This window comes from Streptomyces sp. NPDC003327 (assembly GCF_053589515.1).
In genome coordinates this window covers 1-54880 of sequence record NZ_JBSFSA010000034.1, presented here as the reverse complement: position 1 = coordinate 54880, position 54880 = coordinate 1, and the positions used below count along the sequence as shown (strand labels likewise).

General features: G+C 74.0%; 53 protein-coding genes, 1 tRNA gene and 4 pseudogenes (1 of these 58 cut by a window edge). 28 read left to right on the top strand and 30 right to left on the bottom strand.

The features are described 5' to 3' along the window. From ACWDVG_RS23345 to ACWDVG_RS23310, 8 genes are all read left to right on the top strand, one after another. A protein-coding gene (locus ACWDVG_RS23345) for a phosphoadenylyl-sulfate reductase (protein ID WP_451701400.1) crosses the window boundary here: on the top strand, window positions 1-465 show its 3' portion. The gene continues 243 nt to the left of window position 1, outside the view; only the last 465 of its 708 coding nucleotides appear in the window; its start codon lies beyond the left edge, outside the window; it ends in the stop codon at window positions 463-465. Then, the gene (cysC, locus tag ACWDVG_RS23340) at window positions 465-1031 is read left to right on the top strand and encodes an adenylyl-sulfate kinase (RefSeq protein ID WP_451701398.1); all 567 of its coding nucleotides are present in this window, start codon (window positions 465-467) and stop codon (window positions 1029-1031) included. Before ACWDVG_RS23345 ends, cysC begins: the two co-directional genes overlap by 1 nt. Before the next feature lie 91 nt (window positions 1032-1122). Further along, the gene (gene cysD, locus ACWDVG_RS23335) at window positions 1123-2058 is read left to right on the top strand and encodes a sulfate adenylyltransferase subunit CysD (RefSeq protein ID WP_451701396.1); all 936 of its coding nucleotides are present in this window, start codon (window positions 1123-1125) and stop codon (window positions 2056-2058) included. After that, window positions 2058-3404, top strand: coding sequence for a sulfate adenylyltransferase subunit 1 (locus ACWDVG_RS23330; protein ID WP_451701394.1), 1347 nt, complete (start codon window positions 2058-2060; stop codon window positions 3402-3404). Before cysD ends, ACWDVG_RS23330 begins: the two co-directional genes overlap by 1 nt. A gap of 203 nt (window positions 3405-3607) precedes the next feature. Then, window positions 3608-4717: an aliphatic sulfonate ABC transporter substrate-binding protein gene (locus ACWDVG_RS23325; protein WP_451701392.1), complete on the top strand. Its 1110-nt coding sequence runs from the start codon at window positions 3608-3610 to the stop codon at window positions 4715-4717. A gap of 35 nt (window positions 4718-4752) precedes the next feature. Further along, window positions 4753-5550 (top strand): ABC transporter ATP-binding protein, encoded by a 798-nt coding sequence (locus ACWDVG_RS23320; RefSeq protein ID WP_451701390.1) that lies wholly within the window; start codon window positions 4753-4755, stop codon window positions 5548-5550. Beyond that, entirely contained in the window at window positions 5537-6430 is an 894-nt protein-coding gene (locus tag ACWDVG_RS23315; protein ID WP_451701387.1) for an ABC transporter permease, read from the top strand. The genes ACWDVG_RS23320 and ACWDVG_RS23315 overlap by 14 nt, the downstream gene beginning before the upstream one ends. 9 nt (window positions 6431-6439) lie before the next feature. Next, entirely contained in the window at window positions 6440-7192 is a 753-nt protein-coding gene (locus ACWDVG_RS23310; RefSeq protein WP_451701385.1) for a sirohydrochlorin chelatase, read from the top strand. Here ACWDVG_RS23310 and ACWDVG_RS23305 read toward each other — a convergent pair. The 6 genes and pseudogenes from ACWDVG_RS23305 to ACWDVG_RS23280 all read right to left on the bottom strand — a co-directional run. Then, window positions 7185-7316, bottom strand: a pseudogene (locus tag ACWDVG_RS23305) (mycothiol-dependent nitroreductase Rv2466c family protein); the annotation flags it as partial. The gene ACWDVG_RS23310 and the pseudogene ACWDVG_RS23305 sit on opposite strands and share 8 nt — an antisense overlap. Window positions 7317-7346: 30 nt before the next feature. Next, window positions 7347-7428 (bottom strand): annotated as a pseudogene (locus ACWDVG_RS23300) (disulfide bond formation protein DsbA); the annotation flags it as partial. Between the two features lie 43 nt (window positions 7429-7471). Beyond that, the gene (locus tag ACWDVG_RS23295; RefSeq protein ID WP_451701383.1) at window positions 7472-8044 is read right to left on the bottom strand and encodes a DUF1697 domain-containing protein; all 573 of its coding nucleotides are present in this window, start codon (window positions 8042-8044) and stop codon (window positions 7472-7474) included. A 143-nt stretch (window positions 8045-8187) separates the two neighbouring features. After that, complete coding sequence (locus ACWDVG_RS23290; protein ID WP_451701380.1) at window positions 8188-9495, bottom strand: ABC transporter substrate-binding protein; 1308 nt, start codon at window positions 9493-9495, stop codon at window positions 8188-8190. Beyond that, on the bottom strand, window positions 9492-10334 hold the full coding sequence (locus ACWDVG_RS23285; RefSeq protein WP_451701378.1) for a carbohydrate ABC transporter permease: 843 nt from the start codon (window positions 10332-10334) through the stop codon (window positions 9492-9494). The genes ACWDVG_RS23290 and ACWDVG_RS23285 overlap by 4 nt, the downstream gene beginning before the upstream one ends. Next, entirely contained in the window at window positions 10331-11275 is a 945-nt protein-coding gene (locus ACWDVG_RS23280) for a carbohydrate ABC transporter permease (RefSeq protein ID WP_451701375.1), read from the bottom strand. Before ACWDVG_RS23280 ends, ACWDVG_RS23285 begins: the two co-directional genes overlap by 4 nt. A gap of 161 nt (window positions 11276-11436) precedes the next feature. On the opposite strand from ACWDVG_RS23280, the gene ACWDVG_RS23275 reads away from it, so the two are divergent. Next, window positions 11437-12294, top strand: a complete 858-nt coding sequence (locus ACWDVG_RS23275) for a phosphotransferase enzyme family protein (protein ID WP_451701373.1) — start codon at window positions 11437-11439, stop codon at window positions 12292-12294. A gap of 185 nt (window positions 12295-12479) precedes the next feature. Here ACWDVG_RS23275 and ACWDVG_RS23270 read toward each other — a convergent pair whose 3' ends face one another. From ACWDVG_RS23270 to ACWDVG_RS23255, 4 genes are all read right to left on the bottom strand, one after another. After that, on the bottom strand, window positions 12480-13205 hold the full coding sequence (locus ACWDVG_RS23270) for an exonuclease domain-containing protein (protein ID WP_451701370.1): 726 nt from the start codon (window positions 13203-13205) through the stop codon (window positions 12480-12482). A gap of 66 nt (window positions 13206-13271) precedes the next feature. Then, complete coding sequence (locus ACWDVG_RS23265; protein ID WP_451701368.1) at window positions 13272-14555, bottom strand: SAV2148 family HEPN domain-containing protein; 1284 nt, start codon at window positions 14553-14555, stop codon at window positions 13272-13274. Between the two features lie 110 nt (window positions 14556-14665). Then, the gene (locus tag ACWDVG_RS23260; protein ID WP_451701432.1) at window positions 14666-16009 is read right to left on the bottom strand and encodes a copper amine oxidase; all 1344 of its coding nucleotides are present in this window, start codon (window positions 16007-16009) and stop codon (window positions 14666-14668) included. A gap of 66 nt (window positions 16010-16075) precedes the next feature. Continuing rightward, a complete protein-coding gene (locus tag ACWDVG_RS23255) occupies window positions 16076-16945 on the bottom strand; it encodes a Tat pathway signal sequence domain protein (protein WP_451701366.1) in 870 nt (289 codons plus the stop codon). 138 nt (window positions 16946-17083) lie between these two features. Between ACWDVG_RS23255 and glgX the strand changes: the two genes are divergently transcribed. Both glgX and treY read left to right on the top strand, forming a co-directional pair. Continuing rightward, window positions 17084-19207 carry a glycogen debranching protein GlgX gene (gene glgX, locus ACWDVG_RS23250; RefSeq protein WP_451701364.1) on the top strand — a complete coding sequence of 708 codons (2124 nt, stop codon included), beginning with the start codon at window positions 17084-17086 and terminating at the stop codon, window positions 19205-19207. Between the two features lie 173 nt (window positions 19208-19380). Beyond that, the gene (gene treY, locus ACWDVG_RS23245) at window positions 19381-21738 is read left to right on the top strand and encodes a malto-oligosyltrehalose synthase (RefSeq protein ID WP_451701362.1); all 2358 of its coding nucleotides are present in this window, start codon (window positions 19381-19383) and stop codon (window positions 21736-21738) included. Here treY and ACWDVG_RS23240 read toward each other — a convergent pair. The 3 genes from ACWDVG_RS23240 to ACWDVG_RS23230 all read right to left on the bottom strand — a co-directional run bounded on the left by ACWDVG_RS23240 (window position 21727) and on the right by ACWDVG_RS23230 (window position 24231). After that, entirely contained in the window at window positions 21727-22224 is a 498-nt protein-coding gene (locus ACWDVG_RS23240; protein ID WP_451701360.1) for a hypothetical protein, read from the bottom strand. The two genes, treY and ACWDVG_RS23240, sit on opposite strands and share 12 nt — an antisense overlap. Before the next feature lie 86 nt (window positions 22225-22310). Further along, entirely contained in the window at window positions 22311-23534 is a 1224-nt protein-coding gene (locus ACWDVG_RS23235; RefSeq protein WP_451701358.1) for a cytochrome P450, read from the bottom strand. A 148-nt stretch (window positions 23535-23682) separates the two neighbouring features. Next, window positions 23683-24231 (bottom strand): FHA domain-containing protein, encoded by a 549-nt coding sequence (locus ACWDVG_RS23230; RefSeq protein WP_451701356.1) that lies wholly within the window; start codon window positions 24229-24231, stop codon window positions 23683-23685. A gap of 263 nt (window positions 24232-24494) precedes the next feature. Between ACWDVG_RS23230 and ACWDVG_RS23225 the strand changes: the two genes are divergently transcribed. After that, a complete protein-coding gene (locus tag ACWDVG_RS23225) occupies window positions 24495-25490 on the top strand; it encodes a GNAT family N-acetyltransferase (protein ID WP_451701354.1) in 996 nt (331 codons plus the stop codon). A 62-nt stretch (window positions 25491-25552) separates the two neighbouring features. Next, the gene (gene treZ / locus ACWDVG_RS23220; protein ID WP_451701352.1) at window positions 25553-27304 is read left to right on the top strand and encodes a malto-oligosyltrehalose trehalohydrolase; all 1752 of its coding nucleotides are present in this window, start codon (window positions 25553-25555) and stop codon (window positions 27302-27304) included. Window positions 27305-27322: 18 nt separating this feature from the next. Here the strand turns inward: treZ and ACWDVG_RS23215 are convergent, their stop codons facing one another. The 4 genes from ACWDVG_RS23215 to ACWDVG_RS23200 form a co-directional block, all read right to left on the bottom strand. Further along, on the bottom strand, window positions 27323-28489 hold the full coding sequence (locus ACWDVG_RS23215; protein ID WP_451701350.1) for an aminopeptidase P family protein: 1167 nt from the start codon (window positions 28487-28489) through the stop codon (window positions 27323-27325). A 65-nt stretch (window positions 28490-28554) separates the two neighbouring features. Next, window positions 28555-29514 (bottom strand): hypothetical protein, encoded by a 960-nt coding sequence (locus ACWDVG_RS23210; protein ID WP_451701348.1) that lies wholly within the window; start codon window positions 29512-29514, stop codon window positions 28555-28557. Between the two features lie 49 nt (window positions 29515-29563). After that, a complete protein-coding gene (locus ACWDVG_RS23205; protein ID WP_451701346.1) occupies window positions 29564-30460 on the bottom strand; it encodes a LysR family transcriptional regulator in 897 nt (298 codons plus the stop codon). 46 nt (window positions 30461-30506) lie between these two features. After that, entirely contained in the window at window positions 30507-31031 is a 525-nt protein-coding gene (locus ACWDVG_RS23200; protein ID WP_451701343.1) for a tetratricopeptide repeat protein, read from the bottom strand. A 96-nt stretch (window positions 31032-31127) separates the two neighbouring features. Here ACWDVG_RS23200 and ACWDVG_RS23195 point away from each other — a divergent pair, with 96 nt between their 5' ends. Then, complete coding sequence (locus ACWDVG_RS23195) at window positions 31128-31880, top strand: CTP synthase C-terminal region-related (seleno)protein (RefSeq protein WP_451701341.1); 753 nt, start codon at window positions 31128-31130, stop codon at window positions 31878-31880. Window positions 31881-31908: 28 nt separating this feature from the next. Here the strand turns inward: ACWDVG_RS23195 and ACWDVG_RS23190 are convergent, their stop codons facing one another. Continuing rightward, a complete protein-coding gene (locus tag ACWDVG_RS23190) occupies window positions 31909-32550 on the bottom strand; it encodes a nucleoside/nucleotide kinase family protein (protein ID WP_451701339.1) in 642 nt (213 codons plus the stop codon). Window positions 32551-32942: 392 nt separating this feature from the next. Here ACWDVG_RS23190 and ACWDVG_RS23185 point away from each other — a divergent pair, with 392 nt between their 5' ends. Together ACWDVG_RS23185 and fusA are read left to right on the top strand one after the other, a co-directional pair. Further along, window positions 32943-33395 (top strand): VOC family protein, encoded by a 453-nt coding sequence (locus ACWDVG_RS23185; RefSeq protein WP_451701337.1) that lies wholly within the window; start codon window positions 32943-32945, stop codon window positions 33393-33395. Window positions 33396-33685: 290 nt separating this feature from the next. Beyond that, on the top strand, window positions 33686-35704 hold the full coding sequence (fusA, locus tag ACWDVG_RS23180) for an elongation factor G (RefSeq protein ID WP_451701335.1): 2019 nt from the start codon (window positions 33686-33688) through the stop codon (window positions 35702-35704). Here fusA and ACWDVG_RS23175 read toward each other — a convergent pair. Next, window positions 35664-36092, bottom strand: a complete 429-nt coding sequence (locus ACWDVG_RS23175; protein WP_451701333.1) for an ATP-binding protein — start codon at window positions 36090-36092, stop codon at window positions 35664-35666. The genes fusA and ACWDVG_RS23175 overlap by 41 nt on opposite strands. Between ACWDVG_RS23175 and ACWDVG_RS23170 the strand changes: the two genes are divergently transcribed. From ACWDVG_RS23170 to ACWDVG_RS23160, 3 genes are all read left to right on the top strand, one after another. Beyond that, window positions 36021-36176: a DUF397 domain-containing protein gene (locus ACWDVG_RS23170; protein ID WP_451701430.1), complete on the top strand. Its 156-nt coding sequence runs from the start codon at window positions 36021-36023 to the stop codon at window positions 36174-36176. The two genes, ACWDVG_RS23175 and ACWDVG_RS23170, sit on opposite strands and share 72 nt — an antisense overlap. 84 nt (window positions 36177-36260) lie before the next feature. Further along, window positions 36261-37046: an SDR family NAD(P)-dependent oxidoreductase gene (locus tag ACWDVG_RS23165; protein ID WP_451701331.1), complete on the top strand. Its 786-nt coding sequence runs from the start codon at window positions 36261-36263 to the stop codon at window positions 37044-37046. 44 nt (window positions 37047-37090) lie between these two features. Further along, window positions 37091-37480, top strand: coding sequence for a VOC family protein (locus tag ACWDVG_RS23160; protein WP_451701329.1), 390 nt, complete (start codon window positions 37091-37093; stop codon window positions 37478-37480). Window positions 37481-37513: 33 nt separating this feature from the next. Here ACWDVG_RS23160 and ACWDVG_RS23155 read toward each other — a convergent pair whose 3' ends face one another. From ACWDVG_RS23155 to ACWDVG_RS23135, 5 genes and pseudogenes are all read right to left on the bottom strand, one after another. Then, window positions 37514-38413: an SUKH-3 domain-containing protein gene (locus ACWDVG_RS23155; protein ID WP_451701327.1), complete on the bottom strand. Its 900-nt coding sequence runs from the start codon at window positions 38411-38413 to the stop codon at window positions 37514-37516. Between the two features lie 8 nt (window positions 38414-38421). Then, on the bottom strand, window positions 38422-38817 hold the full coding sequence (locus ACWDVG_RS23150; RefSeq protein ID WP_451701325.1) for a YwqJ-related putative deaminase: 396 nt from the start codon (window positions 38815-38817) through the stop codon (window positions 38422-38424). Beyond that, window positions 38810-39283: an SUKH-3 domain-containing protein gene (locus ACWDVG_RS23145; protein ID WP_451701323.1), complete on the bottom strand. Its 474-nt coding sequence runs from the start codon at window positions 39281-39283 to the stop codon at window positions 38810-38812. The genes ACWDVG_RS23150 and ACWDVG_RS23145 overlap by 8 nt, the downstream gene beginning before the upstream one ends. 12 nt (window positions 39284-39295) lie before the next feature. Next, window positions 39296-39652: pseudogene (locus ACWDVG_RS23140) on the bottom strand (YwqJ-related putative deaminase); the annotation flags it as partial. Window positions 39653-39934: 282 nt separating this feature from the next. Continuing rightward, a pseudogene (locus ACWDVG_RS23135) lies at window positions 39935-41092 on the bottom strand (WXG100-like domain-containing protein); the annotation flags it as partial. Between the two features lie 129 nt (window positions 41093-41221). On the opposite strand from ACWDVG_RS23135, the gene ACWDVG_RS23130 reads away from it, so the two are divergent. Beyond that, window positions 41222-42601: a hypothetical protein gene (locus tag ACWDVG_RS23130; RefSeq protein WP_451701321.1), complete on the top strand. Its 1380-nt coding sequence runs from the start codon at window positions 41222-41224 to the stop codon at window positions 42599-42601. Between the two features lie 111 nt (window positions 42602-42712). Further along, window positions 42713-42785 (top strand) — tRNA-Ser (locus tag ACWDVG_RS23125). Window positions 42786-42804: 19 nt separating this feature from the next. Here the strand turns inward: ACWDVG_RS23125 and msrB are convergent. The 4 genes from msrB to ACWDVG_RS23105 form a co-directional block, all read right to left on the bottom strand. Continuing rightward, entirely contained in the window at window positions 42805-43212 is a 408-nt protein-coding gene (gene msrB / locus ACWDVG_RS23120) for a peptide-methionine (R)-S-oxide reductase MsrB (RefSeq protein WP_451701319.1), read from the bottom strand. A 15-nt stretch (window positions 43213-43227) separates the two neighbouring features. Next, window positions 43228-44619 (bottom strand): UDP-N-acetylmuramate--L-alanine ligase, encoded by a 1392-nt coding sequence (gene murC, locus ACWDVG_RS23115; protein ID WP_451701317.1) that lies wholly within the window; start codon window positions 44617-44619, stop codon window positions 43228-43230. Window positions 44620-44802: 183 nt separating this feature from the next. Continuing rightward, window positions 44803-45273: an indole-3-glycerol phosphate synthase gene (locus ACWDVG_RS23110; RefSeq protein ID WP_451701316.1), complete on the bottom strand. Its 471-nt coding sequence runs from the start codon at window positions 45271-45273 to the stop codon at window positions 44803-44805. Between the two features lie 106 nt (window positions 45274-45379). Beyond that, window positions 45380-46246: a pyrimidine reductase family protein gene (locus ACWDVG_RS23105; RefSeq protein ID WP_451701314.1), complete on the bottom strand. Its 867-nt coding sequence runs from the start codon at window positions 46244-46246 to the stop codon at window positions 45380-45382. Between the two features lie 36 nt (window positions 46247-46282). Here ACWDVG_RS23105 and zapE point away from each other — a divergent pair, with 36 nt between their 5' ends. The 5 genes from zapE to ACWDVG_RS23080 all read left to right on the top strand — a co-directional run bounded on the left by zapE (window position 46283) and on the right by ACWDVG_RS23080 (window position 51404). Further along, window positions 46283-47368 carry a cell division protein ZapE gene (gene zapE / locus ACWDVG_RS23100; protein ID WP_451701312.1) on the top strand — a complete coding sequence of 362 codons (1086 nt, stop codon included), beginning with the start codon at window positions 46283-46285 and terminating at the stop codon, window positions 47366-47368. Between the two features lie 34 nt (window positions 47369-47402). Beyond that, window positions 47403-47828: an OsmC family protein gene (locus ACWDVG_RS23095; RefSeq protein WP_451701310.1), complete on the top strand. Its 426-nt coding sequence runs from the start codon at window positions 47403-47405 to the stop codon at window positions 47826-47828. A gap of 204 nt (window positions 47829-48032) precedes the next feature. Further along, the gene (locus tag ACWDVG_RS23090; protein ID WP_451701309.1) at window positions 48033-49403 is read left to right on the top strand and encodes an alkaline phosphatase PhoX; all 1371 of its coding nucleotides are present in this window, start codon (window positions 48033-48035) and stop codon (window positions 49401-49403) included. Window positions 49404-49506: 103 nt separating this feature from the next. Continuing rightward, on the top strand, window positions 49507-50463 hold the full coding sequence (locus ACWDVG_RS23085) for a PPK2 family polyphosphate kinase (RefSeq protein ID WP_451701308.1): 957 nt from the start codon (window positions 49507-49509) through the stop codon (window positions 50461-50463). Between the two features lie 38 nt (window positions 50464-50501). Then, window positions 50502-51404 carry a polysaccharide deacetylase family protein gene (locus ACWDVG_RS23080; RefSeq protein ID WP_451701428.1) on the top strand — a complete coding sequence of 301 codons (903 nt, stop codon included), beginning with the start codon at window positions 50502-50504 and terminating at the stop codon, window positions 51402-51404. 15 nt (window positions 51405-51419) lie between these two features. Here the strand turns inward: ACWDVG_RS23080 and ACWDVG_RS23075 are convergent, their stop codons facing one another. After that, window positions 51420-52070 carry an ABC transporter gene (locus ACWDVG_RS23075; protein WP_451701307.1) on the bottom strand — a complete coding sequence of 217 codons (651 nt, stop codon included), beginning with the start codon at window positions 52068-52070 and terminating at the stop codon, window positions 51420-51422. After that, window positions 52067-52906 carry an ATP-binding cassette domain-containing protein gene (locus ACWDVG_RS23070; RefSeq protein WP_451701426.1) on the bottom strand — a complete coding sequence of 280 codons (840 nt, stop codon included), beginning with the start codon at window positions 52904-52906 and terminating at the stop codon, window positions 52067-52069. Before ACWDVG_RS23070 ends, ACWDVG_RS23075 begins: the two co-directional genes overlap by 4 nt. A 221-nt stretch (window positions 52907-53127) precedes the next feature. Here ACWDVG_RS23070 and ACWDVG_RS23065 point away from each other — a divergent pair, with 221 nt between their 5' ends. Together ACWDVG_RS23065 and ACWDVG_RS23060 are read left to right on the top strand one after the other, a co-directional pair. Further along, the gene (locus tag ACWDVG_RS23065; protein ID WP_451701306.1) at window positions 53128-53829 is read left to right on the top strand and encodes a peptidyl-tRNA hydrolase; all 702 of its coding nucleotides are present in this window, start codon (window positions 53128-53130) and stop codon (window positions 53827-53829) included. A 73-nt stretch (window positions 53830-53902) separates the two neighbouring features. Continuing rightward, a partial coding sequence (locus ACWDVG_RS23060; protein ID WP_451701304.1) for a DUF692 domain-containing protein occupies window positions 53903-54880 on the top strand: 978 nt, incomplete at its 3' end.

Below are 54880 nucleotides of genomic sequence, written 5' to 3'. Positions count from 1 at the left end.
ACCCGGGACGCCGTCGACGCCGTCATGGACGTCAACGTCATCACCCTGACCCCGCGTCAGACCGTGGCCGAGCAGGACGCCCGGTACGGGCCGAAGCTGCACGACCGCGACCCCGACCTGTGCTGCGCCCTGCGCAAGGTGAGGCCGCTGGAGGAGGGGCTCACCGCGTACGGCGCGTGGGCCACCGGCCTGCGCCGCGACGAGTCCCCAACCCGGGCGGGCACCCCCGTCGTCGGCTGGGACGAGAAGCGGCAGAAGGTCAAGATCTCCCCCATCGCCCGCTGGACGCAGGACGACGTCGACGCGTACGTCGCCGAGCACGGGGTCCTCACCAACCCGCTCCTGATGGACGGTTACGCCTCCGTCGGCTGCGCCCCCTGCACCCGCCGGGTCCTCGACGGCGAGGACGCGCGCGCGGGCCGCTGGGCGGGACGCGCCAAGACCGAATGCGGGCTGCACGGCTGATGACCACCCCCGACACCCCCCAGGAGAACCACGTGACCGGTGCCACCATCTGGCTCACGGGCCTGCCGAGCGCCGGCAAGACCACCATCGCGTACGAGCTGGCCGGCCGGCTCCGCGACGAGGGCCACCGCGTCGAGATCCTCGACGGCGACGAGATCCGCGAGTTCCTCTCGGCGGGCCTCGGCTTCACCCGCGAGGACCGCCACACCAACGTGCAGCGGATCGGCTTCGTCGCCGAGCTGCTCGCCTCGCACGGCGTGAAGGTCCTGGTCCCGGTCATCGCCCCGTACGCCGACAGCCGCGAGGCCGTCCGCAAGCGCCACGCGGCGGAGGGCACCGCCTACGTCGAGGTCCACGTCGCCACCCCGGTCGACGTGTGCTCGGTCCGTGACGTGAAGGGCCTCTACGCCAAGCAGGCGGCCGGCGAGATCTCCGGTCTGACCGGCGTCGACGACCCCTACGAGGAGCCCGAGACGCCCGACCTGCGGATCGAGTCCCAGAACCAGACCGTGCAGGAGTCCGCGGCGCAGCTGCACGCGCTGCTCGCCGAGAGGGGTCTGCTGTGAGCGACGTGCGCGCGGCCACGCGCCCGCAGACGAGTACGGAAGCCGCACCGGTGCGCCGCGCGGGTGGAGAAGCGAACGAAAGGGACGCGGCATGACGACCGTCGCTCACGCCCACGACACCACCGACAGCCCGTTCGCGCTGTCGCACCTCGACTCCCTGGAGTCCGAGGCCGTCCACATCTTCCGTGAGGTGGCGGGCGAGTTCGAGCGGCCGGTGATCCTCTTCTCCGGCGGCAAGGACTCCATCGTCATGTTGCACCTGGCGCTGAAGGCCTTCGCCCCCGCCGCGATCCCCTTCACGCTGCTGCACGTCGACACCGGGCACAACTTCCCCGAGGTCATCGAGTACCGCGACCGCGTGGTCGCCGAGCACGGGCTGCGGCTGCACGTCGCCTCCGTGCAGGAGTACATCGACGCCGGGAAGCTGCGCGAGCGCCCCGACGGCACCCGCAACCCGCTCCAGACGGTGCCGCTCACCGAGGCGATCCAGCAGCACCGCTTCGACGCGGTGTTCGGCGGCGGCCGGCGCGACGAGGAGAAGGCCCGCGCCAAGGAGCGCGTCTTCTCGCTCCGCGACGAGTTCTCGCAGTGGGACCCGCGCCGTCAGCGCCCCGAACTGTGGCAGCTCTACAACGGCCGGCACGCGCCGGGCGAGCACGTCCGCGTCTTCCCGCTCTCCAACTGGACCGAGCTGGACGTCTGGCAGTACATCCAGCGGGAGGGCATCGAGCTCCCGGAGATCTACTTCGCCCACGAGCGCGAGGTGTTCGCGCGGAACGGCATGTGGCTGACGGCCGGCGAGTGGGGCGGCCCGAAGGAGTCCGAGACGGTGGAGACGCGGCTGATCCGCTACCGCACCGTCGGCGACATGTCCTGCACCGGCGCCGTCGACTCCGACGCCACCACGCTGGACGCCGTGATCGCCGAGATCGCCGCCTCCCGCCTCACCGAGCGGGGCGCCACCCGCGCCGACGACAAGCTGTCCGAGGCCGCGATGGAAGACCGCAAGCGCGAAGGGTACTTCTAATGAGCACGTCCACCGAGCAGCTGTCCGACCAGCTGGCGGCCACCACCCTGCTGCGCTTCGCGACCGCGGGCTCCGTCGACGACGGCAAGTCCACCCTGGTGGGCCGGCTCCTCCACGACTCCAAGTCGGTCCTCGCCGACCAGCTGGAGGCCGTCGAGCACGCCTCACGCAACCGCGGCCAGGAGGCCCCCGACCTGGCCCTCCTGACGGACGGCCTGCGGGCCGAGCGCGAGCAGGGCATCACCATCGACGTGGCCTACCGCTACTTCGCGACCCCGCGCCGCCGGTTCATCCTCGCCGACACCCCGGGACACGTGCAGTACACCCGGAACATGGTCACCGGCGCCTCCACGGCCGAGCTTGCCGTGGTCCTGGTGGACGCCCGCAACGGCGTCGTCGAGCAGACCCGCCGGCACGCCGCGGTCGCGGCCCTGCTCCGGGTCCCGCACGTCGTCCTGGCCGTCAACAAGATGGACCTCGTCGACTACGCGGAGCCCGTCTTCGCCGCGATCGCCGCCGAGTTCACGACGTACGCCTCCGAGCTCGGCGTCCCGGAGATCACCGCCATCCCGATCTCGGCGCTCGCCGGGGACAACGTGGTGGAGCCGTCCGCGCACATGGACTGGTACGGCGGCCCGACGGTCCTCGAGCACCTGGAGACGGTGCCGGTGAGCCACGACCTGACGGCCTGCCACGCGCGCTTCCCCGTCCAGTACGTGATCCGCCCGCAGACCGCCGAGCACCCCGACTACCGCGGCTACGCGGGCCAGATCGCGGCCGGTGCCTTCCGGGTCGGCGAGGAGATCACCGTCCTGCCCTCGGGGAAGACGTCCACGATCACGGCGATCGACGCCCTCGGCGAGTCCGTGGACATCGCGTGGGCGCCGCAGTCGGTGACGATCCGGCTCGCCGACGACATCGACATCTCGCGCGGCGACCTGCTCGCCCCGAGCGCGGACGCCCCGGCCACCAGCCAGGACGTCGAGGCGACCGTCTGCCACGTGGCGGACCAGCCGCTCACCGTCGGGCAGCGGGTGCTGCTCAAGCACACCACGCGCACGGTCAAGGCGATCGTGAAGGAGATCCCGTCCCGGCTCACCCTGGACGACCTCACCCAGCACCCGGAGCCCGGGCAGCTCGTCGCCAACGACATCGGCCGGGTGAGGGTCCGCACCGCCGAGCCGCTCGCGCTCGACGCGTACGCCGACTCGCGCCGGACCGGTTCGTTCCTGCTGATCGACCCGGCCGACGGCACCACGCTGGCGGCCGGCATGGCGGGCGAGTCCTTCGCCACCACCAAGGCTGTGGCCAGCGTCGAGGACGACGAGGAAGGGTGGGATTTCTGAATGGACCTGAACATGTACGCCACCTTCGCGAAGGAGGGCGGTCGGGTGGGCTCCGGCGCCCTCGGCGCAGGCATGGGAGGTGTCGCGCGATGTGCGTGCTGACCTCCGCGCGCCGCTGCGGCGGCGCGATGCCGCACCACCCGCTCCACCCCGAACGACATAGACACAGACTTCGAAAACGCTGAATCGAGGGGACACCTCCCGTGCCTGCCACGACCCGTACCACCCTGCGCCGCGGCCTGGTCGCCGCCGCCGCCCTGCCGCTGCTGATCGGCGCACTCGCCTCCTGCGGCTACGGCTCCGAGGCCAAGAACGACGAGAAGAAGGTGGCCGCCGAGGGCGCGAAGCTCTCCGCCGACACCGTACGGCTCGGGTACTTCCCCAATCTCACGCACGCCACCGCCCTGGTCGGCGACCGCGAGGGCATCTTCCAGAAGGAGCTCGGCGGCACCGTCCTGAAGACCACCACCTTCAACGCCGGCCCCTCCGAGATCGAGGCGCTCAACGCCGGTTCGATCGACATCGGCTTCATCGGCCCCTCGCCGTCCATCAACGGCTACGTCAAGTCGAAGGGCTCCAGCCTGCGCATCATCGGCGGCTCGGCCTCCGGCGGCGTCAAGCTCGTGGTGAACCCGGCGAAGATCAAGACCCTCGACGACCTCAAGGGCAAGCGGATCGCCACCCCGCAGAAGGGCAACACGCAGGACGTCGCCTTCCTCAACTGGATCGCGGAGAAGGGCTGGAAGGTCGACTCCGCGAGCGGCCAGGGCGACGTGTCGGTGGTCCGTTCGGACAACAAGACGACCCCGAACGCCTACAAGTCCGGTTCCATCGACGGCGCCTGGGTGCCCGAGCCGACCGCGTCGAAGCTCGTCTCCGACGGCGCGAAGGTGCTGCTCGACGAGTCCGACATCTGGCCGGACAAGAAGTTCGTCATCACCAACATCATCGTGTCGCAGAAGTTCCTCGCCGAACACCCCGACGTCGTCGAGGCGTTCCTGCGCGGCGCGGTGAAGACCAACGAGTGGATCAACGCGAACAAGGACAAGGCGAAGGCCTCGGCCAACGCCAAGCTCAAGGACCTCTCCGGCAAGGCCCTCGGCGCGAAGGTCATCGACGCCGCCTGGCCGTCCATCGTGTTCACGGACGACCCGCTGGCCTCCACGCTGCGGGCCCAGGCCGACCACGCGGTGAAGGCCGGCCTCCTGGAGGAGCCCGACCTGACCGGCATCTACGACCTGAAGCCGCTCAACAAGGTCCTGAAGGCCGCGGGCAAGCCCGAGGTCTCCGACGCCGGTCTCGGCGTGAAGTAAGTCCGCCCGCCGCTCACACCCAGGAGGTGACGACCATGGCCACGACCACGACGATCGCCAAGGCCGAGGACCGCACGGAGGCCACCGGCCACGCCGCGCGCATCGCGCACGTATCGAAGTCCTTCGCCGGACCCGGCGGCGGGCAGCTCGTCCTCGACGACATCTCGCTCGACGTCGCGCCCGGCGAGTTCGTCACCCTCCTGGGTGCCTCCGGCTGCGGCAAGTCCACCCTGCTCAACCTGGTCGCCGGGCTCGACCGGCCGACCGCGGGGTCCATCGAGACCCCCGGCGGCCGGCCGTCCCTGATGTTCCAGGAGCACGCCCTCTTCCCGTGGCTCACCGCGGGCAAGAACATCGAACTGGCCCTGCGGCTGCGCGGGGTGCCCAAGGCCGAGCGGCGCCCGGAGGCCGAGCGGCTGCTCGAACTGGTCCGGCTCGGCGGCTCGTACGGCAAGCGGGTCCACGAGCTGTCCGGCGGCATGCGGCAGCGCGTGGCGCTGGCCCGCGCGCTGGCGCAGGCCAGTGACCTGCTCCTGATGGACGAGCCGTTCGCCGCGCTCGACGCCATCACCCGGGACGTGCTGCACGACGAGCTGACCCGGATCTGGCGGGAGACGAAGCTGTCGGTGCTCTTCGTCACCCACAACGTGCGCGAGGCCGTGCGGCTGGCCGAGCGCGTCGTCCTCCTGTCGTCCCGGCCGGGCCGGATCGCCCGCGAGTGGACCATCGACATTCCTCAGCCGCGCCGCATCGAGGACGCCGACGTCGCGGAACTGTCCCTCGAGATCACCGAGCACCTGCGTGGGGAGATCCGCCGTCATGGCCAGCACTGAGACGAGCCCGAAGACCGGGAAGGCCGACGACCTCGCCGGCCTGGAAGCGGGCCTCGACGCCCTGGACAGCGTGCAGATCCGGCGGACGCCGGTCAGCGAGGTCCTGCTCAAAAAGGTCCTGCCGCCGCTGATCGCCGTGGCGCTCGTCCTGGTGGTCTGGCAGCTGCTGGTCTGGGCGAAGGTCACCGACGAGTACAAGCTGCCCGCGCCGTCCGCGGTCTGGGACAGCCTGTCCAGGATGTGGCTGGAGGGCACGCTCCTCGAGGTCCTGTGGACCAGCGTCTCCCGCGCTCTCTTCGGCTTCCTGATGGCGCTCGCCATCGGCACCCCGCTCGGCCTGCTGGTCGCCAGGGTGAAGTTCGTCCGCGCGGCGATCGGCCCGATCCTCTCGGGGCTGCAGTCGCTGCCCTCGGTCGCCTGGGTGGCGCCCGCGGTGCTGTGGCTCGGCCTGAACGACAGCATGATGTACGCGGTGATCCTGCTGGGCGCCGTCCCGTCGATCGCCAACGGCCTCGTCTCGGGCGTCGACCAGGTCCCGCCGCTCTTCCTGCGGGCCGGCCAGACGCTCGGCGCGACGGGCCTCAAGGGCGCCTGGTACATCGTGATGCCGGCCGCGCTGCCGGGCTACCTCGCCGGACTGAAGCAGGGCTGGGCGTTCTCGTGGCGCTCGCTGATGGCGGCGGAGATCATCGCCTCCTCGCCCGAGCTGGGCCTCGGCCTCGGCCAGCTCCTGGAGAACGGCCGCAACGACTTCGACATGCCGGGCATCTTCCTGGCGATCATCCTGATCCTCGTCGTCGGCATCGCCATCGACCTGCTCATCTTCAGCCCGCTGGAGCGCACGGTGCTGCGCCGTCGCGGCCTGCTCGTCAAGGGCTGACCCACCGCCATGAACCGCCCCGTCCTCCTGGTCGTCGCCCACGGCAGCCGCGACCCGCGGCACGCGGCGACCGTCCAGGCGCTCGTGCGCCGGGCCGGTGCGCTGCGGCCGGGGGTGCGCGTGGAGACGGCGTTCCTGGAGTTCAACCTGCCGTCGGTGACGGGGGTCCTGGAGCGGCTCGCGGCCGAGGGGGTCCGGGACGTGGTGGCGCTGCCGCTGCTGCTGACCCGGGCCTTCCACGCCAAGGCCGACATCCCGGCCGTGCTGCGGCAGGCCCCCGCCTCGCTGCGGATCCGGCAGGCGGAGGTCCTCGGCCCGTCGCCGCTGCTGATCGCGGCGGTGGAGCGGCGGTTGTACGAGGCCGGGCTCACGCCCGGCGACAAGAGCGCGACCGGGGTCGTCCTGGCCTCGGCGGGCTCCACCGACCCGGAGGCGATCGCGGTGATCGCAGAAACGGCGCGGGAGCTGCGGCGCACCGGTTGGTGCTCCGTGCGGCCCGCGTTCGCCTCCGCATCCCTTCCCCGTACGGAGGAGGCCGTCCGGGCCCTCCGTGCGGAGCCGGGCGTCCGGCGCGTGGCCGTCGCCCCGTACGTGATCGCCCCCGGCCGGCTGCCGGACCGGATCGCGGCGGGCGCGGCGGACGCCGACGTGCTGGCGGACGTCCTCGGCCCCTCCACCGAGCTGGCCGCGCTCCTCGTGGAGCGGTACGAGGAAGCGCGTGCGGCGGAGCGGCTGCTCGGGGCCGCGGCGCGCGTCAGCTGAAGTCGAGCCCGCCGGTGCGGGTCCGCTTGAGCTCGAACAGGTCGGGGTGGCCGGCCAGGGTGCGGAAGGCGTCGAAGAGTTCGGCGGCCTTCTCGCCGCGCGGGATCGCCCGCAGGACCGGTCCGGAGGTCGACGGGGCGGTGGCGCTCGACCTCCAGGAGCCAGCGGGAGGTGATCCAGGCGAAGGGGCAGGCGGGGTCGAAGGAGAAGTCGACGGTGGGGCCGTGGGTCGTCATGCCGACGAGCCTGGAGCGCTGTTGGCCTGCTCCCCCGGGCCAATCAGACCTCGTCCGACTGGGCCGCTTCGCCGGTCATCTCCACCAGCGTGCGGACGGTGTTCCAGTTCCTCGCCGTGGTGACGAGCCCCTTCACGACGAAGGGGCGGGTGACGGCGTCGGCCAGCCGGGAGGTGCCGAGGCCACCGGGCGTGTGGAGGTAGAGGACGCGGTCGCCGAGGGCGAACTGCTCCGGGAGGTAGGCCGCGGGGTCGACGGCGGCGAACCGCTCCGGTTCGAGGGGCCCGGAGGCGTACACGGCGTGGAGCTGCTTCGCGTCCAGTTCGGCGGCGGGGAAGGGGCAGTTCTCGGCCACGGCGGCGAGGTAGGCGCCGTCGCGGACGAGGCAGTCGACGCGGAAGCCGAAGCGGGCCTCGACGGCGTCCTCCAGCTCCGCGGTGAGGCCGTCCTCGCCGGCGCGGGAGTCGGTGGCGAAGACGGCGTTCCCGCTCTGGAGGTAGGTGCGGACGTGCCGGTGCCCGAGCCCTTCGATGACGGACCGCAGTTCCGCCATGGGCACCTTGCGCCGCCCGCTCACGTTGATGCCGCGCAGGAGCGCCGCGTACGTCGTCGTCATGGGGTGCAGCCTAGGGGGCGCCACCGCGCCGCGTGGGGGGCGGCACGGTGGCTGGTTCGAACACTCGCGGATGCGGGTGGCCGCGGTGAAGACCCTTCACCCATCTGTGACTTATTCAACAAGGTTTCGTAATGACGAAACCATCATTTCCGCTGATACCGCGCGAGCACCCGGTTGCCGTCCTCGACGAGGCGACGGCGCAGCTCGGCGAGGTCGACGGCCCCGCTGTAGTACTCCTGGTAGGCGGGGGTGGCGACCTTGTCCTTCCACTCCGGGTAGCCCCGCACCGACTGCGCGGGGGCCGGCCGGAGGTGGCGTGCCAGGGCGGCGCCGGTGGCCCAGCCGTCCTCCTCGGTGTGGAGCGAGGGGTCGGCGAGGGCGGTCGTGCCGGTGGGGAGCATCCAGTCGCCGCGCGCGAGGCGCACCATGTTCGCGGGTCGCAGGAGGAAGTCGAGGAAGGCGGCCGCCTCCTTCTTGTACGGGGTGTCCTCGGCGATCGACAGGGTCTGCGGGGAGACGCCCTGGGCGAGGCCCTCGCTCCCGGCGGGGGCGGGCAGGACGGTCCAGTCGAAGCCCTCGGGGGCCTGCTGGACGATCTGCTGCCGGTAGGCGAAGCCGAGGGGCACCATGGCGTAGGTGCCGGCGAAGAAGCCGGGCAGGGTGTCGGAGCCGCCGCTGCCGAGGGTGGTGCGGGGGGCGGTCCCGTCGGTGACGACCTGGTCGTGGACGGTGGCGGGGACGACGGCGTCGGCGTCGGTGAAGCGGATCTCGGTCCGGCCGTCGGGCTCCCGGTGGAAGAGCCGTCCTCCGGTGGAGAGCCCGAGGTTGAGGCTGACGGAGACGGGTTCCTTGAGGGGCCAGGCGATCGCGTACCGGCCTCGGCCCATCGTGCGGGTGAGGTCGCGGGCGACCTGCCGGAACTCGGGCCAGCTCCAGGGCTTCTCGGGGGTGGGGACGCGGACGCCGGAGGACTCCAGGATCGCCCGGTTGGCGATGATCACCCGGGGTTCCTGGAGGAACGGCACGCCGTACACCCCGTCGCCGAAGGTGGTGGTCTCCCAGCTGCGGGCGGGGATGTCGGCGCGCAGCCGGGCGGAGAGGAGCGGGCGGAGGTCGGCGAGGTAGCCGCCGTGGGCGAAGTCGGCGAGGTCGTCGGAGGCGTCGTGGATGATGTCGGGCGCCTCGCCGCCCTCGAAGGCGGTGAGGAGCTGGTCGTGGACGGAGTCCCAGCTGCCCTGGACGTACTCCACCTGGACGCCGGGGTGGGCGGCGTTCCACTCCTTCACCAGCTGTTTGTTGGCGTCGACGGACTCCCGCTGCCAGGCGAGGGACTGGAAGCGGAGCCGGATCACCCCGTCGTGGGGGCCGTCGCCGCTCGCGCCGTCGGTGCAGCCGGCGAGGAGGAGGGCGAGCGCGGCGGCGAGGGCGCCGATCGGCCGGGTCCACCTCATGACTTCACCGCCCCGGCGAGCATCCCGCCGGAGATCCGGCGCTGCAGGACGGCGAAGACGACGAGGGAGGGAAGGGTGGCGAGGAAGGCGGCGGCGGCGAGCGGCCCGAGGTCGGCGACACCCTCGGCGCCGAGGAAGTGGGTGAGGACGACGGGCAGGGTCTGCTTCTCCGGGGTCTTCAGCAGGACGAGGGCGAAGAAGAACTCGTTCCAGGCCGTGACGAAGGCGAAGAGGGCGGTGGCGACGACACCCGGGGCGAGCAGCGGCCCGGTGACCGAGACGAGGGTGCGCAGACGTCCGGCGCCGTCGACCGCGGCGGCCTCCTCCAGTTCGGCGGGGACGGCCCGGACGTAGCCCATGAGCATCCAGAGGGCGAAGGGCAGCGACCAGACGACGTACACGAGGACGAGTCCGACGACGGTGTTGATCAGGTGGAGGTTCTTCAGAACGAGGAAGAGCGGGATGATCACCAGGACGAAGGGGAAGGCCTGGCTGATCACGACCCAGCCGGTGGTGGCGGTGGCCAGGGCCCCGCGCCGTCGGGCGGTGACGTAGGCGAGCGGGGTGGCGACGGTCACCGCGATCAGGGCGGCGGCGACCGCGGCGACGAGGCTGTTTCCGGCGGCCCTGAGCAGCGGCTGCTCGTCGAAGGCCTGCCGGAAGTTGGCGAGGGTGGGGTGCTCGGGGATCCAGGTGGGGTGGAGCGAGGCCAGTTCCGGGGCGGGTTTGAAGGCGGTGGAGACCAGCCAGAGGAACGGCAGGGCGAGGAAGAGGAGGTACGCGAGGAGGGCGGCGTACTGGCCGCATCGCGCGGTTCTGCTCGTGCGGAGGGCGCTCACCGGTCCTGGTCCCCTTTCAGCCGGCGTACGAGGGAGAGGGCGATGAGCACGGAGACGGCGGCGACCATGACGCAGCCCATCGCGGCGGCGTAGCCGAACTGGCCGTAGCGGAAGGCCTCTTCGTACGCGAAGAGCATGGGGAGCCGGGTGCGGCCGCCGGGTCCGCCGTTGGTGAGGACGTAGACGAGGGCGAAGGAGTTGAAGTTCCAGATGAGGTTGAGGGCGGTGATGGCGAGCGCCACCGGCCGCAGGGCCGGCCAGGTGACGGCGCGGAAGCGGCGCCAGGCTCCGGCGCCGTCGAGGGCGGCGGCCTCGTGGAGTTCCTTCGGGGTGTTCTGGAGTCCGGCGAGCAGGGCGACGGTGGTCTGCGGCATGCCGGCCCAGACGCCGACGAGGACGACGGCGGGGAGTGCGGTGGCGAGACCGGAGAGCCAGTCGTGGCCCTGGCCGAGGCCGAGGTCGCGGAGGGTCTCGTTGAGGATGCCGGCGTCGGGGTTGTAGACGAGCCGCCACATGATGCCGACGACGACCTCGGGCATGGCCCACGGGATGATGGCGAGGGCGCGGGCGAGCCAGCGGAGGCGCAGGTTCTGGTTGAGGAGCAGCGCGAGGCCGAGGGCGAGCAGGAACTGGGGGACGGTGACGCCGACGGCCCAGAGCAGGCCGATGCGGAAGGAGTCCCAGAACAGCCCGTCGTGCAGCAGGTCCTGGAAGTTCAGGGTGCCGACCCACTGGGTGGGCCGGGTGCGGCCGGACTGGGCGTCGGTGAAGGCGAGTGCGATGCCGTAGAGCAGCGGGCCGACGCTGAGGACGAGGATCGGGAGCAGCGCGGGGAGGACCAGGAACCAGGCGCCGAGGTCCGGGCCGCGTGGGCGCTCGCCGGGGGCGGCGCGCGGGGTCCGTGTTCCCCCGGGCCGTTTCGTCGCGGTCATCGAGCTCATGTCCGCCCTCCGTCCCCCGCGCCGCCGGCTCCGCCGTGCGGAATCCCGCCATGGTGCTGACGGCCCGTCGGGCCGTCAAGGCGACGGGCGGGGTGAGCTGGGCGGATGGGAGACTTTGGCGCGAAAGCGTGCTGCGGAGGCGTGCTGGAGGGAGAAGGTCGATGGACGAGGCGCGGGCGCGGGAGGTCCTGGCCGCGGCGGGGCTGGACGCGGCGGAGGCGAGGCTGCTGGCCCTCGGCGAGAACGCGGTCTTCGCCGTGGGCGGTCTGGTGGCGAAGGTCGGCCGGGACGCGGAGCTGTTCGGGCGGGCGGAGCGGGAGCTGGCGCTGGCGTCGTGGCTCGCGGACGCGGGGGTGCCCGCGGTGCGGCCGGCCGAGGAGAGGCCCCTGCTCGTCGAGGGGCTGCCGGTGACGCTGTGGCACCGGTTGCCGGAGGCGGTCCGGGCGCCGGAGCCGCGTGATCTGGCCCCGCTGCTGCGGGCCGTGCACGCACTGCCGGAGCCGGACGGGTTCGCGCTGCCCCGGCGGGAGCTGCTCGGCGGGGTGGAGCGCTGGCTGCGTCTCGCGGGCGACGCGATCGATCCGGCGGACGCGGCGTTCCTGCGGGAGCGGCGGGACGCCTTCGCCCCGGCGGCGGCCGCGCTCACCCCTCACCTGACGCCGGGCCCGATCCACGGGGACGCCCTGCCGCGGAACGTGCACGTCGGCCCGGACGGCCCGGTCCTGGTGGATCTGGAGACGTTCTCCTCGGACCTGCGCGAACACGATCTGGTGGTCCTGGCCCTGTCCCGCGACCGGTACGGCCTGGACCCGGCGGCCTACACGGCGTTCACCGAGGCGTACGGCTGGGACGTGCGGGAGTGGGAGGGGTGCGCGGTGCTGCGCGGGGCGCGCGAGACCGCGAGCTGCGCGTGGGTGGCGCAGCACGCGCCGACGAACCCGAAGGCGCTGGCCGAGTTCGGGCGGCGGGTGGCCTCGCTGCGCGAGGGCGACCCGGAGGTCCGCTGGTACCCGTTCTGACATCAGGGGCTCCGACCGAAGTGCGCGGTGGGAACGGGGTGTTGCCATGCGGGCGAAGCTGTCCGAGGTGGGGCTCGACATCGAGGAGAACGGCTGGCGGAGGTACGGCGGGTGGGGGCGTCTCCGCCGGGAGGCGGCCGGGACGGCGTCGCCGCGCAGGCGTCTGTCGTGCAGGGGCGTCTGCTCTAGGAAGCGACCCGGACCAGGTCGCCGCGCAGGGGCCAGACCGGGTCGACGACGGCCTCGGCGTCGCCCTTGCGGCGCAGGAAGGCCTGGAAGTCCTCGGCCCAGGCGCGGTACCAGCCGATCTGCCGCTCGTGGAGCGCGGCCGGGTCGAGGGCGGCGACGGCGGGGTGCCGCTCGGCTATCGCGACGGCGACGCGGACGGCGGCGAGGGCGTCGGCGGCGGCCTGGTGGGCGGCTTCGAGGACGACGCCGTACTCCCCGCAGACCGCCTCCAGGGTCCGCTTGCCGCGCCGGTAGCGGTCAACGGCGCGGTCGATCGTGTACGGGTCGACGACGGGTCCGATGCCGGCGCCGCCGAGCCGGTCGCCCAGTGACGGCAGTCGGTGCCTGCGGAGTTCGGCGGCGAGGAGCGTGAGGTCGAAGGAGGCGTTGTACGCCACGACGGGCACGCCCTGCCGCCAGTACCCGGTGAGGGTCTCCGCGATCTCGTCGGCGACCTCGCGCACCGGCCGGCCCTCGGCGGCGGCCCGCTCGCTGCTGATGCCGTGGATCGCGGACGCCTGTTCGGGGATGCGGATGCCGGGGTCGGCGAGCCAGTCGCGCTGGCGGACGACCCGTCCGTCGTGGAAGCCGACGACCGAGGCGGTGACGATCCGCGCCTCCAGCGGGTCGGTGCCGGTCGTCTCCAGGTCGAAGCCGACCAGTGGTTCACCGTGCCAAGCCATCGGGTCCTCCTTGCGTGATCTCCCCCGTGGTGCTGACCACCCTCGCACGGGCCACTGACAACGGGTTCAGGAGACGGGTCGGGAGTCGAGCCAGACCGACTCGAACTCCTCCCGGTACGTCTCGAAAAGTCCGCTTTCGCCGTGGCTGTCGCGCCGATCGTGGCGGACCACGTTCCGGCCGCCGCCGCGCAGGACGAGGACCGGGGCCTCCATGCCCCGGGCCCGCCGCAGGTAGGACTGGACGACACCGACGCCGTCCGGGCCGTCGCCGTCCACCAGGTAGGCGGTGAAGCGCGGGGTCTCGTCGAAGACGTGGATCTGGAAGGCGCCCGGGTCGCGGAGCTTCGAGCGGACCCGGCGCATGTGCAGGATGTTCATCTCGACCGAGCGGCTGAGTTCGCCCTTCTTCAGGCCGAGTTCCCGCTCGCGCCGCTTGACGGCGCTGCTGGCGGGGTTGAGGAAGAGGAGCCGGGTGCGGCAGCCGGACTCGGCGAGCCGGACCATGCGGCGCCCGGAGAAGTTCTGCACGAGCAGGTTGAGGCCTATGCCCGTGGCGTCGAGGCGGCGGGCTCCGCCGAAGAGGTCCTCCGCGGGCAGCTGCCGCTGGAGCCGCACGCGGTCGGGGTGGACGGAGACGACGTCCGCGTACCGGTCGCCGACGAGGTCCTCGACCGCGTCCACGGGCAGCCGGTCGGCGGAGGGGACGCCGGCGCCGCTGCCGAGGATCTCCAGGAGGCGGGCGGAGGCCCGCTCGGACTGGGCGAGCACGGTCAGCGAGAGGGCGCGGTTGCGGGAGACGACGTTGCGGGTGACCTCCAGCTCGTCGAGGGCCAGTTCGACCTCGCGCCGGTCGTCGAAGTAGGGCTCGAAGCAGGGCCAGTGCTGCACCATCAGCTCGCGCAGCTGCGGCAGGGTGAGGAAGCTCAGCACGTTGTCGTCGGCCGGGTCGAGGAGGTAGCCCTTGCGGCGCGACACCTCGCGGACGGCGGCGGCCCGCTGGACCCATTCCTGGCCCGCCGGACCGGCCGCGGCCACCACCCACTCCTCGCCGTGCACGGGTTCGTACACGGGCCGGAGCACGGCGGCGACCACGGCCCGCAGGCGCTGCTCGACGAGGTTCAGCCAGATGTAGGCCCGTCCGGCGCGCTGGGCGCGGGTGCGGACCTCGCTCCAGGCCTCGGCGTCCCAGTCGAGTTCGGCGCCGATCTCCACGGGCCGGGCGACGGTGACCGCGCCGGGCGCGGCCGTACCCGGGGGCACGGCCGCTCCGGCCGGCGTCTCCGCGGGTTCGGCCGGACCCCCCTCGTGACCCGCGTCCCCTGGGGGCAGCTCCCGACCTCCCGAGCTCACCCGCGCACCGCCTTCTGCTTCTGGACGCTCGTCTCGACCACTCCGACAACGATCAAGGAAGGGTACTCCGCGAGCGGGAGGCGGTGCAGCCGGATCGGCAGGCTGCTCGCTCAACTCCCCAGATCGGGCTGCCCGTTCTGGGAGGCGAGATCGGCCGGAGTGAGCGGATTCATAGCGGTTACGTCCCGGGGCGCGAGCTGGAAGCCCTGCCAGTGGACCGGCATCGGCTGCTGGTCCTCGTCACGGGCGACGTGGTGGAACCCGATGTTGACCCAGACGGACGGTTTGGTCAGAGTCTCCCCGTTGACCCATTTGTCCACGCTGTCACCGGCGTTGGCGCCGCAGTTGCCGATGTTGTTGCTGGCGTACTGCTCGCAGGCGCGGGACTGGGTGAAGTACACGTCGTGCTTGGTGAAGCCGCGTCCCGCGTGGGTGTCGGTGTGGCCGGGCACGATCTCGTACGAGCGGGGGTGCCCGTCGGCGTTCTTGCCGGTGCCGCTGACCACGCGCCACCAGCGCATGTTCTTCGCGTCGCCGGCGAGCTCCTTGGTGACGACCGTGCGCGTGGTCTTGACGGTCGGCCCGCCGCCGGCGGTGGGCGCGGTCACGACGGAGTCGTACTGCTCGACGCGGTCCTTGGTGGAGCCGTCGAGGCCGAAGTCGAGCTTCCAGAAGACGTTGTGCGCGTGGCTGGTGGCGTAGCCGCGGGCGCCCTTGCCGATCGGCCAGCCGCGGCCGTCGGTGGCGTTGTAGTCGACGGGCGAGAGGCTGCCGGTGGCGCCGACGTTGGCGCCGATGGTGCCGTCGGAGGAGAACCGCCACTCGGAGATGTACTCGTACCAGCCGACCTTGTTGACCGTGTAGACGAGCAGGTCCTTGGCCTGCGACTGGTAGACGCCGCTGCCGGAGTCGGCGGCCATGCGGTAGGCGTGGCCGCGCGCCCTGGTCGTGGTGCACAGGCCCTTGACCTGGCCGACCTCGGGCACCTTGACGGTGGTGATGGTGCCGCCGGGGCACTCGGCAGCCTTGAGGTTCTGCAGGCCCCAGCCGAACCCGGCGCCGGTGAGGTCGTCGTACTCGGCGCCCCCGTCGTCGTACGGCACGTGGATCTGGGCGAGCCGGGCGGTGGTGAGGACCCGGATGGGGGCGGCGGCGCCGGGCGGCTGGTAGGTGACCTTGTCGAGGATCAGCCCGGCGTCGGTGCTGTAGCGCCAGCACATGCGCCAGGTGGTGCCGCCGTCGAGCGTCTGGGTGATGCGGTAGGCGGCCGAGCAGTCGGTGGACGGGGCCGGTGCGGCGGGGCGCGCCTGCGTGCCCGTGCCGGGGGGCCGGGGGGCGCCGGTGGAGCCGGTCGCGGGACCGGCCGCCGCGGTGACGGTGGCGGCGCCGAGCAGGGCGGCCGCGGTGAGGGCGGCGCCGCGGGTGCGGGCGCGCCGGGGTCGCAGGTTGGGCATGCGGGACATGCGGACGTACTCCCTCGTACGTGGATGGTGAAAGGGTCCGGTCGGGCGCGGCGGTGGTCAGCCGACGCGGACGACGGCCCTGGTGGAGAGGTCGACGACGATGTCGCGCGTGTCGATCCAGGCGCCGTTGAGGACCTTGGTGACGAGGCGGACGCAGCGGTGCTCGCCGCAGCGGGCGAGCTGGTCCGGCACGTTCCGCTCGCGGTACGGGCGGTAGACGTCGCCGTTGAACCACAGCTGGCCGGTGGAGGTGAGCTCCTTGCCGGTGGCGTCCTTGTAGTCCTCCTTGACGCCCTTGCCGAGCGGGCTCGCGAGGATCAGTTCCAGGGCCTCGCGGAGCTCCTCGGGGTGGGCGGAGGGCTGGACGCCGCGCTGGGAGGTGGTCCGCTCGACCTTGCCGGTGGCGAGGTTGACGGTCCGGGTCAGGAGCGCGTCGGTGCCGTAGTCGTAGAAGCGGACCTCGGCGCGGCGGACGCCGTCCTGGCCGGGCAGCGGGTCGGCGAGTTCGGTGCCGAGGTGCTGCGGTCCCCGGCCGCCGGCCACGTCCTGCTGCGGGGCGGCGGCGGGCGGGGTCAGCGCCAGCGCCTCCGCCCGTGCGAGTTCGTCGTCGGTGAGCGGGTCGGTGCCCACGCCCTTCGTGCCCTCGCGGGCGGGCGGGGCCACGGTCGCGGGCGGGGGCGTGGCGCCCCGCGCCTGTGCCCCGGCACCGGCTCCCGCCGCGGCGCCCGTGCCCGCCCCGGCGCCCGCTTCCCCGTTTCCTCCGCCGGTGGCGGCCCCGGGCGCGGCGCTGCCGGTCCGTCCGGGCGCCCCGTCCACGGCCGAGACGGTCCCCGGCAGGCTGATCGCGACCGCGGCGGCGGTCCCGGTCACCGCCATGGCCGTTCCGGCCACCACCTTCCCCAGGTGGCGGCGCACTATTTCGTACACATTTCCCCCTACATCCCCCGCTGGCGTGCGGTCACCCGGTAGGACGGGGCGAAGTCCTAGGAGGTTGCCCGACTTTCGGGCAGGATCTGGCCGAAGGACATCTACCGAAACCCGGACAGAAGAGGAAGAGTCGAATCCATGCAGGTCTGGCCGGGACAGGCGTACCCCCTGGGCGCCACCTATGACGGAGCGGGCACCAACTTCGCGGTCTTCTCGGAGGCCGCGCACCGCATCGAGCTGTGCCTCCTCCACGACGACGGCTCGGAGACGGCGGTCGAGCTGCGCGAGACCGACGCGTTCGTGCGTCACGCCTATCTGCCCGGCGTGATGCCGGGCCAGCGGTACGGGTTCCGTGTCCACGGCCCGTACGCGCCGGAGCGCGGGCTGCGCTGCAACCCGGCGAAGCTGCTCGTGGACCCCTACGCGCGGGCCATGTCGGGCTCGATCGACTGGGGCGAGGCGGTGTACGGCTATCCGTTCGGGCGGCCGGACGCGCGCAACGACCTGGACTCCGGGCCCCACACCATGGCCTCGGTCGTGGTCAACCCCTACTTCGACTGGGGCGACGACCGGCGCCCCCGCACCGAATACCACCACACGGTGATCTACGAGGCCCACGTGAAGGGCCTGACGATGCTCCACCCGGAGCTGCCGGAGGAGCTGCGCGGGACGTACGCGGGGCTCGCGCACCCGGCGGTGATCGGGCACCTGAAGGAGCTGGGCGTCACGGCGCTGGAACTGATGCCGGTCCACCAGTTCGTGAACGACCACCGGCTCGTCGACGCGGGCCTGTCGAACTACTGGGGCTACAACACCATCGGCTTCTTCGCCCCGCACAACGCCTACGCCTCCTGGGGCGACCGGGGCCAGCAGGTCCTGGAGTTCAAGTCGGCGGTCCGGGCGCTGCACCAGGCGGGGATCGAGGTCATCCTCGACGTCGTCTACAACCACACCGCCGAGGGCAACCACCTGGGGCCGACGCTCTCCTTCCGGGGCCTCGACAACCCCTCGTACTACCGGCTCGGGGACGACCCGCGGTACTACACGGACACCACCGGCACCGGGAACTCGCTGCTCATGCGGTCCCCGCACGTGCTCCAGATGATCATGGACAGCCTGCGGTACTGGGTGACCGAGATGCACGTGGACGGCTTCCGCTTCGACCTGGCGGCCACGCTCGCGCGGCAGTTCCACGAGGTGGACCGGCTGTCGTCCTTCTTCGACCTGGTGCAGCAGGACCCGGTGGTCAGCCAGGTGAAGCTGATCGCCGAGCCCTGGGACGTCGGTGAGGGCGGCTACCAGGTGGGCAACTTCCCGCCGCTGTGGACCGAGTGGAACGGCAAGTACCGGGACTGCGTGCGGGACCTGTGGCGGGGCGAGCCGCGCACGCTCGCCGAGTTCGCCTCCCGGCTGACCGGCTCCTCCGACCTGTACCAGGACGACGGGCGGCGGCCGCTGGCCTCGGTCAACTTCGTGACCTGCCACGACGGGTTCACGCTCCGCGACCTCGTCTCGTACAACGACAAGCACAACGAGGCCAACGGCGAGGGGAACCGGGACGGCGAGAGCTTCAACCGGTCCTGGAACTGCGGCGCCGAGGGCGAGACCGACGACGTCGGCATCACCGAGCTGCGCGCCCGCCAGATGCGCAACTTCCTCGCCACGCTGATGCTCTCGCAGGGCGTCCCGATGCTCAGCCACGGCGACGAGTTCGGGCGGACCCAGGGCGGCAACAACAACGCGTACTGCCAGGACAACGAGGTCTCCTGGGTCCACTGGCCGAAGACGAACAGCGAGAGCGAGGCCGCCACCCTGCTCCGCTTCACCCGGGCGATGGTGCGGCTGCGCCGCGACCACCCGGTCTTCCGGCGGCGCCGCTTCTTCCACGGCCGGCCGGTGGAGGGCACGCACGACGAGCTGACCGACATCGCGTGGTTCACGCCCGAGGGCGAGGAGATGACCGCGCGCGACTGGCAGGCCGCGCACGCGAAGGCGCTGACCGTCTTCCTCAACGGCCAGGCCATTTCGGAGCCGGGCCAGCAGGGCGAGCGGATCGCCGACGACTCGTTCCTGCTGATGTTCAACGCCTCCGCGCAGCAACTGGAGTTCACGGTGCCGGACAGCCACGGCCGATGCTGGCGGACCGTGGTCGACACCTCGGACCCGGAGGGCATGCCGCCCGAGGTCGGGCCGGAGCTTGCGGGCGGCGAACGGGTGACGCTGGCGCCGCTCAGCCTGACGGTGCTGCGCCGGCCCGCCTGAGGGCGGGGACACGCCCGCGTTCGGGTGCCGCCGTCCGGCGGCACCCGAACGGGTGATGTCGGTCCGGCGCGGAGCCCGGCGGCGTACGCCCCGGGAGTGAACCGGGCCCCCGCACGCGATCGGATGCACCGGGCGATGACACAGAAGCCGCGCCACGGGGTACGTACGTTCGCATGACGCCTATCCCGGCCCATTCCGCCCGTCCCGTCCAGCCCACCGCGACCTACCGGCTCCAGCTCCAGCCCTCCTTCCCGTTCGCCGCCGCCGAGCGGGCCGTGCCGCACCTCGCCGGGCTCGGGGTCTCCCATCTGCACCTCTCCCCGATCCTGGAGGCGGTGCCGGGCTCCGCCCACGGCTACGACGTCACCGACCACCGGACCGTACGGGCCGAGCTGGGCGGCGAGGACGGCCTGCGGGCCCTCGCGGCGACCGCCCGCGCGCACGGGCTGGGCCTGGTCGTCGACCTCGTCCCCAATCACATGGCGGCCTCGCCCCGCCACAACCACGCGCTGCGCGCCCTGCTGCGGGACGGGCCCGACTCCCCGTACGCCCGCTGGTTCGACGTCGACCGGTCGGCGGGCGACGGGCGACTGCTGCTGCCGGTGCTCCCGGCCCGGCTGCCGGAGGTGCGGGACCGGCTGCGGGTCGCCGACGGGGCGCTGCACCTGGACGGGCAGGAGTTCCCGCTGCGGCCGGGCACGGAGAGGCTGCCGCTCGACGAGCTGCTCGACGCCCAGTGGTACCGGCTCGCCTGGTGGCGGCTGGCCCGCACCGAGCTGAACTACCGGCGCTTCTTCACCATCTCGGAGCTGATCGGGGTGCGGGTGGAGGACCCCGAGGTCTTCGCGGCCACCCACGGGAAGATCGTGGAGCTGGTGCGGGACGGGGTGATCGAGGGCCTGCGCATCGACCACCCTGACGGGCTCGCCGATCCGCAGGGCTATCTGGAGGACCTGGCGGAGGCCACCGGCGGCCGGTGCTGGACGGTGGTGGAGAAGATCCTCACCGGCGACGAACGGCTCCCCGACGCCTGGCCGGTGGCCGGCACCACCGGGTACGACGCGCTGCGGCGGCTCGACGGCGTCTTCACGGACCCGGCGGGGGCCGAGCGGCTCGACGCGCTGTACCGGGCGTTCACCCGCAGCTCCGCCGACCGGGGCGGCGCGTGGGAGGCGACGGCCCGGCGGGCCGCGTACGAGGTGGTGACGCACGACCTGGCGGCCGAGACCGCCGTGCTCACCCGGCTGGCGGACCGGATCTGCGCCGCCGACCCCGCGCTGCGGGACCACGCCCCGTGGGCGCTGCGCACCGCGATCCGGGAGCTCCTCGTCCGGGTCCCGGTCTACCGCGCCTACCGGACCGGCGGCGAGGAGGTGCTGACCCCGGCGGCCGCGCGCGGCGCGAAGGCCGCGTTCGCGGTGGCGGAGGAGGCCTCGGCGGTCGACACCGTGCGGGGGCTCGCGCTCGGGACCCTGGGTGACGGCCCCGACCACCGGGCGTTCCGGGCGCGGTTCGCGCAGACCTCGTCCGCGCTGCGCGCCAAGTCGGTGGAGGACACCGCCTTCTACCGGTACGCGCCGCTGCTCTCGGCCAACGAGGTGGGCGGCGACCCCGGCCGCCCGGCGGTCTCCCCCGAGGAGTTCCACGCCTACTGCGCGCGGCTCGCGCGCGACTGGCCCGGCACCGGCACGGTCCTGTCCACCCACGACACCAAGCGGAGCGGGGACGTACGGGCCGGGATCGCGGTCCTCGCGCAGTGCCCCGAGGTGTGGGCGGAGCTCCTGGACGAGGTGTCCGGGGTGCCCGCGCCCGACCCCCATCTGGCCTGGACGGCCTGGCAGACGGCCTTCGGCTTCGGCACCCCGGACGCGGAGCGCATCGGGGCCGCCGTGCTGAAGTCCGTACGGGAGGCGGGGCTGCGGACGAGCTGGACCGAGCCGGACCCGGCCTACGAGCGGGCGGTCGCCGAGTTCGTGGCGGCGGGCCCGGGCCGCATCCCGCTGCGGGCGGTCTCGGAGGCGGCCTTCGCGCTGGAGCCGCACGTCCGGGTGCACGCGCTGGGCGCGGCGCTCGTCCAGCTGACGATGCCGGGGGTGCCGGAGCTGTACCAGAACACGGAGCGGGAGTACCGGGCGCTCGTGGACCCGGACAACCGGGAGCCGTTCGCCGTGGGGCCGGACGACGACAAGACCGCCCTGGTCCGCGCGGCGCTGGGGCTGCGGCGCAGCCGCCCCGGAGCCTTCGGGCCGTCCGGGGACTACGTGCCGCTGACGGCGGAAGGTCCGGCAGCCGCTCACTGCCTCGCCTTCGCGCGCTCGGGGGAGGTCGTGACGGCGGTGACCCGGCTGCCGCTGCTCCTCGCGGAGTCGGGCGGCTGGCAGGACACCGAGCTGGTCCTGCCCGAGGGCCGGTGGCTCGATGTCCTGGACGGGGTGCGGGAGTTCACCGGCGGCCCGGCGACGGAGCTCAAGCTCGCGGAGCTCTTCGCCGAGCGGCCGGTGGCGCTCCTCGCCCGCGCGTCAGGAGCGTGAGGCCCGCGAGACCTCGCACTTGGTGTACTCGGAGCCGTCGCCGGAGCCGGTGTACGGGGTGGTCAGCTCGGCGCTCCGGGAAGCGCCGGACGCGACCGCGATGCCGGTCTCGGTCGCGGTCGCGGGGATCGCGGTGCCGCCCGCGTCGCCCAGGAACCGCATCGTGACGCTGTAGTCGTAGTCGAGGGCGCCGTCGTTCTTGACCGTGACCCGGGCGACGAGGTTCTTCGTCGCCGGGTCGTACTTGCACTCGTCGATGGTCACGTCGCGGACGGCCTTGTCGGCGCTGCTGGAGCCGCCGGGCACCGAGCCGCCGGTGCCGCCGGAGGTGCCGTTGTCGTCGCTGTGGTTGCTGCCGCCGCTGGAGCTGCTGCCGGAGCTGCTGCTTCCGCCGCCGCAGCTGCCGCCGCCCGAGCCGCGGGCGCCGGTCAGGGCGACGACCACGATGCCGAAGACAGCAATGGCTCGAACATGACGCTTATTCATGTGTGGATCCCCGTTGAAAGTGGTAGAGCGAATGGCTCGTTTGACGAGCGCACGTCACCCTAGCAGCGGCCGGGGACAGCTCCGGTTCAGCCGCCGTCCGGGCGGACGATCAGGCTCCGTGGGGCACGCGTGATGACGCCCGTCGGCGTGGGCCGGAAACCGTCGGCCAGGCGCAGCTTCGGCATCGCCTCGAAGAGCGCCCGCAGCGCGTACTCCGCCTCGTAGCCGGCGAGGAGCACGGCCGGGCAGAAGCCCTTGCCGTAGGTGAGCTGGTCGGGGTCGTCGCGCAGCGGGTCGAAGCGGTCGGGCTCGCGGAAGCGCTCCGGGTCCCGCCCGGCGGAGCCGATGAGCAGGGCCACCGAGGAACCGGCCGGGATCGTGCCGCCGCCGACCCGCACGTCGGTCGAGGTGCGGCGGACGGCCACCTGGACGGGGGGATCGCGGCGCAGCGACTCGTTCCAGGCGCGGGCGACGAGCGCGGCGGGCGCGTCGCGGAGGGCGGCGACCTGGTCGGGGTCGGCGAGGACGTTGCCGAGGAACGAGGCGAGCGCCTTCTCCCGTACGGCGATCTGGCCGCCGCACTCCCCGGCGAGCGCCCCGGCCGCCCGGCCGCGCACGAGCCGCATCATGTCGCGGTACGGGACGCCGACGGCGGCGGCCACGGTGCCGGCCGGCAGCCAGTGGCAGAAGTCGGCCACCAGGTCGGCCTGGGGGCGTCCGGCGATGCGGCGGGCGAGGACGTGGGCGGTGCGTTCGGCGACGGACCGCAGCTCGCCGAGGTCGACGTCGACGTGCGCGCGGGCGCAGGGCGGGTCGCCCGGCCGGTGGCCGTGGGTGAAGCGGGCGTCGGTGAGGGCGGTGGCCACGTCGGCGTACCGGCTGAGGATCCAGGCGCGCATCAGCGGGTCGTACGTGAGGGGGAACCGCTCGCGCAGGACGCGGTGCACGGTGTGCGGGTCGTGGCTCGCCCCGGGGTCGAGGGGGCTCGGCGCCACGGTCCGGCTCGGTGCCGACGCCGGGGCCGGGGCCGGGTCGGCCGCGGCGGTGGCGCGAAGCCGCCGGGGCAGCGGGGCGACGGGCCGGGCGGCCGGGGTGGTGGCCCGGGGCGTCGCGGTTCCGGGCCCCTTGGCGTGGGGGCCGGCCGGGGGTGGCTCGGGCGCCGGGGTGGAGGTGGGCGCGGCCGGGGGGCGGCCGGCGGGGGTCATGGCGGGCAGGCGCCGCCAGGGGTCACCGCCGTCCTGCGGATCCCGTCCGGGTATCCGCTCCGGCAGGTCGTCGCGTCCTGTCCCGTCGTTCGGCCCGTCGCGCATCGCGCCCCCTGTCGGTCGGCTGTCGATCGGCTGTCGGTGACGCGGCCGACGAGGGCGGCGCGCGCCTCCCCAGCGCATCACCGCCCGGGCCGCGCCGCCCGCCACATACCGCCGAACGGGTGAACCGGGAGAGGGGGAACCGCGCGGGTCAGTCGAGGGAGAGCCGGAAGGACATCTGCCCGAAGCCGACGACGTCCCCGGCCCGCACGACCACGGCGCCCGTGACCCGCCGCCCGTTGACGGTGGTCCCGTTGGTCGACCCCAGGTCGCGCAGCACCCACACGCCGCTCTGCTGGGACAGCTCGGCGTGCAGCCGGGACGCGGTCTCGTGGCTGAGCCGCAGACCGTTCACCGGGTCCCGGCCGATCCGCAGCGGATGCGGCCCGGGGTGCGGCAGCAGCAGCTTGGGCAGCCGCTCGGCGTGCCAGGCCCGCCGCAGCCGCGCCGTGAACGCCGACACCTTCCCGACCGCGCCGACCACCCGCCGGGTCCAGGCGCCCTCGCCGCGCAGGTCGGCGGTGAGCAGCTCCAGCTCGTCCGGCCGCCGGGCGGCGAGCGCGCGCTCCATCCGGAAGAGGAAGGTGTCGTGCGACAGGCGTCCCTGGGCGGCGCCCTCCCTGAGCAACGCGAGGGCGCGGTCCCGCTCGGCGTCGGAGAGCCGAGGGGAGTTCGCCGGAAGCTCGAAAGGGGTCGTCACAGGGGTGATTGTCGGTCCGTCGGGCCCGAGGTGTCCAGAAGTGGCCGAAAGGGCGGACGGACGGCGGCCGGTGCGCGACGGCCGGGCGACCGACTGAGGCGCGGTGCGCCGCGGGTGAGCCGCGGGTGAGCGACCCGGCGGGCCGCGGGCCGACCACCGGCCGGTCCACGGGCCGCGGGGAATTTCCCGCATGCCCGTTCCAAGATCGCTGCTAGGGTCTGGCGTTCGACCGGCCACCGAACGATCCCGGGGGAAACACCCACGTGCCCGACGCCACCGACGCCATCGCCCTCACCGACGCACTCGTCGTACGCCCGCTCGCCGGACCGGAGGAGCTGGACCTCTTCCGCGGCCTCACCTACTCGCTCGACCACGAACTCGCCGACGACCTGGCCACCGGCCGCCGCCTCCCCGAGTGGATGTGGGTGGCCCTGCGGGGCGGCCGGCTGCTCGGCCGGCTCTCCTGGTGGGCCCACACGGCCGGCGCGGAGCCGGGCGCCCTCGACTTCTTCGACCTCGACCCCGCGCTGCCGGAGGACGAGCGCGTCGAGGTCGGGCTGAGGCTCCTGGAGACGGCGACGGCCGCGGTGGTCCCGGCGGGCGCGCGGCGCCCCGAGTTCGGCCGCTTCCTGCCGGCGGACTGGCGCGAGGTCCCGGAGACCCGCGCGCTCCTGGAGTCGCTGTTCACCGTCCTGGAGCGGTCCGGCGCCCGCCCGCTGGTGGAGCGGCTGCGCCTGGAGTGGCGCCCGGGCACACCGGTGGCCGAGCCGACGGACCGGCTGACGTTCCGTCCCGTACGCGACCGGGAGGACCTGGTCGCGCTGATGACGCCCGTCATGGAGGGCACGCTCGACGCGCACGGGCGGGCCGACCTGGCGTCCGGGCTGTCGGCCCGGGAGGCGGCGGAGCTGCACTACGACGAGGAGCTCGGGCACTACGCCTCGCCCCGCGCCTGGTGGCGGGTGGCGGAGCTGCCGGGTACGGGCGAGCCGGTGGGCTTCGTCGTGCCCGCGCGGAACAACTACCACCACACGATCGCGTACGTCGGCGTGCTCCCGGCCCACCGCGGGCACGGCTACATCGACGAGATCCTCGCCGAGGGCACGCGCGTCCTGGCCGCCGAGGACGTGCCCCGCGTCCGCGCGGCGACCGACCTCGGCAACGTCCCGATGGCGGCGGCCTTCGCCCGCGCGGGCTACGTCACCTTCGAGCGCGCGATCAACTACGTGTGGGATGCGCCGGGCGCGTCGCGTTCCTGACTGCCAGGATGGACGCGGAAGTCGTTCGTTGATCCGTACTCCGTCGACGAGGGGACCGATCCGTGCTGTTCGAGGTGTGGGCGCCGCACGCCCGTGACCGGGTGACGCTGGAACTGAACGGCACCGGCCATGCCCTGGACCGGGACGGCGAGCGGGACGGCTGGTGGACGGGCGTGGTGCCCGCCGAGGACGGCGACCGCTACGGCTTCGCCCTCGACGGCGGGCACGTGCTGCCCGACCCGCGCGGCCGCCGGCTCCCCGACGGGCCCGACGGCCTGAGCGCGGTCGTCGACCACTCCGCGTACGTCTGGCGGCACGAGGCACCGCCGCTGCGGCTGCGCGGCGCGGTCCTGTACGAGCTGCACGTCGGCACCTTCACCCCGGAGGGGACGCTCGACGCGGCGGCCGCCCGCCTCGGGGAGCTGGCCGGGCTCGGCATCACCCATGTGGAGCTGATGCCGCTCTGCCCGTTCCCCGGGGTCCACGGCTGGGGGTACGACGGGGTGGCGCCGTGGGCCGTCCACGAGCCGTACGGCGGCCCCGAGGCGCTCAAGCGGTTCGTGGACACGGCGCACGGCCTCGGCCTGGGCGTCGTCCTGGACGTGGTGCACAACCACCTCGGGCCGTCCGGCAACTACCTGCCGGCCTTCGGCCCGTACTTCACGGAGACCCACCACACCCCCTGGGGCGCGGCCGTGAACCTGGACGCGCCGGGCTCGGACGAGGTCAGGGCGTACTTCCTCGGCAGCGCGCTCGCCTGGCTGCGCGACTACCGGATCGACGGGCTGCGGCTCGACGCGGTGCACGCGCTCGCCGACACCCGGGCCCTGTCCTTCCTGGAGGAACTCTCGGCCGGCGTCGACGAGCTGGCGAAGGAGCAGGGCCGCCACCACTTCCTGGTCGCCGAGTCCGACCTGGGCGATCCGCGCACCACCACCCCCCGCGCGCTCGGCGGCCTCGGCCTCCACGCGCAGTGGAACGACGACTTCCACCACGCCCTGCACACCGCGCTGACCGGTGAGGACCAGGGCTACTACGCAGACTTCGCGGTCGCCCCGCTGGCCGCGCTCGCCAAGACGCTCACGCACGTCTTCTTCCACGACGGCACGTACTCGACCTTCCGGGGCCGCTGCCACGGGCGCCCCGTGGACCGCGAGCGGACCCCGGCGCACCGCTTCCTCGGCTACGCCCAGACGCACGACCAGATCGGCAACCGCGCCCTCGGCGACCGGCTCTCCGCCTCCCTCTCCCCCGGCCTGCTGGCCTGCGCTGCGACGCTCGTCCTGACGGGCCCCTCGGTGCCGATGCTCTTCATGGGCGAGGAGTGGGGGGCGGCGACGCCCTGGATGTACTTCACCGACCACACGGACCCGGAGCTCGCGGAGGCCGTACGACAGGGCAGGCGACGGGAGTTCGCCGCCCACGGCTGGGCGGAGGAGGAGGTCCCCGACCCGCAGGAGCCCGCCACCCGGGACCGCTCGGTCCTGGACCGCGCCGAGCGCGAGCGCGACCCGCACAAGCGGCTCCTCGCCTGGCACCGGCAGCTCATCGCCCTGCGCCGCACCCTGCCCGACCTGACGGACCCGGATCTGGGCGCGGTGCGGGTCGCCTTCGACGAGGAGGCCCGCTGGCTGGTCTTCCGCCGCGGTGACCTGCGGGTCGCGGTCAACCTCGGCAAGGGCACGGCGGTGATCCCGCTCGGCTCGAACGGCCGGGACCGGGTGCTCGCCGCCTGGGAGCCGACGGACGCTCCCGGCGAGGACGGGGCGCTCAGGCTGCCGGCCGAGTCGGCGGTCGTCCTCTCCGACGGCTGACGGGCGGAGGGCCCCTCCCTACTCGACGAGCGCCATCTCGTGCGGGGTGGTGTTGAAGCGGTGGCCGCCGCCGTCCTCGGTGGCCGTGACGATGTCCTCGATGCGGACGCCGAAGCGGCCGGGCAGGTAGATCCCCGGCTCGATCGAGAAGCACATGCCGGGGACGATCGGGCGCTCCTCGCCCTCGACCATGTACGGCGGCTCGTGGGTGGTGACGCCGATGCCGTGGCCGGTGCGGTGGATGAAGTACTCGCCGAAGCCGGCGTCCGTGATGACCTTGCGGGCCGCGCGGTCCACCTCCTGGCAGGCCACCCCGGGCCGAACGGCCTCGAAGCCGGCCTGCTGGGCCTCCCGCACGAGGTCGTGGACGCGCCGCTCCTCGTCGGTGGGCTCGCCGACGTGGACGGTACGGGTGGTGTCGGAGCCGTACCCGTGCTTGAGTCCGCCGAAGTCGAGGACGACCATGTCGCCGCGCCCGATGATCCGCTCTCCCGCCTCGTGGTGCGGGTTGGCGCCGTTGGGGCCGGAGCCCACGACGGTGAAGTCGACCTGGGAGTGGCCGAAGCGCAGGAGGAGCGCGGCGAGGTCGGCGGCGACCTCGGTCTCCCGGCGGCCCGCGAACCGGACCGTGAGGATCTCTTCGTACGCCCGGTCGGCGGCGGCCGCGGCGGCGGCGATCCGCGACAGCTCGTGGGCGTCCTTCACGGCCCGGAGCATCGGCAGCGCCTCGGTGAGGGAGACGTACGAGGTACCGGGCAGGACCTGCTGGAGACCGAGGAGGTGCAGGGCCCAGGCGTTGTCGCTGACGCCGAACCTGCCGTCGACGTCGAGGAGCGGGGCGGTCACGGTGTACGGGTCCGTGCCGTCCGTCCAGTCGCGCAGGGTGAGCGCCGCGGCGCCGGGGGCCCGCTCGGCGTCGGGCGCCTCCAGCGTGGGCACGACGAGCACGGGGTCCCGTCCGGCGGCCAGGACGAGGACGGTGAGGCGCTCGGTGATCGCCGTCGGCCGGTAGCCGGTGAGGTGGACGAGGTCGGGGCCGGGCGCGACGAGGACCCCGTCGAGGCCCGCTTCGGCGGCGGACGCGGCGGCCCGCTCCATGCGGGCGCGGTAGTCCGCGGCGGTGAACGGCTCCGGCGTCCCGGGGACGGGTCCGGGCGCCGCTTCGGCGGGCCGGGTGCTGTCCATGGGCGACCTCCTCGGCGTCATCGACGTACAGCATCCTGCCCGGCACGCCCCCGCCCCGCGACCGGTCAGGGACGCCCGGGTCCCTGCGCGATGAGCCGCTCCAGAAGCTCCTGGAACTCCTCGCCGACGACGATCCGCAGGTCGCCGCCCTCCTCGTCGTGCTCGCTCAGCTGGGTGAGGGTGCCGCCGCGCCACCAGAAGACGTACGGGCTGATGGCGCCCGGCGTGTCCTCGTACCCGGAGGCGGCGAAGGAGGCGAGCGCGCCGAGGGCCGGGACGATCGTGGTGTCCCGGATGGGGTGGAAGGCGAGCTGGTGCCGGAACGGCAGGGCGACCAGGGCGCCGTGCTCGCCGAGCGGCACTCCGGTGACGCGGCGGGCCACCCCGTCGAGGTCGAGGACCCGGCTCGCGGTGTAGAAGGAGTCGCCGAGGATGACCTCGAAGGACATGCCGTCGGCGTCCCGTACGGTCTCGTGCTCCTCGACGGGCAGTCCGCGCAGGTTGCGCAGGGCGCGGTCGCGCAGCTGGGCGTGGTCGCCGAGCCGGTCGAGCGCCTCGTCGGTGAGCATCATGACGCTCTCCGGCAGGTCCAGGGCGAGGATCTCGTACAGCCCCGGCCCGACCGCGCGGGCGTAGCGGAAGTCGTCGGGGTCGATGCCCTCGCCGCTGACGACCCGGGGGTAGAGCTGGGCGCGGATCCGGTCGGGCGGCAGGGTGTCGAGCGCCGAAGGGCCGTCCATGGCGCGGACGACGAGGCCGATGTGGCGGTCGATGAGCCGGGGCCAGACGCGCGGGCCCCGGCGGTCCTGGTGGCAGACGGCGGCGAGGTTGCCGAGGCCGAACTGCCGGCCCTTGTCGTCGGTGACGTGATCGGCGTAGACGCTGACCTCGAGACCGAGTTCGGCGAAGGCGGCCCGGACCCGCCCCCGGAAGAGCGCGGCCTCGGCCTGGGAGAAGTACGCGAACTCGGGGTCCCTCGGTGCGTCGTCTCCGTCCCGCCTGGGTCCTCGTCGCAGCCACCCCACGCCCGCCCGCCTTCCGTCGCCGTTGCGCCCAGGGTAGCGACTGCGGGCGTCAGCCCTGGGGGGTGTCCCGGGAGAGCGTGCGGGCGAACTCGGCGACGGGGGAACCGGGTTCGTGCGGCGCGCCCACCGGGAGGAGGAGTTCGGTGCGGTGGACGAGCCGGGGCGCGACCAGCGGGACGGCGCGGGCGCCCGGCACGTCCGCGGCGACCGGCTCCGGGAGCAGGGCGAGGCCGTGACCCGCGGCGGCCAGGGCGGCGAGGGCCCGGGTGTCGGTGCCGTCGTACCGCAGGCCCGTGCGGAAGCCCCGCCCGGCGGGTCCGCCGTGCACGGCCCGCAGCCGGTCGAGCGGGACGCCCGCGGCGGGCGCGTCGAGCCAGCGCGCGTCGACGAGGTCGTCGAGGCGGAGCCCCGGGCGCCCGGCGAGCGGGTGGTCGACGGGGAGCACGACGGCGAGCGGGTCCTCGGCGACGCCGGTCGCGACGAGCGGCGCCACGTCGGGCAGCCGCAGCGGGTCGCTGGGGGCGGCGATCCCGTCGACGAGCCCGGCGTCGGCCTCGCCGGTGGCGACGGCGACGGGCACGCTCCCGGGCGGCAGGGCGCGCAGGGTGACGCCGGTCGCGGGGAGCGCGGCGAGGGTCCGGGCGTGCAGGGCGAGCGGGGAGGCCGCGACGCTCAGGGTCGCGCGGGGCGCGGCCGCGAACCGGTCGAGGTCGGCGCGGGCCGCGTCGAGGCGGAGCAGCAGCGCCTCGGCGTGTTCGAGGAGCCGTTCTCCGGCGGGGGTGGGGGCGACGGGTCTGCGGGTGAGGAGCGGCAGCGCGAGGTCGCTCTCCAGGGCGGCGATGTGCTGGGAGACGGCGGACTGGGTGTAGCCCAGCGCGCGGGCCGCCTCGGAGAAGGAGGCGAGCCGGGCCACGGTGACGTACGTACGGAGGAGGTGCGGGTCCATGGTGGTGGCGGGGGCCGGGCGGTGACGGGGGCCGGGCGGCGCCCGGTCAGGCGCCGTCGGGGGCGGTGAGGAGGGCGCGGGCGTAGTGGGCGAGCGAGCGGTTGTAGCGCGGCAGCAGGGGGGCGAGGGCGCCGAGGGCCAGGGAGGCGGCCTCGCGGTCGCGGCCGGTGTCGGCGAGGGCGAGGGCGAGGAACGCGTCGACGGCCGGGGCGAGGGCGGCCTCGTCGGCGTCGAGCCGGTCGGCGGGGACGGCCCGCTCGGCGGTGAGCAGGTCGACGCTGCGGTCCGGGCGGCCGAGGTTGCGCAGACTGCTGGCGAGCTGGATGACGGCGCGGCGGCGGCGCAGGCCGGTGAGGCCGCGGTCGAGGGCGCGCTGGTAGAGGCGGACGGCCTCGGCGGGCTCTCCGGTGGAGTCGTGGGCGGCGCCCTGCTCGAAGAGGGCGACGGCGTCGTCCTCCGGCAGCTCGGCGGCGAGTGCGGCGATCCGGGCGCGGAAGGCGGCGGGCTCGTGTTCGTCGAGGCGCTCCCAGAGGGCGGCGACGCGCTGGTCCCAGTCGTGAGGGTTCGTCATGCGGCCAGCCTACCCAGGCGTTCATCAGCGTCCCTGATGGACAGTGCAGCAATCATCGTTGGACGTGAACCCGGGCCGCCGCCCAGCATGGTGGCCATGACCACCATGCCCTCCCCGCCCCTTGCGCCGCACGCGCCCCGGATCGCTCTCGTGGGCGACCGTTCGCCGCACGTCCGCTCCCACGTCCGCGTCCCCGTCCTCCTCGACGCGCTCGCCGAGCGGGACGGCCTGGCGCTCGACGCGTACTGGATCCCGACCGGCGACGCGGAGGCGCCCGGCGCGGTGCGGGGCTTCGACGCCGTGTGGGTGCTGCCCGGCAGCCCGTACGCCAGCGAGGCGGGGGCGCTCACCGCGATCCGCACCGCCCGCGAGGACGGCATCCCGTTCCTCGGGACCTGCGGCGGCTTCCAGCACGCGCTTCTGGAGTACGCGCGGAACGTCTGCGGCCTGACCGCGGCCGCCCACGCCGAGAACGACCCGTCGGCCGACGCCGACGACCTGCTGATCGCGCCGCTCGCCTGCTCGCTCGTGGGCCACGAGGGCGTCGTCCGGGTGACCGCGGGCTCGCTCGCCGAGCGGGGCCTCGGCGCGGAGCGGACCACCGAGCGCTACCACTGCACCTACGGACCCGACAGCCGCCACCTGGCCACGCTGCGCGCCCACGGACTGCGGTTCACGGGCACGGACGAGGAGGGCGGGATCCGCGTCGCGGAGCTGCCCGGGCACCCCTTCTTCCTGGCGACCCTCTTCCAGCCGGAGCTCTCGGGCGACGGCAGCCGCCCGCACCCGCTGATCCGTGCCCTCGCGCTGGCGGCGGCCGAGCACGCGGGCGCGCGTACGCCCGCGTAGGCGTCGGCGTCGGCGTCGGCGTCGGCGGTCAGGACATCGGTACGACGAGGTGGGCGCGGTCCCGGCCGCGGGCGACGAGCCGGGCGTTGGGCTCGTCGGACGCGTGGACCCAGCGCTCGGCGTGCGCCCGGTCCTTGCCGAAGCGGACGTGCCGCTCGACGAGCCGGGACACGCGCCGCCGGTCGTCCAGGTCCAGGTACCAGGCCTCGTCGAGCAGCGGCAGGACCCGCGCCCAGGCCCCCTCGTCGTGCAGCAGGTAGTTGCCCTCCGTGACGACGAGCGGCACCTCCGGCGGTACGGGTACGGCTCCGGCGACCGGCTCCTCCAGGCCCCGGTCGAAGGCGGGCGCGTAGACGACGGTGCCGGGCTCGGGGGCGCGCAGGCGTTCCAGGAGCGCCACGTACCCGGCGGCGTCGAAGGTGTCGGGCGCGCCCTTGCGGCCGGCCCTGCCGAGGCGCTCCAGCTCGACCCCGGCCAGGTGGAAGCCGTCCATCGGCACGAGCACGGCGCCGCCGCCGAGCCGCCCGACGAGCCGCTCGGCCAGTGTGGACTTCCCCACTCCGGGCGCCCCGGCGATCCCGAGCACCCGCCTGCGCCCCGGCGCGATCAGCCCTTGCTCCACGAGCCCCTGCGCGCGGGCGACGAGCCGCTCGAAAGCCTGTGCGTCCATGGGGGGCATTCTCGCACCGGGGGGCAGGACTCGGCGGGGCCGGCGGGGCCCGGCGCGGCTTCGGGGGGGCGGCCCCCGGTGCGAGGCCCGGCGCCACCCGGGCGATTCCCGGGCACCACCAGGCCTCCGGCCCAGGGCGAGGCCGAGCACCACCCGAGCGCCACCGGGCTTCCGGCCCCGCCGTCATCCCGCCCTCACCCCGGCGACACCGGGGCGTCACCCGGCCGCCGCGCCGCCCGGGCCGCGCCCGGCCCTCGCCCGGCCCGGCTCCTCCCCTCCCCCGTCCCCCGATCGGACCCCGATCGGACCCTCGACACGGCGAGGGTCAAGGGCCGCTCGACGCGGGTTGACGCGGGTAGATTCCTACCGCTTGCGCGTATTACGTTGGAGTAATGCCGTCCATCGCACTTGTCACCCTCGTCGTCCGTGACTACGACGAAGCCATCGCCTTCTACACCGGCGCCCTCGGATTCGAGCTCGTGGAGGACACCGACCGGGGCGACGGCAGCCGCTGGGTCGTCGTCCGGCCGCGCGGCGCCGCCGGCGTCGGCGGTCTCGGGAACGCGGGCCTGCTGCTCGCCCGCGCCAAGAACGACACGGAGGCCGCCTCGATCGGCAACCAGACGGGCGGCCGCGTGGGCTTCTTCCTCCACACCGACGACTTCGCCCGCGACCACGCCCGGATGACCGCGGCCGACGTCCGCTTCCTGGAGGAGCCGCGCCACGAGCCGTACGGCTCGGTCGCGGTCTTCGAGGACCTGTACGGCAACCGCTGGGACCTGCTCCAGCCCGCCGACGAGTCCGCCGGGGAGTCCACCGGCCGGCCCGTCGACCAGCCCGCGTAATTCACTGTCGCCACCGCGGCGGCGCTCCCTAGACTCGCGGCACGGCGCACCGACCCGGTGGGCCGTGCCGTTCCGTGTCCGACCGAGGGGAGCCGACCGTGCGTCACCAGCGCGCCGCCGTCGTGTCCCTCCCCCGTGCCCGGTACGACGTGATCCTCGCCTCTCCCGCCTGCCGGTGACGGCTGCGCGCCCGTCACCGCAGGCCCGTTGACGCCCCCCTGCTCTCCCACTCCCACGCGTCCGGGAATCGCGCTGCCCTGTGTCCACACAGCAGCGAAAGGCACGACACCGTGCGCACCCACCTCGACACCTTCGGCACCGTCGGCATCCGCAACCTCGGCATCCTGGCCCACGTCGACGCCGGCAAGACCACCGTCACCGAGCGGATCCTGTTCCTGACCGGCGCCACCCACAAGCGGGGCGAGGTCCACGACGGCACCACCGTCACCGACTTCGACCCGCAGGAGCGCGACCGCGGCATCACCATCTTCGCGGCGGCCGTCAGCTGCGACTGGGACGGTCACCGGATCAACCTGATCGACACGCCCGGCCACGTCGACTTCTCCGACGAGGTCGAGCGCTCGCTGCGCGTCCTCGACGGCGCCGTCGCCGTCTTCGACGCCGTCGCGGGCGTCGAGCCGCAGAGCGAGACGGTGTGGCGGCAGGCCGACCGGCACGGCGTCCCGCGCCTCGCGTTCGTCAACAAGATGGACCGGGCGGGCGCCTCGCTGGACGCGACCGTCGAGTCGATCCGTACGCGACTCGGCGCCGTCCCGCTCCCCGTCCAGCTGCCCGTCGGCCGCGAGGACGGCTTCACCGGCGTCGTCGACCTCGTCCGGATGCGGACGTACGTGTGGGCCGAGGGCGGCGGCGCGTACGCCGACGAACCGGTACCCGACGGGCTCCTCGACGAGGCCCGGCGCCGCAGGCGACGCCTGGAGGAGACGGTGGCGGAGCTGCATCCGGGCGCCCTGGACGAGTACTGCGCCCGGGAGCGGCTCACCGAGGAGACCCTCACGGGCGCGCTCCGGGACCTCACCCTCGCGGGCGAGGCCGTGGTCGTGCTCTGCGGCTCGGCGTACCGCGACCGGGGTGTCGAACCGCTCCTCGACGCCGTCGTCGCGTACCTGCCCGCGCCCTCGGACATGGCTCCGGTACGCGGAGAGGTCGCGGCGGACCCGTCGGCGCCGTTCACGGCGCTCGCGTTCAAGGTGAGCGCGACCGCCACCGGCCGCATGACGTACGTCCGCGTCTACGCGGGCACGATGGGGAAGGGGGACACCGTGCTGGACGCCGTCACCGGCCGCACCGAGCGGATCGCCCGCGTCCTGCGGGTGCAGGCGGACCGGACGGCGGAGGTGGAGTCGGCGCGCGCCGGTGACATCGTCGCCGTCGTCGGGCCGAAGGCCGTACGCGCCGGGGCGACCCTGTGCGCCCCGGACGCCCCGGTCGTCCTGGAGCCGCCGACGACCGCCGACCCGGTGGTCTCGGTCGCGGTGGAGGCCCGTCGCGCCACGGACACCGGCCGGCTGGCGACGGCGCTCGCCCGGCTCTCCGAGGAGGACCCGTCGCTGGTCGTGCGGTCCGATCCGGAGACCGGCCAGACGGTGCTGTCGGGGCTCGGTGAACTGCATCTGGAGGTCGCGGTGGAGAAGCTGCGGCGCGACCGGGGCCTGGAGGTCACGGTCGGCCGTCCGCAGGTCGCCTACCGGGAGACGGTGGTGAAGGGCGTCACCGGGCTGCTCCACCGTCATGTGAAACAGGACGGCGGCGCGGGCCAGTTCGCCCACGTCGTCATCGACGTCGAACCGCTCGACGGGGACGAGGAGTTCGCGTTCGCGTCGACGGTCACGGGCGGCCGCGTGCCGCAGGAGTACGTCCGCGCGGTCGAGGCCGGCTGCCGGGACGCCCTCGTCGAGGGCCCCCTCGGGGGCCACCCGGTGACGGGTGTCCGGGTCACGCTCACGGACGGCGCCACGCATCCGAAGGACTCCTCGGAGCCGGCGTTCCGCACGGCGGGCCGCTTCGCCCTCCGCGAGGCGCTCCGCGCGAGCGTGCTGTCCCTCCTGGAGCCGGTGGCCGACGTGACGGTCACCGTCCCCGCCGAGTCGGTCGGCGCGGTCCTCGGTGACCTCGCGGCCCGCCGCGGCCGGGTGACGGACCAGGTGACCCGCTCCGGTACGGCGGTGGTCTCGGCGACGGTCCCGCTGGCCGAACTCTTCGGCTACGCGTCCCGCCTCCGCGGCCGCACCCAGGGCCGGGGCACCTTCACCACCCGCCCGGCGGGGTACGAGGCCCTTCGGGGCTGAGGTCGAGCTCGGCCCGTACGGTCTTCCCGACCGGTACGCGGTCGAGCACGGCCCACCGGGTCGCCAGCGCCCCGACCAGGAGCAGACCCCGGCCGCCCTCGTCGAGCAGCCCCGGCGCGACGGAGGCGGGGCGCCGCTCGCCCCGCGTGTCGGAGACGTCGATCACCAGCCTCAGCCCGGGCGTGTACGCGAGCCCCAGCTCGAAGTCGCGCCCGGGCACCCGGCCGTGGGTGACGGCGTTGGCGGCGAGTTCCGCGACGACGAGCGCGGCGGTGTCGGCGGTCTCGGAGCCGTACGGCAGGCCCCAACGGTCGAGCTGGTGGACAGCTACAGCGGCGGCAGCGGCGACGACTGCGTCGAGGTCGCCTCCTGCCCCTCCACCGTCCACGTCCGCGACTCCAAGAACCCCACCGGTCCCCACTTCACCGTGGCGCCCGCCGCCTGGACGGAGTTCCTCGCCCGTCTGGCCTGAGCCGCCTCTGCGAGGATGCGCGTACCGGCCCTCCATCCGCACACGGCGGGGCCGGTGCCGTACGACGCGAGGAGCGCAGACCAGATGAGCAGCACGCCCCCCGGATACCTCTCCGGCCTCTTCTCCCTCGAAGGCCGCACCGCCCTCGTCACCGGCGGCAGTTCCGGCATCGGCCGCGCCGTCGCCGGGGCCCTCGCGCGCGCCGGCGCGCGGGTGGTGGTCCTCGCGCGCAAGGAGGCCGACCTCGTCGCGACCGTGGAGGAGCTGGCGGCCGAGGGGTGCCGGGCGGCCTGGGTGAGCGCCGACCTGAGCACCCGCGAGGGGATCGGGGCGGGGGCGGAGGCGGCGGCCGCCGTCTTCGGCGAACCCGACATCCTCGTGAACTCCGCCGGGATCAACCTCCGTCCGCCGCTCTCCGAGCTGGGCGAGGACGTCTGGGACACGACGATGACCGTGAACCTGGAGGCACCGTTCCTGCTCGGCCAGCGCTTCGGCCCCGGCATGGCGGAGCGGGGCTTCGGCCGGATCATCCACATCACCTCCCAGCAGGCGCACCGGGCGTTCGTCCAGAGCGGTGCGTACGGGGTCTCCAAGGGCGCCCTGGAGTCCCTCGCCCGCTCCCAGGCCGAGGCCTGGTCCCCGTACGGCGTCACCGCCAACACCCTGGTGCCCGGCTTCGTGCTGACCGCGCTGAACCGGCGGCTCGCCTCCGACCCGGAGAAGGTGGCGGCCCTGGCCGCGCGCACGATGGTCGGCCGCAACGGCCTCGCCGAGGACTTCGCGGGCGCGGCGGTCTTCCTGGCGAGTGCCTCCTCCGCGTACGTCACGGGCCAGTCGCTCTTCGTGGACGGCGGTTTCTCCGTCCACTGAAAAACCTGCTTGAGCAGCGCAGTTGTCACCGCTACGGTGCTCCGATGGCAACGATCAGGGAAGTCCAGGTCACCTTCGACTGCGCGGAGCCCGCGCGTGTCGCTCGCTTCTGGTGCGAGGTGTTGGGGTACGTCGTCCCGCCATCGGCGGAGGGCGAGGAGTCGTGGTCGGCGGCCGTCGACCCCTCGGGCAAGGGCCCGCGGATCTACTTCCAGCGGGTCCCCGAGGGCAAGGTCGTGAAGAACAGGGTGCACCTCGACGTCCGCGCCGGCACGGGCCTGGTGGGCGCCGAGCGCCTCGCCGCCCTCGAAGCGGAGTGCGCCCGCCTGACCAAGCTCGGCGCGGTCCACGTGAACACCCTGTACGCCGACGAGGAGAACGAGTCCTGCATCAACATGCAGGACGTCGAGGGCAACGAGTTCTGCCTCGACTGAGCGTCGGGCGACCGGCTCGCCGGACCCCCGCTGCTAGGGGGCGTCGCGGGTCGCCGCCCAGGCCGTCAGTTCACGGGCGCAGGCGGTCAGGGCCGTCGCCGTGGGGCCCGAGGCCGCCGACAGGGCCGCCGACAGGGTGAGGGCGGGGGCGTCGGGCTCGGCGCCCGTCGTCACCGCGCAGGCGACCGTGGCCGCCGGGCCCTCCGTGCCGGGCGGGGCGGGGACGGAGACCGTCAGCGCGCAGGCGCCCGGGCGGGCGCCCACCGCTTCGAGGGCGCGGGTCATCGCCTCGGCGAGCGGCTCCGCGTTGTCCGCCAGGGCGCCCCGGCGCAGCGGGAACTCCTTGTCCACCGCCACCACGCCGATGCCCCGCAGGGTGGTGGCCCGCAGGTGCAGGGCGCGGGCGCTGAAGACGCCCGTGCTGTGCAGGACGTAGACGGCGACGAGCGCGGCCCGCACGACCGCGTCGAGGTCGGCGGGGAGGCCGGGGAGCGGGACGGTCCACCGGGGCGGCCGGAGCCGTACCGGCGCGTGCCCCTCCGTGAGGGCCGCGAGCCCGTCGTGGACCGTCTCGCCGAGGAGCCAGGGGCCCCCGGGGCCGAGCATGAGGAGCCGGCCGTGCTCGTCGACCGCGAGCGGCGCGTCCGTGTCCGTACGGCCGAGGGGGAACAGGCGTACGCCGAGGGAGTCGGCGAGCCGGAGCAGGGTCGGGACGTCGTGGCGGGCCTCGCGCGGGTCGACGACGGCGCCGAGGGCGGCGACCTCCCCGCCGCCGTCCGGGGCGGGGCGCGGGCTCAGGCCGTGGAACTCGCGCACGGCCCGCTCGGCGGCGGGGAAGGCCTCGCCCGCGCCGTGGGTCACCGCGACGAGGATCGCGAGCAGGGCGGCGTCCCCCGCGTCCCTGCCGGGCTGCCAGCCCGCTTCTTCCAGCACCGTCCGCCTCATGCCTGGTCGTGGAGGATCGTGATGCCCAGCCGGTCGAGGAGCGCCGTGCAGGAACGGCAGACATCGGCCTCGGTGCCGTGCTCCGGGTCGCCGTGCGGGCGGATCTTGCGGGCGACGATCGCCGCGCCCGCGAAGTGCGGGACGGCCTCGTCGAGGCCCGCGGTGCGGCCGTCGCCGCGCATCCGGTCGAAGGCGAACAGCTCGTCGGAGACGAGGGCGGACTCGGCGCAGAAGCCGACGAAGGGCTCGCGCAGGGCGGGCGGGAGCGCGTCGAAGAACTCCCGCACGGCGGGGTGGAGCTCCGGCTCGCCGTCGCCGGTGAGGTTGGTGTGACTGGTGATCGTGCCGTGGATGAGCAGCGACGCCGCCGTACCGGGAACCAGGTCAGACATAGAAATCCTCCGCGTCCTGCATGGGCGTTCGGTACAGGCCGATCATCGCCTCGTGCTTGCCGGTGCCCATGTAGTAGTCGCCGGTGTGGTGCATGCAGAAGAAGCGGCCCTGCTCGTCGATGACGTACAGCTCCGCGTCCGTGGAGTCCCAGCCGACCGGGAAGAGCCGCACGCCGAGGTTGCGGCTCAGCTCCGCCATGTCCTCGAAGCTGTGGCCCCAGTAGGGCACGGGCGTGAACTCCAGGTAGGCGTCGCGCTGGGCGTCGTGCACCACGCGCAGCCCGGCGTGCTCGTCGAGGAAGTCGGTCGCGGCGGGGAACGGCTCCACGGGGAACCCGCGCTTCCGGCTCTCCTCGACGACGGCCGCCACGAACGCCGCGGCCGGCTCGCCGGCCCGCCGGCCGGGGAACCAGCCGTTCTCGGTGAACCAGGCGTCGACGTCCGCGGGGACGTGGAGATGGGGCATGGGAAGGGGCTCCTAACCTGCGTAGGCGTTGATGCCGGTGATGTCGAGGGCGATCGCGCACGAGGGGCACGGCTCTTTGTAGTCGTTGTGCTGGAGGAGTCCGCGCCTGTCCCGCCCGATCTGCACGCTGTACATCTGTGCGCCGGCCATCGCCTCCCGTACCTGGTCGATCGTACGGATGGACGTGCCGGACGGGTCGAGCTGCCGGAGCCGGTCCGACAGGAGCATCGCCTCCGCGCACTTGCCGTGGCCGGCTCCGGGCCGCGTGCCCTGGGAGTCGTGGACGGCCTTCACCTCGTCGTAGACCTGCTGCGCGCCCGGGTGCAGGTCGGGCTTGTCCTTGCCCTCGTACTGGGTCGCGCTGGAATGGCTCGTCACCACGCCGTCGTGGAGCAGCCCGCCGGAACAGCTGTTGTCCTTGAGGAGGTGCTCACCGACCGGGAACCGCGTCTTGGCCAGGTCGATCTGGTGCTTGGGGTCGTCGGGGTTGTCCGGGTCGGCCCTGCGGGCCCGGTCCGCCAGGTCGCGCGCCTCCTGGACCAGCGCCTCGCGCTGCTGCTCGGGCGTCAGGTGGCTGACGTCGAGCGGGTCCGTGCGGTGGTGGCGCATCGTGCCGGCGGAGCTGCCGTGCCAGGGCGGGGCGGGGGTGATGCGGTTGCCGCCGGGGTTGTTGCCGGAGCCGTTGCCGTTGCCGCCTCCGCCGGGGGGGTTGCCGTTCCCGCCGCCGCCCCCGCCGCCCTTGGCGCCGTCGTTGTCGTGGTCGCCCTTGCGCTGCCGGGCGAACCGGTCGCGCAGCGCGTCGTCGGTGTTCTTGTGGTCGACCGAGATCTGCTTCACGGCCTTGGGCAGGGTCTGGCCGAGGTGGTCGCCCATGTTCTTCGCGGCCTTGGTCAGCGCCTCCAGGGCCTTGTCCGCGACCGGGTCGATCGCGTCCGCGATCGAGTCGCGTCCCCGCGTCCGTCCGTGCGCCGTCTTCGCCTTGGTCAGCTTGCCGGCCGTCTTGCCGTGGATCCCGGCGCTGACGGTGTTCAGCTGCGTGGAGGCGTGGGTGTGCTCGGCGTGCTCGATGTGCAGGTCCTTCAGGCCGCTGCCCTTCCCGGCACCGCCACCGCCTCCGCCTCCGCCGCCTCCGGCGGAGGCGAGGTGCATCGCCTCCTTGCCCGACTGCACGCCCTCCTTGAACCCGTCCTGGCCCGCGCCCTTCGTCTGGTCCAGGTCCACGCCGTCCTGGAGCCCGATCGCCACCGCACCGAGCTGGACGACCAGGTCCGCCGCCATGCCCTCGAGCGCGGCGACGGCGGGCTCGGTCATCGCCGCCACGACGTAACCGACGGCCTCCTCCACGCACTCCTTGATCAGCCGCTTGATCACTTCCTGCGTGGCCCGCATGGCCCCCGCGCCGATCAGCGCCGACAGGCCGCCCGTCACCGGGATCAGCGACAGCGCGATGCCCGCCTCCGCCGCCAGGTACCCCAGCTGCACCAGCGCCGCGAGCTTCATGCCCTCGATCGCGCCCGCCGCCGTGTCCAGCGCCCCCGCGATCGTCCGCGCCGCACCCGAGATGTCCTTGATGTGCTTGGTCTTGACCTTCGACCAGTGCTCGTTCAGGGCGTCCATCGACTCGCCCTGCCCCGAGGACAGCAACCGCTCGAAGTGGTTGTTCGCGAGCTGCCCGTCGTCCTCCAGATCGTCCGCGAACTCCCGCAACGCGTCCGCCATCTCGCGGTACGCGTCCTCGTCCACATTCGGCCAGGCCACACCGATCAGATCGAGAAGGGTGTCCGCCCAGTCCGGAACCGTGACCGCCACGTTCCATTCCCCCGTTGAAAAGACTGTTTGCGATGTCAAACAGTCCTACCACAGCGGGTGACGGACGATCAGCCCGGGTGCCCGGATAACCGGTGGAGGACCCGACGACGTTTCGGCAGGCTGGGGCGCATGACCGCCGCACCCCGCCCCCCGGAGGAACTCCTGCGCGCACTGCACGACTCGCTCGGGCTCAGGAAGCGTCCCGAGGACGTCGCCCAGCTGGTCCTTGACCTGTTCGCCACCCGCGGCACCGAGCCGGACCCGACGACCGCCGCCGCCCTGGAGAAGGCGGCCGCGCACTCCCTGACCCGGCTGTGGCACGGCTACACCTCGCTGCGCGAGGACTTCGCCCGGCCGGTGGGCGCGCAGCGCCAGCTGGGCCGCGCCGCCGCCCTGTTCGCGTCGGTGCCCGAACTGCCCGAAGCGGCGGGCGACGACCCCGCGGAGATCGAGGCGGTGATCCGGCGGGCCGGCGAGGAGATCCACCGGCCGTACGGCGCCGACGACTTCGGGCTCGACCGGCTGAACCGCGCCGAGCGCGCCGACGCCGGGCTCGGCGAACTCTCCAAGCGGCAGTACAACAAGCGGTTCCGGCTGCTGCGGCGGATGGAGGCCAAGCTGGCCCGGCTCCTGCACGAGCAGCGGCGCCGCGAGGTCGTCATGACGGGCAAGGGCTCACTCGCGCACACCCTGCCGTACGAGGTGTTCGCCGCCGACCCGGACACGGCGGCCTTCGTCGCGTACCTCACCGCCCGCGCGAACATGCGCAGCATCTTCACGAACGGAAAGCAGCGGCGCCCGTACGACGAGGTCGCCGACGCGCTGTTCCAGCGGCTCCGCGCGGCGCCCGAGCGCACGAACTGGTACGCGGTGGCACACGCGCATCCGGCCGCCGAGGTGCTCGGGCACCTCTCCGACGAGGAGCTGATCCGGCTCCTCGTGCGCTGGAACCGTTTCCTGCGCGAGGTCGCCGACCTCCTGGAGGACGCCTGGAACCGCTCCGGCTTCGAGCCGGCGAGCATGGTGGTGCGGCGCGGCGACGACTCCTCAACGTGGAACCAGGCGGCCCAGGCGTGGAGCACCGCGCGGGCGCACTGGTTCGCCCTGCTGACGGAACTCGGCCGGGAGGACCTCCTGGACCGCGTCTGCCCGGGCAAGGTGCCGCGGCTGATGGCGGCCGACGTGGCCTACTGGCACCACAGGAGCGGCAAGGGCCTGCACCCCGACACGTACGTGTGGGCGGAACTGCCCCGGCCGTGGGAGGTGCTGCGCGGCGAGAAGGAGTGCCCGCGCTCCCTGGTCGAGGCGGCCTGTGCCCGGCACGGCGTGGACCCGGTGGCGGGCGGCTGGACGGGGCCGCGCCCGGCGGCGCGCCCCGAGGCCTTCCGCCGTACGCCGGAACTGGTGCACGGCGTGGCCGTCGCCGATCCCCTCACGGCGAGCGCCCTGCGGTCCGCCGGGGTGTTCTCCGGGAAGGGGAAGCGGGCCGCCGCCCAGGAGTGGCTGTGAGCCACCCGAGGGGGGCGGGGCCGTCGCGGCGGCCGACACGCCGGCCTGCTTCGGTTGCTCCCGGTTAATCGGTTGCCCGGGGCAGCCGGGGCGGCGGAGGATCGCGGCGGCGGCGAGGAAGCTCTGTGGTGGAGCGCCCGGCTCGACTTCCGGGTGGACGCAGGTTCGAATCCTGTCCTCGCCGCCGTTTCCGTCCCTCCGCGTCAGCCCTCCTCGGGCTTCAGCCGCAGCGAGATCGAGTTGATGCAGTACCGCTGGTCCGTGGGGGTCGGGTAGCCCTCGCCCTCGAAGACGTGGCCCAGGTGCGAGCCGCAGCGGGCGCAGCGGACCTCGGTGCGGATCATCCCGTGGGAGGTGTCCGCGACCAGCTCGACGGCGTCGCTCTGCTTCGGGTCGTAGAACGACGGCCAGCCGCAGTGCGACTCGAACTTCTCGTTCGAGGTGAAGAGCTCGGCCCCGCAGGCGCGGCAGGAGTAGACGCCCTCGGTCTTCGTGTCCGTGTACTCACCGCGGAAGGCGGGCTCGGTGCCGGCCAGCCGGAGCACCTGGTACTCCGACGGGGTCAGCTGCGCCTGCCACTCCTCGTCCGACTTCTCGACCTCGTAGGCCATGGTTCGTCCACTCCCTCAGTTCGCCAGGCGGGCCAGGATCAGCGGACCGAGGTCCGTGACGTCGCCCGCGCCCATGGTCAGAACGAAGTCGCCGGGGCGGGCCATTCCCGCGATCACGTCGGGGACGGTCGCCTTGTCGTGGACGGGGGTGACGTCGGCGCCGGCCGCGCGGGCCGCGTCGATGATCAGCCCGCTCGTGATGCCGGGGATCGGGTCCTCGCGGGCCGGGTAGATGTCGAGGACGGCGGAGGCGTCGGCGAGCGCGAGGGCCTCGCCCATCTCCCGGCCCAGCTCCTGGGTGCGGGAGAAGAGGTGCGGCTGGAAGACGACGAGGAGCCGGGAGGCCCCGGCGGCGCCGCGCATCGCCTCCAGGTCGGCGGTCATCTCGGTGGGGTGGTGCGCGTACGAGTCGATGACCTGGACGCCCCGCGCCTCGCCCTTGAGCTGGAGGCGGCGGCCGACGCCCGTGTAGGCGGTGAGGGCCTGGGCGAGCTCGGCCGGGTCGATGCCGACGCGGGCTCCGGCGGCCAGGGCGGCGGCGGCGTTGTGGGCGTAGTGGCGGCCCGGGACCGAGACGGTGAAGGTGTGCTCGGCGCCGTCGAGGGCGACGGTCACCTCGCTCTTCATCCCGTTCGGGACGATCTTCAGGATGCGGGCGTCGGAGTCCTCGGACTCCCCGACCGTCACGATGTCCAGGCCCTCGCGGGCCGCGACCCGGCGGGCCAGCTCGCGGGCGCCCGCGTGCTCGCCGACGACCAGGGTGCCACCGGGGCGGATCTTCGCGGTGAAGGCCTCGAAGGACTCGTAGATCTCGTCCATGGAGGCGTAGTTCGCGTGGTGGTCCAGCTCGACGTTGAGGACGATCGCGACCTCGGGGTCGTATTTCTGGAAGCTGCGGTCGCTCTCGTCGGCCTCGGCGACGAAGACCTCGCCGTCGCCGTGCAGGGCGTTGGTGCCGGGGCCCGCGAGGTCGCCGCCGATGGCGTACGAGGGGTCGAGGCCCAGCTCGGTGAGGGCGACGGCCAGCATGGAGGTGGTGGTCGTCTTGCCGTGCGTGCCGGCGACGGCGATCGCGCGCAGCCCGTCCATGAGGGAGGCGAGCGCGTCGGAGCGGTGCACGACGGGGATGCCCAGCTCGGCGGCGCGGGTCAGCTCGGGGTTGTCGGCGCGGATGGCGCTGGAGACGACGACGGCGGAGGCGTCGTCGGCGAGGTGCTCGGCGGCGTGCCCGATGTGCACGGTGACGCCGAGGGCGCGCAGCGCCTCGGCGGTCGGGGACTCCTTGGCGTCGCTGCCCGCGACCTTGGCGCCCCGCTGGGCGAGGATCTTCGCGATGCCCGACATTCCGGCACCGCCGATGCCGATGAAGTGCGGCCGTTCCATCGCGGCAGGGATGGCGGGTGCCATGTGGATCTCTCCCCGGTGTGGTGGTTCTGGAGGCTCCAGCCTAGTGGCTCCCGCCGGACGCCCCGCGGCACCCGTCCGCCCGCGGTACGCCCGTGTCCGCGTCGCCCGCCTCCCCGCCGTACGCCCGTGTCCGCGCCCCCTGCACGGGGCGCGGACACGGGCGGGTGGCGACGGGCCGGTGGGTCAGTCGCTGTGGGCGAAGAGCTTGAGGACGGGGACGCCGACCTTGTGCCGGGCGCGGGAGGCCCAGTCCCGGTGGAAGAACTCCTCCACGTAGTGCGGGGCGGTGAGCACGATCACCTCGTCGGCCCCGGCCTCCTCGACCACGGCCTTCATCTTGTTCAGCGGGTGGTCCTCCACGACCTGGCCGACCGCCTCGCAGCCGGCGTCCCTCAGGGCCTGGAGGGAGAGCTCCAGGGCCTGCTCGGCGGGAAGGCGGGCCGCCCTGCCCTCCGGTTCCTCGCCCTCCCGGGCGGCTTCCTTCAGTTCGCCCATGGCGACGTCGTCGATGGCACGCAGCAGTACATCGGCCTGGTCACCCCGCGGCTGCATCAGAACGATGAAGGACACGCCCTCGTCGCCGTGCAGTGTGGTGACGAATTCCACGTCGACGGCCGTCAGGGGCTTCTCGATCATCAGAACGCTTGTGAACACCTCAGGAGCCCTTCTGCGGAAACCATCCTTCCCCGTGCCCGCACGGGGTCTGCGTGAGTAAGTGTGCCCAGCGGACGCTAAGCGGAACGGGAAATTCCGCCGATTGTCAGATCCGAAGGTAGCGGGTGAAGAGGAAGCCGTCCTGCTCCAGCACCGACGCCACGGCGAAGCGTGTCGGCACGGCGACCGACGGCCCGCCGGCGATCCGTTGCGCGTCCCCCGCGGTCATCGTCGGCGACACCGTCAGGCACAGCTCGTCGAGGACCCCGGCCGCCACGAACTGGCCCAGCAGCCGGGGTCCGCCCTCGGTGAGCTGGCGGCGCAGCCCGCGCTCCGCGAGCACCGTCACCGCCCTGGCCGGGTCCACCCCGGCGCCCTCGCCCGCGAACAGCACCTCCGCGCCCGCGGCGCGGGCCGCCGTCACCCGGTCGGCGGGAGCGGCGGCCCCGGTCAGGATCAGGGTGGGGACGAGCGGCTCGGTGAAGAGCGGAAGCGAGAAGTCGAGCGCGAGGGAGGCGCTGACCACGGCGATCACGGGCGCGGGGCCCTGCCCGGCGGCGGCCCGGCGGGCGGCGAAGGCGTCCCTGGCCCTGGCCGGGCGGTACCCCTCCAGGCGTACCGTCTCGGCGCCGACCACGACGACGTCCGCGAGGCCCCGGAGGGTGCCGAAGATCCGCATGTCCGCGTCGGAGGAGAGCGGCTGGGAGCGCCCGTCGTGCTGACCGGCGCCGTCGAGGGAGGAGACCATGTTGGCCCGCAGCCACGCGGTGTCCCCCTCGGGGTACGCGTAGGCCTCGGCCAGCTCGTCGAGGGACCACTCCGGGCCGCCGGCGGGCGGTACCGGGGCCCCGCCCGGCGTGGTCGCCGCGGGGGTGGCGGGCGTTCCGGAGACACCGACCGGGGTGGCTCCGGCCGCGGTCCCGTGGGTGGCCTCGCGGGCTGTCATGTCCGTCACAGGGAACAGGCGTCGCATCCGGGAAGTCTGACATGGCGCTTACAGTGGGGAACTGTGTCGACCCGTGCCCTTACCGAAGCCGCGAGCGCCTCAGCGGCCCCGCTCTCGCTCTGCTCGCGCGAGCCCCATGTCCCCGCCGACCGGCTCGTCGCCGAGATGGTGCCGCCGCCGCGGTTCGACTCCGTACGCTTCGACACGTACCTCCCCGACCCGAACCAGCCCAGCCAGACGGACGCCGTCAAGGTGCTCTGCTCCTTCGCCGAGGGGCTCGGCGGCGCCCACGCCAGCGGCGCCGGGAAGCGCCGCTGGTTCGCGCGGAAGCCGGCCGCCCCGACCGGGCCTCGCGGGATCTACCTCGACGGCGGGTACGGCGTCGGCAAGACCCACCTGCTCGCCTCGCTCTGGCACGCCACCCCGGCCGACCCGGCGCTCAAGGCGTTCGGCACCTTCGTCGAGCTGACGAACCTGGTCGGCGCGCTGGGCTTCCAGCAGACGGTGAAGACGCTGAGCGAGCACCGCCTCCTCTGCATCGACGAGTTCGAGCTCGACGACCCGGGCGACACCGTCCTCGTCTCCAGCCTCCTCGGCAAGCTCGTCGAGTCGGGCGTGGCACTCGCCGCGACCTCGAACACCCTGCCGGGCAAGCTCGGCGAGGGCCGGTTCGCCGCCGCCGACTTCCTCCGCGAGATCCAGGGCCTCTCCGCCCACTTCCGTCCGCTCCGCATCGACGGCGAGGACTACCGCCACCGCGGCCTGCCCGAGGCGCCGGCGCCCCACTCCGACCAGGTCGTCACGGAGACGGCGTACGCCACGCCTGGCGCGTCCCTCGACGACTTCCCGCACCTGCTCGAACACCTGGCCAAGGTGCACCCGAGCCGGTACGGAGCGCTCACCGACGACCTGACGGCGGTCTGCCTCACCGACGTCCGGCCGGTCCCGGACCAGTCGACGGCGCTGCGGCTCGTGGTCCTCGCCGACCGGCTCTACGACCGCGAGATACCGGTGCTCGCCTCCGGTCTGCCCTTCGACCGACTGTTCAGCGACGAGATGCTGAACGGCGGCTACCGCAAGAAGTACTTCCGGGCGATCTCCCGGCTCACCGCCCTCGCGCGTGACGCAAAGGGGCTTGTGGGGCAGTAGGTTGGGGGTGATACCCAAGCGAAAGGGATTCACCATGGCCACCGTGCGTCACGCCCACACCGTCTGGCAGGGCGACCTCCTCAAGGGTTCCGGTGTCGTCACCCTCGACTCGTCGGGCCTCGGCTCGTACGACGTGTCCTGGCCGGCCCGCACCGAGGAGCCGAACGGCAAGACCAGCCCCGAGGAGCTCATCGCGGCCGCGCACTCCTCCTGCTTCTCGATGGCGTTCTCGCACGCCCTGGCCGGCGCGGGCAACCCGCCCACCCGTCTGGAGACGAAGGCCGACGTGACCTTCCAGCCGGGCGAGGGCATCACCGGCATCCACCTCACCGTGCGCGGCGAGGTGCCCGGCCTCGACGAGGCGCAGTTCCAGCAGACGGCCGAGGAGGCCAAGAAGAACTGCCCGGTGAGCCAGGCCCTGACCGGCACGACGATCACGCTCACCGCCGAACTGATCTGACACTTCGCCACCTGAGGCAACGCGAGGCGCGTGCGGCCCGCATGGTTCACGTGTCACCACTGTGCGTGGTACACACATGCGGGTCACACGTCACACGTCACACATGACCGGCACGTGACACGTGACATCCGCACGCCGCACAGCACGCGCAGCACGCACACCACCGTTCCGCCTGTCCGCCAACAGGAAGTGGGTCGTTGCCTCATGTCCGCGACACGACGTCAGATCCTCGCCCGCACCGGCGCCACCGCCGCCGGGATCGCCTTCTCCGGCGCCCTCTCCGAGCTCTTCGCCGGAACCGCCCTCGCCGCCGGCGGCCACACGGGCCGGACCGGCTACGGTCCGCTCGTCCCCGACCCCCACGGCCTGCTCGACCTTCCCGAGGGCTTCTCGTACAAGGTCCTCTCCCGCCAGGGCGATCCGCTCCGCTCCGGACAGGGCCCGGTCCCCAGCAACCACGACGGCATGGGCGCCTTCGCCGGCCGCCGCGGCCGCGTCCACCTCGTGCGGAACCACGAGAACCGGGTCTCCGGGAAGATCGGCGTCCCGACCGTCCCCGGTCTGACGTACGACCCGGCCGCCAAGGGCGGGTGCACGGTCCTCGAACTCGACGGGCGCAACAACGTCCTGGGCGAGTACGTCGGGATCGCCGGCACCGCGGTCAACTGCGCGGGCGGGCCGACGCCCTGGAACACCTGGCTGACCTGCGAGGAGACCGAGGACCTGGCCGGCACCAACGGCTACACCAAGGACCACGGCTTCATCTTCGAGGTCGACGGCGCCGATCCGCGCCGCACCGGAGCCGTCCCGCTCACCGCGATGGGCCGCTTCGCGCACGAGGCGATCGCCGTCGACCCGGCGAGCGGCATCGTCTACGAGACGGAGGACGCCTTCGAGCGCCCCTTCGGCCTCTTCTACCGCTTCCTGCCCCACAAGCCGCTCGGCGGCACCGGTTCGCTGCGCGCGGGCGGCGCCCTGGAGGCCATGCGGGTCCCGGGCGTGCCGGACCTCTCCGTCGTCCAGGAGGCCGGGGCGCGCTTCGAGGGTGTCGAGTGGGTCCCCGTACCGGATCCGCAGGCCGCCACGACCCCCATCCGGTTCCAGGACTTCGGGCCGAAGGGCATCACGCACGCGCAGAAGTTGGAGGGCTGTTACTGGGGCGGGCGGGCCGTCTACTTCGTCTCGTCCTTCGCCCGGGTCTCGGACGGCTCGGGGGCCACGCACTTCGGGCAGGTCTGGAAGTACGAGCCGCACCGGCGCCGGCTGACGCTCGTCGTCGTCTTCGGCCCGGACACGGACGTCCGGCTGCCGGGCGAGACGCCCGACAACATCTGCCTCGCGCCGACCGGCGGCCTGATGGTCAGCGAGGACGGCGACGGCGCCCAGCACGTCTTCGGGGTGAGCCGCCGGGGCGAGGTGTACGCGGTGGCCCGGGGCGCGCAGAACATCGGCACGCCCGAGGCGCCGGAGTGGGGCGAGTTCGCGGGCGTCACCTTCTCCCCCGACGGCGCCACGATGTACGTCAACTGCTACACGCCGGGCACGACGTTCGCGGTGACGGGCCCCTGGTGCTGAGCTGACGCCGCCGGCCGTGCCCCCGGGCCGCCTCGCGGACCGCCCTCGTCCGGCGCAGGATCGGAGGGAGGGCCTGCGACGGCGGCGACGGAGGGCACGGGCGATGGCGGAGAAGAAGGACGCGGAGAAGAAGGACGCGGACCGGAGGGGCGGGGAGCGGAGGGGCGGGGGCGGGGAGCGCGCGGCCGGGAAGGACCGGGGCCGGACGGACGGGCGGCGGTCGTCGGACCTGCGCGAGGTGCTGCGCCTCCCGCCCGGCGAGCGCGTCGACCTCACCTCGTACGACGCCGGCGCGACCCCGGCGGGCCCCGCCGGCAAGGCGGCCGGTCTCGCCGCCACCGCCGCCCTCGCCCCGCGCCTCGCCGAGCTCCAGGAGCGGCTGTACGCGGCGAGCACGGCCGGCGACCGCCGACGGCTGCTCCTCGTCCTCCAGGGCATGGACACCAGCGGCAAGGGCGGCACGGTCAAGCACGTCATCGGCCTCTTCAACCCGTCCGGCTGCCGCATCCACGCCTTCAAGGCCCCCACCGCCGAGGAGCGGGAGCACCCCTTCCTCTGGCGGATCATGCGGGCGCTGCCCCGGGCGGGCGAGATCGGCATCTTCGACCGCTCCCACTACGAGGACGTGCTGATCGCCCGCGTCCGCGAGCTCGTTCCGCGTGCGACGGTCGACCGCCGCTACGGGCAGATCAGACGCTTCGAGAAGTCGCTCGTCGAGGACGGGGTGACGGTGGTGAAGGTCTTCCTCCACCTCTCGTACGAGGAGCAGCGCGCCCGGCTGCTCGAACGGCTGGACAACCCGGAGAAGCACTGGAAGTTCGCCGTGGGCGACATCGAGGAGCGGGCGCTGTGGCCGGCGTACCGGGAGGCGTACGAGACGGCCCTTGAGCGCTGCTCGACGGCGCGGACGCCCTGGTACCTGGTGCCGGCGGACCGGAAGTGGTACCGGAACTGGGCGATCAGCGAGCTGCTGCTCGCGCATCTGGAGGAACTGGACCCGGCCTATCCGCCGCCGGACTTCGACGTGGCGGAGTGCCGGAGGCGTCTGCTTGCCACCTGATCGACTAGCTTCCGCATGTGACCATTTCTGTACGAAACATGGCGGCGCTCGCCCTTCTGGGCTCCGTTCTCGTCGGCTGCGGCGGGGGCGCCGCCGACACCCCCCGCCCCGACGCGGGAGCCACAACCGTCGGAGCCGGGAGCGCCGGAGCCGGGAGCGCCGGAGCCGGGACCGCGAGCCCGCCGCCCCGCGCCGGGGCGGCGGCCGCCGGGCGGAAGCCGGCGGCGGCACCCGCCGCGCCGCCCACCATGGCACCGGGCCCGGGCGGCCTCGCCCCCGTCTTCACCCGACGGGCCGGCCGGGGCGCCGAGAAGGTCGTCGCGCTCACCTTCGACGCCGACATGACCGCCGACCAGGGCCCCCGGGCAGCTCGCGGCGAACGCTTCGACAACCCCGGGCTGATCGCCACCCTGCGGCGGCTCGGGGTCGACGCGACCGTCTTCATGACGGGCCGTTGGGCGGAGGAGTACCCGGACCAGGCGAAGGCGATCGGCAACGACCCCCGCTTCGAGATCGCCAACCACTCCTACAGCCACTATGCCTTCGCCTCGCCCTGCTACGGCCTGCCGACGGTCGCCGAGCCGGACATGGCCGCCGACGTGCAGCGCGCCTTCGACGCCTTCCGGGACGCCGGGGCCGTCAACGTCGTGCCGTACTTCCGCTTCCCCGGCGGCTGCTACGACGACACCGCCCTGCGCGCCCTCGGGCCCGCCGGGGTCACGGCGGTCCAGTGGGACGTGGTGAGCGGCGACGCCTTCGCCAAGGACGCGGACGCCGTCGCCGACCAGGTCCTCGACGGCGTGCGGCCGGGCTCGCTCGTGGTCCTGCACTGCACCCGCAGCGCCGCCCCCGTCACCGAGCGGGCGATCCGCCGCATCGTCCCGGAACTGCGGGCCCGCGGCTACCGCTTCGTGAAGGTCTCGGAGCTGCTGCGAGGTTAGGGGTCGCCCCGTCCGTCACTCCAGGCGGGACGTGGCCCGGCAGGCCAGGGTCGCCGCGGCCGAGGCGAGGACGAGGGCGGCCGCGCAGGCGAGCCACGGCGGGTGCGCGGTCGCCGTGCGGTCGCCGGTGATCAGCGCGGTCACCGCCTCCCGGGCGGGGGAACCCGTGGTGACCAGCGCGAGCAGCGAGCCCAGCACCAGGGCGGCCACGGACCAGCCGGCGGCCGGGACGAAGGGCCTGCTGGTGAGGGCGCCGACGGCCGCGCCCGTCAGGGCGCAGGCCAGGGCGGCGAGCAGCCCGGCGGTCGCGGCGTCGAGCGGCGCGACGCCCTTCCCGTCGCTCACGGCGGTCACGCCGAGGACGGCGGCCACCCCGATCAGGGCCGGCCATCCGGCGCCGGTGGCGAGCGCGGCGAGGTGGGCCCGGGAGCGCCCCGCGGCCGCGGCCACGACGGCCCGGGCGGCGGCCGGCTCCTGGGTGAGGCAGATCCGCACCGACCAGGCCGTCACCGGGAGCAGCGCGGCCGCCGTCACCGCGAGTCCGCCGAGCACGGGCTCGCCCGCGCGGACGAGGACGCCGACGAAGACCGCGTACAGAAGCAGGGGCGCGAGCCAGCGCTGGGAGCGCAGCAGCAGTCCGGACTGGTAGCGCAGCAGCGGCGTCATACCCGTACGCCCTTCTCGGTGCCGAGGTGGTGGATGTGCCAGGCGGCGCCGAGCAGCGCCCCGAGCAGGGCGTCGGAGTCTGCGGCGGCCACGGAGAACGCACGGGTGCCGTCCCCGTCCGGGCCCGGCGTGACGACGGGCGCGCCGGGCAGATCCCCGGGCGGCGGCAGCGGCCCGGAGCCGGAGGCGACGATCCGCACGCGCGCGCCGGGGGCGACGGGCCCGGAAGCGGCGCGCACCCGGCCGTCCTCCACCACGTGGACGGCGTCCGGCTCGCCCGCCAGGCGGCGCGGGTCGTGGTCGACGAAGACGACGGTGCCGCCCGCCGCGCGCCGCTCGCGGACCGCCTCGTCGAGCACGGTGCGCGCCTCGGCGTCGAGGCCGGTCCAGGCCTCGTCGAGGACGAGCAGGTCCGGCGCGGCCAGCAGCGCCTGGGCGACGGCGACCTTCTGGCTGGTGCCCTTGGAGAGTTCGGCGAGCGGGGTGCGGGCGTGCGCGCCCGCACCGAACCGATCCAGCCACTCCCCCGCCCGCGTGGCGGCCTCCGCCGCGCCGAGGCCGTGGATCCGGCCGAGGTGGACCAGGTAGTCGGCGGCGGTGAACGGCAGGGCGGCCGGGAAGCGTTCGGGGACGTACGCGGTACGGGCCGGGCGGCCGGTGATCCGGCCCGCGCTGGGCGCGTCGATCCCCGCGACGAGCCGCAGCAGCGTCGACTTGCCGGTGCCGTTGGTGCCGGTCACGCGGACGAGCCGGGCGCGCGGCAGGACGAGGTCGACACCGCGCAGCACCCATGGGCCGCGCGGCCGGTGCCGCCGCCCCACCCCCTCCAGCCGCACGCCGCCCTCCAGCCCCACGTCACCCTCCGGCCTCACGCCGCCCCCCGGCCCGACGTCACCCTCCGGCCTCACGCCGCCCCCCGGCCCGACGTCACCCTCCGGCCTCACGCCGCCCCCCGGCCCGACGACGCGACGATCTTCCGCTTCATGAGGGGCATCCTGGCCCGGCCGCCTCCTTCCCCACAACAAGGAGCCCCGCGGCCCGGTGGCAGACTTGCCGGGTGAGCAGCAACGACACCGATCCCCGTGATGACAAGCCGCAGTTCGTCCTGCCCCTGGTGGTGCGGATCGAGCGCGACGCGCCCCCGGCCCGTACCGACGCCCTGGAGACCGCGGCCCGCGCCGTCCTGGCGATGCTGACCGACGACCGCTCGGTCGGCGAGGGCCCCTGGGCGCGGACGATCGCCGACTGGGAGGACGCCCGGATCCGCAAGGTGGTGCGCCGGGCACGCGGCGCGGAGTGGCGCAGGGCCGCCGCGCTGCCGGGCATCACGGTGACGGGCGCGGCGGCGGAGGTGCGGGTCTTCCCGCCGGTGCCTCTGGACGGCTGGCCGAAGGAGCTGGCGAAGCTCCAGGTGTCGGGCACGGATCTGGACGACCCGGCCGCGCCCGGGCCCGTACCGGACGGGGCGGCGGTCCTCTGGCTGAACCCGGAGCTCGACATGTCGGCCGGCAAGGCGATGGCCCAGGCCGGGCACGGCGCGCAGCTGCTGTGGTGGGCCCTGTCGGAGACCGCGCGCGAGGCCTGGCGCGAGGCCGGGTTCCCGCTGGCGGTGCGCACGGCGGCGCCGGAGGAGTGGCCGGCGCTGACGTCGAGCGGGCTGCCGGTGGTGCGGGACGCGGGGTTCACGGAGATCGCGCCGGGCTCGTGCACGGTGGTGTCGGCCCGTCCGAACCTGCCCGAACCTCAAATGAAGCTCTGAACGTCCTCCCTCCGGGGTTCGAACGTCGCCGACGGGGCCATCACGTCAGCACTGAGGACCGAAGGAGGGGGACATGACGGAACTCGGCATCGGCATCGGCTGGCGCCCCGAGATCGCGGAAGCGGTGGAGGCGCTGCCCGGGGTCGACTGGGTGGAGGTCGTCGCGGAGAACATCTGCGCCGACCACCTGCCCGACTCGCTGGCCCGGCTGCGGGAGCGCGGCGTCACCGTCGTGCCGCACGGGGTCTCGCTGGGGCTCGGCGGGGCGGACCGCCCCGACCCGGAGCGGCTGGCGGCGCTGGCCGCGAAGGCGGAGCTGCTCGGGGCGCCGCTGGTCACGGAGCACATCGCGTTCGTACGGGCGGGGGGGCCGCTCACGGCGACGCCGGGTCTGGAGGCCGGGCACCTGCTGCCGGTGCCCCGCACCCGGGACGCGCTGGACGTGCTGTGCGCGAACGTGCGGATCGCGCAGGACGCGCTGCCGGTGCCGCTCGCCCTGGAGAACATCGCGGCGCTGATCGCCTGGCCCGGCGAGGAGATGACGGAGGGGCAGTTCCTGGCGGAGCTGGTGGAGCGCACGGGGGTACGGCTCCTGATCGACGTCGCCAATCTGCACACCAACCACGTCAACCGCGGTGAGGACCCGGCGCGGGCCCTCGCCGAACTGCCGGTGGAGGCCGTCGCGTACGTCCACGTGGCGGGCGGCGTCGAGCGCGACGGCATCTGGCACGACACGCACGCGCACCCGGTGCCGCGGCCGGTCCTCGACGTCCTCGGCGATCTGGCGGGGCGGGTGGCACCGCCCGGTGTCCTCCTGGAGCGGGACGACGACTTCCCGCCCGCGGCGGAGCTGGCCGGTGAGCTGGACGCGATCCGGGCCGTCGTCGCCGCGGCCCGCCGGGGAGCGGGCACGGGCGCGGGCACGGGCGGGGGCGCGCGCGGCGGGGTGGTGACCGGCCGTTCCGCCCGTGCGGCCCGGGTGCCCGCGGCCGCGGGGGGGGCCCCCCCCGTGGTGGGCGCGGGGGGGCCCGCGGGGAGCGGGCTTGTCTCG

Bases quoted from the DNA above. Each gene is read 5' to 3' on its own strand.
- cysC (WP_451701398.1), top strand. From the start codon at position 465: ATGACCACCCCCGACACCCCCCAGGAGAACCACGTGACCGGTGCCACC.
- cysD (WP_451701396.1), top strand. From the start codon at position 1,123: ATGACGACCGTCGCTCACGCCCACGACACCACCGACAGCCCGTTCGCG.
- ACWDVG_RS23330 (WP_451701394.1), top strand. From the start codon at position 2,058: ATGAGCACGTCCACCGAGCAGCTGTCCGACCAGCTGGCGGCCACCACC.
- ACWDVG_RS23320 (WP_451701390.1), top strand. From the start codon at position 4,753: ATGGCCACGACCACGACGATCGCCAAGGCCGAGGACCGCACGGAGGCC.
- ACWDVG_RS23315 (WP_451701387.1), top strand. From the start codon at position 5,537: ATGGCCAGCACTGAGACGAGCCCGAAGACCGGGAAGGCCGACGACCTC.
- ACWDVG_RS23310 (WP_451701385.1), top strand. From the start codon at position 6,440: ATGAACCGCCCCGTCCTCCTGGTCGTCGCCCACGGCAGCCGCGACCCG.
- ACWDVG_RS23295 (WP_451701383.1), bottom strand. From the start codon at position 8,044: ATGACGACGACGTACGCGGCGCTCCTGCGCGGCATCAACGTGAGCGGG.
- ACWDVG_RS23290 (WP_451701380.1), bottom strand. From the start codon at position 9,495: ATGAGGTGGACCCGGCCGATCGGCGCCCTCGCCGCCGCGCTCGCCCTC.
- ACWDVG_RS23280 (WP_451701375.1), bottom strand. From the start codon at position 11,275: ATGAGCTCGATGACCGCGACGAAACGGCCCGGGGGAACACGGACCCCG.
- ACWDVG_RS23275 (WP_451701373.1), top strand. From the start codon at position 11,437: ATGGACGAGGCGCGGGCGCGGGAGGTCCTGGCCGCGGCGGGGCTGGAC.
- ACWDVG_RS23270 (WP_451701370.1), bottom strand. From the start codon at position 13,205: ATGGCTTGGCACGGTGAACCACTGGTCGGCTTCGACCTGGAGACGACC.
- ACWDVG_RS23260 (WP_451701432.1), bottom strand. From the start codon at position 16,009: ATGCCCAACCTGCGACCCCGGCGCGCCCGCACCCGCGGCGCCGCCCTC.
- glgX (WP_451701364.1), top strand. From the start codon at position 17,084: ATGCAGGTCTGGCCGGGACAGGCGTACCCCCTGGGCGCCACCTATGAC.
- treY (WP_451701362.1), top strand. From the start codon at position 19,381: ATGACGCCTATCCCGGCCCATTCCGCCCGTCCCGTCCAGCCCACCGCG.
- ACWDVG_RS23240 (WP_451701360.1), bottom strand. From the start codon at position 22,224: ATGAATAAGCGTCATGTTCGAGCCATTGCTGTCTTCGGCATCGTGGTC.
- ACWDVG_RS23235 (WP_451701358.1), bottom strand. From the start codon at position 23,534: ATGCGCGACGGGCCGAACGACGGGACAGGACGCGACGACCTGCCGGAG.
- ACWDVG_RS23215 (WP_451701350.1), bottom strand. From the start codon at position 28,489: ATGGACAGCACCCGGCCCGCCGAAGCGGCGCCCGGACCCGTCCCCGGG.
- ACWDVG_RS23205 (WP_451701346.1), bottom strand. From the start codon at position 30,460: ATGGACCCGCACCTCCTCCGTACGTACGTCACCGTGGCCCGGCTCGCC.
- ACWDVG_RS23200 (WP_451701343.1), bottom strand. From the start codon at position 31,031: ATGACGAACCCTCACGACTGGGACCAGCGCGTCGCCGCCCTCTGGGAG.
- ACWDVG_RS23195 (WP_451701341.1), top strand. From the start codon at position 31,128: ATGACCACCATGCCCTCCCCGCCCCTTGCGCCGCACGCGCCCCGGATC.
- ACWDVG_RS23190 (WP_451701339.1), bottom strand. From the start codon at position 32,550: ATGGACGCACAGGCTTTCGAGCGGCTCGTCGCCCGCGCGCAGGGGCTC.
- ACWDVG_RS23185 (WP_451701337.1), top strand. From the start codon at position 32,943: ATGCCGTCCATCGCACTTGTCACCCTCGTCGTCCGTGACTACGACGAA.
- ACWDVG_RS23165 (WP_451701331.1), top strand. From the start codon at position 36,261: ATGAGCAGCACGCCCCCCGGATACCTCTCCGGCCTCTTCTCCCTCGAA.
- ACWDVG_RS23160 (WP_451701329.1), top strand. From the start codon at position 37,091: ATGGCAACGATCAGGGAAGTCCAGGTCACCTTCGACTGCGCGGAGCCC.
- ACWDVG_RS23150 (WP_451701325.1), bottom strand. From the start codon at position 38,817: ATGTCTGACCTGGTTCCCGGTACGGCGGCGTCGCTGCTCATCCACGGC.
- ACWDVG_RS23145 (WP_451701323.1), bottom strand. From the start codon at position 39,283: ATGCCCCATCTCCACGTCCCCGCGGACGTCGACGCCTGGTTCACCGAG.
- ACWDVG_RS23130 (WP_451701321.1), top strand. From the start codon at position 41,222: ATGACCGCCGCACCCCGCCCCCCGGAGGAACTCCTGCGCGCACTGCAC.
- msrB (WP_451701319.1), bottom strand. From the start codon at position 43,212: ATGGCCTACGAGGTCGAGAAGTCGGACGAGGAGTGGCAGGCGCAGCTG.
- murC (WP_451701317.1), bottom strand. From the start codon at position 44,619: ATGGCACCCGCCATCCCTGCCGCGATGGAACGGCCGCACTTCATCGGC.
- ACWDVG_RS23105 (WP_451701314.1), bottom strand. From the start codon at position 46,246: ATGCGACGCCTGTTCCCTGTGACGGACATGACAGCCCGCGAGGCCACC.
- ACWDVG_RS23095 (WP_451701310.1), top strand. From the start codon at position 47,403: ATGGCCACCGTGCGTCACGCCCACACCGTCTGGCAGGGCGACCTCCTC.
- ACWDVG_RS23090 (WP_451701309.1), top strand. From the start codon at position 48,033: ATGTCCGCGACACGACGTCAGATCCTCGCCCGCACCGGCGCCACCGCC.
- ACWDVG_RS23085 (WP_451701308.1), top strand. From the start codon at position 49,507: ATGGCGGAGAAGAAGGACGCGGAGAAGAAGGACGCGGACCGGAGGGGC.
- ACWDVG_RS23080 (WP_451701428.1), top strand. From the start codon at position 50,502: ATGGCGGCGCTCGCCCTTCTGGGCTCCGTTCTCGTCGGCTGCGGCGGG.
- ACWDVG_RS23075 (WP_451701307.1), bottom strand. From the start codon at position 52,070: ATGACGCCGCTGCTGCGCTACCAGTCCGGACTGCTGCTGCGCTCCCAG.